We start from the raw sequence: 55751 nt of genomic DNA on the forward strand, positions 1-55751 counted from the left end.
AACGTTCAGATGGTTGTTACTCTGATCGCTCCGATCGCCATGGAAGATGGTCTGCGCTTCGCGATTCGTGAAGGCGGCCGTACCGTTGGCGCCGGTGTTGTTGCCAAGATCATCGAGTAATACGCTCGGTTGATCAGGAAAAAGGGGCTGAAAATTATCAGCCCCTTTTTCTGTTTAGGTCGCAAAGCTACTCCCAACCGTGTCAATTGCTTCGGCAGTTGACACGGTTGGGTATTATGCATACAATGCGGCTCCTTTTTTTGAAGGTCGGCTAACTAGTAGCTGCTACGAGTGGAGTTTGGTGCATCATGCAAAGCCAAAAAATTCGAATCCGGTTGAAGGCGTTTGATTATCGCCTTATCGACCAGTCCACGCAGGAGATCGTCGATACCGCTAAGCGGACCGGCGCTCAAGTACGTGGTCCTATTCCTCTGCCGACGCGGAAGGAAAAGTACACGATACTGGTATCCCCGCACGTCAACAAAGACGCGCGTGATCAGTATGAAATTCGTACGCACAAGCGTTTGCTCGACATTGTTGAGCCTACGGAAAAGACAGTGGATGCTCTGATGAAGTTGGACCTGGCAGCAGGTGTAGACGTTCAGATCAGCCTCGGCTAATACCTTCCGGTATTAGTGTGTGTAACTGTCATAGGCCATAGAGGGTGCGAGCCCCGTACACTTAAGAGGTGAAACATGGCAATTGGTGTTGTCGGTCGTAAGGCCGGTATGACCCGTATTTTTACGGAAGATGGGCAGGCGCTGCCTGTTACAGTAATCGAGGTTGAGCCCAACCGGATTACTCAACTTAAAACTCTCGAAAACGACGGCTACCGCGCAGTTCAGGTAACCGTAGGTTCTCGTCGTTCCTCCCGTGTTACTAAAGCGGAAGCAGGTCACTACGCTAAAGCCGGTGTTGAAGCTGGTCGTGGTTCCTGGGAATTCCGTTTGGCAGATGGTGAAGGTGAAGAGCTGGCCGCTGGCGGCGAGCTGACAGTCTCTGTATTCGAAGACGGTCAAGTGGTTGATGCCACTGGTCGCTCCAAGGGTAAGGGCTTCCAGGGCGGTGTTAAGCGCTGGAACTTCTCCATGCAGGATGCTACCCACGGTAACTCCCTTTCTCACCGGGCTCCGGGTTCCATTGGTCAGAACCAGACTCCGGGTAAGGTATTCAAGGGTAAAAAGATGGCCGGTCAGATGGGTAATGCGCAGGTTACCGTGCAAAACCTCAAGATTGTCCGTGTCGATGCCGAGCGCAACCTGCTGCTAGTAAGTGGTGCCGTACCCGGCGCAACTGGCGGCGATGTTGTCATCAAGCCTGCAGTCAAAGCCTGAGGAGCGGTTCGATGGAATTGACAATTACTGGTAGCGGCAAGGGAATCTCTGTTTCCGATGCTGCGTTTGCCAAAGATTTTAACGAGGCTCTGGTTCACCAGGTGGTTACTGCGTACATGGCAGCTGGCCGTCAGGGCACCAAAGCTCAGAAGACACGTTCTGAAGTCAGAGGTGGTGGTAAGAAGCCTTGGCGTCAAAAGGGTACTGGCCGTGCGCGTGCCGGCACCATTCGAAGCCCGATCTGGCGTTCAGGTGGCGTAACATTTGCTGCCAAGCCTCGCGACTTTGAACAGAAAGTTAACCGTAAGATGTACCGTGCGGCCATGTGCTCGATCCTTTCCGAGCTGGTTCGTCAGGAACGTCTGGTAGTGGTTGACGAGATCAGCGTCGATACTCCTAAAACCAAGGTGTTCACAGCGAAGCTCGCAGAGCTGGGTGTTTCCAATGCCCTGATTCTGTCCGAGACCGTTGAGCAGAACCTGCACCTTGCTTCTCGCAATATCCCTCACGTGGACGTTCGCGACGTTGCAGGTCTGGACCCTGTTAGCCTGGTTGCCTACGAGAAAGTCGTGGTCACTGTTCCCGCTCTGAAGAAGATCGAGGAGATGCTGGGATGAATCAGGAACGTATTTACAAGGTCCTGCTTGGACCACTCGTGTCGGAGAAAGCTTCTCGCGTAGCGGAACACGGTCAGGTAGTTTTTCGTGTTGCCCCTGATGCGACCAAGCCCGAGATCAAAAAAGCCGTTGAGCAACTGTTCAACGTCACCGTAGAAGGTGTTCAGGTTCTGAACCGTAAGGGTAAGCTTAAGCGCACTATCCGCGGGTTCGGCAAGCGTAATGACATTCGTAAGGCTTACGTTAAGCTGGCAGAAGGTCAGGACATCGATTTTCTGGATGTGGAATAAGGTAAAGGGGTCGTAATATGCCGATCGTCAAGACCAAACCAACATCTGCCGGACGCCGTCACGTTGTAAAGCTTTACAACCCGGATTTGCACAAAGGGCGCCCATACCAGTCGTTGGTAGAAGCACAGAGTAGGACTGGTGGCCGTAATAACAATGGCCGTATTACCAGTCGTCACATTGGTGGTGGTCACAAGCAGCACTACCGTGTAATCGATTTTAAGCGGACTAAAGATGGTATCCCGGCGGTCATTGAGCGCCTGGAATACGATCCTAACCGTTCAGCGCACATTGCGTTGGTCAAGTATGCCGATGGCGAGCGTCGTTACATTGTTGCGCCCAAAGGCATGAAGGCTGGCGATCCTGTGCGCTCCGGCGTCGACGCGCCGATTAAGGTGGGTTCCACTTTGCCGCTCCGGAATATCCCGGTTGGTTCAGTGATTCACTGCGTCGAACTCAAGCCTGGCAAAGGTGCTCAGCTGGCTCGCTCTGCGGGCGCATCCGTACAGCTGGTTGCAAGGGAAGGGGCTTACGCCACTATCCGCCTGCGTTCAGGTGAAATGCGTAAGGTGCTTGTAGATTGTCGCGCTACGTTGGGTGAAGTATCCAACAGTGAGCACAGTCTGAAGCAGCTTGGTAAAGCGGGTGCATCACGTTGGCGCGGTAAACGTCCAACAGTACGTGGTGTTGCTATGAACCCAGTTGACCACCCGCATGGTGGTGGTGAAGGGCGTACCTCTGGTGGACGTCACCCGGTTACTCCGTGGGGTGTTCCGACCAAAGGGCATAAGACTCGTAAGAACAAACGTACTGATAAGATGATAGTACGTCGTCGTTCGGCCAAGTAAACGACTACATAGAGGTAATTGCTGTGCCACGTTCTTTAAAGAAAGGTCCTTTTATAGACCTGCATCTGTTGAAGAAGGTCGAGGCAGCTCTGGAAAAAAGCGACAAGCGTCCAATTAAAACCTGGTCCCGCCGGTCGACAATTTTCCCAGAGATGGTAGGCCTGACCATTGCAGTCCACAACGGCAAGCAGCACGTGCCGGTTTATGTCACTGAAGATATGGTAGGACATAAGCTGGGTGAGTTCGCGGCAACGCGTACTTATCGTGGTCATGCGGCCGACAAGAAAGCTAAACGCTGATCCTGAGGTAATAGAAATGGAAGTAGCAGCCAAGTATAAGGGCGCTCGCCTCTCAGCTCAGAAAGCGCGTCTTGTCGCTGACCAAGTACGCGGCAAGGCTGTTGAGGACGCCCTGAACATTTTGACTTTCAGCCCGAAGAAGGCGGCTGGCGTGATCAAGAAAGCTCTTGAGTCTGCCATCGCTAACGCTGAGCACAACGAAGGTCTAGACGTTGATGATCTGCGGGTCTCCACTGTTATGGTGGATGAAGGCCCAACGCTCAAGCGAATCAAAGCTCGAGCCAAGGGGCGCGCTGACCGTATTATGAAGCGCACCTGTCATATCACCGTCAAGGTCGCCGACAAGTAGGAGATGCTCAGATGGGTCATAAAGTAAATCCGACCGGCATACGCCTGGGTGTGATTAAAGAACACAACTCAGTTTGGTACGCCGACAAAAAGGACTACGCGAAAAACCTGTTGAATGACATTCAGGTTCGCGAGTTCCTCGACAAGCGTCTGGTTAAGGCGTCTGTCAGCAAGATCGTGATCGAGCGCCCTGCTCAGAACGCCCGGATCACGATCCATACCGCCCGTCCCGGTATTGTTATCGGTAAGAAGGGTGAAGATGTTGACCGTCTGCGTCGTGAAGTTAGCGACATGATGGGTGTGCCCGTGCACATCAACATCGAAGAAGTCCGCAAGCCGGACCTGGATGCCCGCCTGGTAGCGCAAAACGTTGCCGGTCAGCTTGAGCGTCGTGTGATGTTCCGTCGCGCTATGAAGCGTGCGGTACAGAACGCAATGCGTCAGGGTGCCAAGGGTATCAAGATTCAGGTTGGTGGTCGTCTTGGGGGTGCTGAAATCGCACGTTCCGAGTGGTATCGCGAAGGTCGTGTTCCTCTGCACACACTGCGTGCAGATATTGATTACGCAACCTATGAAGCGCACACCACTTACGGCGTTATCGGCGTGAAGGTATGGATCTTCAAAGGTGAGATTCTTGGTGGTATGGAACAGGTCCGTGCTGACAAGAAAGCCTCTGGGAAGAAAGGTTCTAAGTAAAGGGGCACTCATATGCTGCAACCAAAACGCACCAAATTTCGCAAGGTAATGAAAGGCCGTAACACCGGTCTTGCTCAGCGAGCTACTAAGGTGAGCTTCGGTGAATACGGATTGAAAGCGACAACCCGTGGACGTATAACTGCGCGTCAGATTGAGGCAGCGCGTCGTACCATGACTCGTAAGATCAAGAGGGGCGGTAAGATCTGGATTCGGGTATTCCCGGATAAGCCGATCACCGGTAAACCACTTGAAGTTCGAATGGGTAAAGGTAAGGGTTCTGTCGAGTATTGGGTGGCTGAAATTCAGCCAGGCCGCATGCTCTACGAAATGGAAGGTGTATCCGAGGATTTGGCTCGGGAAGCCTTCACATTGGCAGCGGCCAAACTGCCTGTACAGACCACCTTTGTAACGAGGACGGTGATGTGATGAAAGCAACAGAGCTGCGTGAAAAGTCCGTTGAGGAGCTGAACAGCGAGCTGATCAACCTCCTGAAGGAGCAGTTCAACCTGCGTATGCGTAAAGCAACAGGTCAGCTGAATCAGTCTCATCTCCTCGGCAACGTGAAACGCGACATTGCGCGCGTTAAAACGGTAATGAATGAAAAGGCAGGACAGTGACATGACCGAAGCTACCCAAACTGCCAGAACTCTGAGCGGGAAGGTCGTGAGCAACAAGATGGACAAGTCCATCGTGGTCCTGGTTGAGCGTCAGGTGAAGCACCCTCTGTACGGTAAGTACATGAAGCGTTCAACCAAGATCCATGCGCACGATGAAAGCAATCAGTGCAACATCGGCGACACCGTAACCATCGAGGAAACCCGTCCGGTCTCCAAGACTAAGAGCTGGGCTCTGGTTGAGGTCACCGAACGCGCTTCCAAGGTGTAATTCGCCCGGAGAACAACCATGATTCAGACTCAAACAATGCTTGAAGTCGCGGATAACAGCGGTGCACGTCAAGTTATGTGTATCAAGGTCCTGGGCGGATCTCACCGGCGTTATGCCAGCGTTGGGGATATCATCAAGGTAACCGTTAAGGAAGCCATCCCACGCGGCAAGGTGAAGAAAGGCCAGGTCCTTAAGGCTGTTGTAGTACGTACCCGTAAGGGTGTGCGTCGTCCAGACGGTTCTTTGATCCGTTTTGACGGTAACGCGGCGGTACTTCTGAACACTCAGGATGCGCCCATTGGTACCCGTATCTTCGGACCGGTTACTCGTGAGCTGCGGAACGAAAAGTTCATGAAGATTATCTCACTGGCACCCGAAGTACTTTAAAGGACCAGAGGCCGGTTATGAAAAAGATTAAACGAGATGACGAAGTAATCGTCACCGCGGGGAAAGACAAAGAGAAACGTGGTAAAGTTCTGAAGGTTCAGGACGATGGTCGCGTGATTGTTTCTGGTATCAACATGATCAAGAAGCACACAAAGCCTAACCCGATGCTCGGCACCCCAGGTGGTATCGTCGAAAAAGAAGCGCCTATCCAGGCTTCCAACGTGGCTATTTTTAATCCGCAGACCGGCAAAGCCGATCGTGTTGGCTTCCAGATCAAGGAAGACGGCACTAAAGTGCGGATCTTCAAGTCCACGAAAGAACCTGTCGATAACCAGTAAGCGGTGGTGGTTACGATGCTTAACATGAAAGAGCAGTATTCAAAGGAAGTGGTACCCGCCCTGCAGAAAGAGTTCGGCTACAAGAACGTTATGCAGGTTCCGCGTATCGAAAAAATCACCCTGAACATGGGTGTCGGTGAAGCTGTTGGTGACAAGAAGCTGATCGAAAATGCCGTCGCAGATCTTGAGCGTCTGGCGGGTCAGAAAGTTGTTGTGACCAAGGCGAGAAAATCCGTAGCGGGCTTTAAAATCCGTGAAGGTTGGCCGATTGGTTGTAAAGTGACCCTGCGCGGTGAGCGCATGTGGGATTTCTTTGATCGCCTGGTTCACATTGCGGTACCCCGCATTCGTGATTTCCGTGGCCTCAACCCGAAATCCTTCGACGGTCGCGGTAACTACAGCATGGGTGTGCGTGAGCAGATCATCTTTCCTGAGATCGAGTACGACAAAGTCGACAAGGTCCGCGGGTTGGATATCACCATCACTACCTCTGCCGGTACCGACGACGAAGGTCGCGAACTGTTGAAAGCCTTCGGCTTTCCGTTCAAGAAATAAGGAACGAGACTATGGCTAAGGTTTCAATGAAAAACCGTGAGCTGAAGCGTGAGCAGACTGTGGCTAAGTACGCAGCCAAGCGCGCTGAACTCAAGGCGATTATCAAAAACCCTAATACCAGCGACGAAGATCGTTGGGACGCGCAGATGAAGCTGCAGCAGCAGCCTCGCAATGCGAGCCCTTCACGTCTTCGGAATCGTTGCCAGGTGACTGGTCGTCCTCACGGCGTTCTGCGCAAGTTCGAACTTTCACGGATTAAGCTCCGTGAATACGGCATGCGCGGTGACGTTCCAGGGCTGACTAAGGCAAGCTGGTAAGACAGGCATCCTGACTTCGGTCAGGAGCCCGTTGGTAAGCGGTGCGGCGCGCCGCTGCACAACTAAAAAGATCAGGAGACTCATTGTAATGAGTATGCAAGATACGCTTGCGGATATGTTCACGCGTATTCGTAACGCTCAGATGGCGCAGAAGGCCGATGTGGTCATGCCATCTTCCAAGATGAAAATCTCCGTGGCCCAGGTCCTTAAGGATGAAGGTTACGTAGGAGAATTTTCCGTTTCAGCTGATGCGAAGCCCCAGCTAACGATCAATCTGAAATATTTCGGTGGCAAGCCGGTTATTGAAGAGATCAAGCGGGTTAGCCGTCCGAGTCTGCGCCAGTATAAGGGCGCTGGGGAGCTGCCGAAGGTATCCGGCGGTCTGGGAGTCGCGATTGTCTCAACGTCCAAAGGCGTTATGACAGACCGCGCCGCACGAGCTGCTGGCGTGGGTGGCGAAGTCATCTGCACCGTATTCTAGGAGAATCACATGTCCAGGGTTGCCAATAATCCTGTCGTGCTGCCTTCCGGTGTTGAGGTTAAGCTGAACGGACAGGAAATCAACGTAAAGGGCTCCAAAGGAGCGCTTGAATTTAACATTCACCAAGCGGTTGAAGTAACGCAGGAAGACGGTCGTCTTCGTTTCGCGGCCCGCGATGGTGCTAAAAAGTCCCGCGCTCTTGCTGGTACTACTCGGGCGCTGGTTAACAATATGGTTAACGGCGTGTCTACAGGCTGGGAGCGCAAGCTTCAGCTGACAGGCGTAGGTTACCGTGCTCAGGCGCAAGGCAAGAAGCTCAATCTGACGCTGGGTTTTTCTCACCCGGTAGAGTATGAGCTGCCCGAGGGTGTTACCGCTGAAACTCCGTCTAACACGGAAATTGTAATTCGCGGTATCGACAAGCAACAGGTTGGCCAGGTCGCTGCAGACATTCGTGCGTTCCGTCCGCCCGAGCCTTATAAGGGTAAGGGTGTTCGTTATGCGGATGAGCAGGTCAGACGCAAAGAAGCCAAGAAGAAATAAGGCGGGACTATGAGCGCGAATAACGAAAGACTGCGTCGCGCACGTAAAGTGCGCATGAAGATTCGTGAGCTGGGTACTGACCGTCTGTGCGTTCACCGCACGCCGCGTCACATGTACGCCCAGGTTACTACAGCAGATGGCAGCAAAGTGCTGGCAACTGCCTCCACGTTGGATAAGGAATTGCGCCAGGGTGCAACCGGTAACGTGGACGCCGCTAAAAAAGTGGGTCAGCTGATCGCTGAACGTGCTAAAGCGGCAGGCATTGAGAAGGTCGCATTTGACCGCTCAGGTTACCGTTATCACGGTCGCATTCAGGCTTTGGCCGACGGTGCTCGTGAAGCTGGCTTGCAATTCTAAGAGGTGGAGAAGATGAGCGTTAACGAACAGAAGGCGCCTGAGCTCCAGGAAAGGCTGGTTCAGGTCAATCGAGTCGCTAAGGTTGTAAAAGGCGGCCGTATCTTCGCCTTCACCGCACTGACCGTAGTGGGTGATGGTAAAGGACGCGTTGGTTTTGGTCGTGGTAAAGCCCGGGAAGTTCCGGTTGCGATCCAGAAGGCTATGGAAGCTGCGCGTAAGAACATGGTAGACGTCGCCCTAGACGGCAACACTCTGCAGTACCCGGTTCGTGCCCAGCACGGTGGGTCTAAAGTGTTCATGATGCCGGCCTCTGAAGGTACCGGTGTTATTGCTGGTGGTGCGATGCGTGCAGTGCTTGAAGTTGCGGGCGTTCAGAACGTTCTCTCCAAGTGCTACGGCTCTACCAACCCGGTGAACGTTGTACGTTCAACCATTAAGGGTCTGCAGGCAATGAACGCGCCTGAAGATGTTGCAGCCAAGCGCGGTAAATCCGTCGAAGAAATCCTGGGTTGAAGTCATGGCGAACGCAAAAACGATCAAAGTAACTCTGACCCGCAGCCCGATCGGCTGCCAGCCTAAGCACAAGCTTTGTGTAAAAGGCTTGGGTCTTCGTAAAATCGGTCACACTGTTGAAGTTGAAGATACTCCTTCGATTCGCGGTATGATCAACCGGGTTAATTACCTGGTGCAGGTTGAGGAGAACTAAGATGCGTCTGAACGAACTTGCTCCGGAACCTGGTTCACGTCCTACCGCTAAGCGTGTAGGTCGTGGTATCGGTAGCGGACTCGGTAAAACGGGCGGTCGTGGTCACAAAGGTCTGAAATCCCGTTCCGGTGGCTCTGTTGCCCCTGGTTTCGAGGGTGGTCAGCAGCCTTTGGCCCGTCGTCTGCCAAAATTCGGTTTCACCTCTCGTCAGCAGCGTTACGTTGCTGAAATTCGCCTGAACGAGTTGGCGAAGGTTGAGGGTGACGTGGTCGATCTGGCTGCTCTGAAGAAAGCTGACATTATTCGCGAAGAAATTCGTGTTGCTAAAGTCATGCTGTCTGGTGAGCTGGACCGTGCGGTAACCGTTAAAGGGCTACGTGTCACTAAGGGCGCACGCGAGGCAATTGTTGCCGCGGGTGGGAAAGTCGAAGACTAAGACGAGTCGAGGACTAAATGGCCAAGACAGCATCATTGCCTGCGGGCGCTGGAAAAGGATTTGCAGAGCTGCGTTCGCGGCTCTGGTTTGTCTTTCTGGCGTTGTTGGTGTACCGCATCGGTGCTCATATTCCGGTGCCGGGCATCAACCCAGACCGTTTGGCGGCATTGTTTGATCAGAACCAGGGCACAATCCTGAGTCTGTTTAACATGTTCTCCGGTGGTGCGCTTGAGCGCATGAGTATTTTCGCACTCGGTATCATGCCGTATATTTCTGCCTCGATTATTATGCAGCTCATGACGGCGGTCAGTCCGCAGCTTGAGCAGCTCAAGAAAGAGGGTGAAGCTGGTCGTCGCAAGATTAGCCAGTACACGCGGTATGGTACGGTTATCCTGGCCCTGGTTCAGGGCTTCGGTATTTCGGTGGGGCTTGCCTCTCAAGGTGTTACGTTCAACGATAGCTTCAGCTTCCATTTTGTGGCGGTTGTCTCTTTCGTTTGTGGTGCCGTCTTCATGATGTGGCTGGGTGAGCAGATCACCGAGCGTGGTATCGGAAACGGTATCTCCCTGCTCATTTTTGCAGGTATCGTCGCGGGCTTGCCGGGGGCTATTGGTCAGACCCTGGAGCAGGCGCGTAACGGAGAGATGAGTCTGCTGGTTGTGCTCGGTATTGGCGTGCTCGCCGTTGCTGTAGTCGGATTTGTGGTGTTTATGGAGCGCGGTCAACGCCGCCTTACCATTAACTATGCAAAGCGACAACAGGGGCGTCAGGTATTTGCTCAGCAATCCAGTCATTTGCCTCTAAAGGTGAACATGGCTGGTGTTATCCCGCCGATCTTTGCTTCATCGATTCTGCTGTTCCCGGCATCACTGGGTCAGTGGTTCGGGCAAGGTGAAGGCATGGAATGGTTGAGCGATATCTCACAGGCATTGGCTCCGAGCCAACCTTTGTATATTATTCTGTTCGCAGCAGCAGTCGTTTTCTTCTGCTTCTTCTACACAGCGCTGATGTACAACCCTAAAGAAGTTGCGGATAACCTCAAGCGTTCCGGCGCGTTCATTCCGGGGATTCGTCCGGGAGAGCAGACAGCTAAGTACATCGACGGTGTTCTTACTCGTCTTACGTTGTTCGGGGCTATGTATATTGCGGCGGTGTCCCTGTTCCCTCAGTTCCTGATGGTGGCAGGTAACGTACCCTTCTATCTTGGTGGTACCTCACTGCTGATTGTTGTAGTCGTGGTGATGGATTTCATGGCGCAGGTTCAGTCGCACCTGATGTCTCATCAGTATGAATCGCTGATGAAGAAATCCAATCTCAAGGGCTATGGACGGAACGGCTGATAGCCGTTCCCCTTGAAAACTGGAGTCGACAATGAAAGTACGCGCTTCGGTAAAGAAAATTTGCCGTAACTGCAAAGTAATTCGACGCAATGGCTCAGTGCGAGTCATCTGCTCGGAGCCTCGCCACAAGCAGCGCCAGGGCTAATCCTTCGGGATCAGAACTGACATTGTAAAAGGGGTTCGGAATAAGGCGCTTGACTCAAGCCTGAGTCAAGCGTTATTATTTCGCGCCCTTTTTGTGGCGGAAAATTCACACAGCAAAGCTTTGAACGCGGAGTAATTTGGATGGCACGTATAGCCGGTGTCAATATACCCGATCACAAACATGCTGTTATCTCACTGACATACATCTTTGGTGTCGGCAAGACAACAGCCCAGAAGCTTTGCGATGCAACCGGCGTTAAGCCGGACGTCAAGGTCAAAGACCTTAGCGACGAGCAGCTTGAAGCACTTCGTACCGAAGTGGGCAAGTTTACCGTCGAAGGCGATTTGCGTCGTGAAGTACAGATGAACATTAAGCGTTTGAAGGATCTCGGTTGCTTCCGTGGTCTGCGCCATCGTCACGGACTTCCAGTTCGCGGCCAGCGCACCAAGACCAACGCCCGCACCCGTAAAGGTCCACGCAAACCTATTCGTAAGTAACAGGTAGGCAAACATGGCAAAGCCAGGTACACGTACCCGTAAAAAGGTGAAAAAGACGGTTGTTGATGGCGTCGCGCACATTCACGCGTCCTTCAACAACACCATCGTGACCATTTCGGACCGCCAGGGCAATGTATTGTCTTGGGCCACCTCAGGTGGTTCCGGTTTCCGCGGCTCACGTAAGAGCACACCTTTTGCTGCGCAGGTAGCAGCTGAAAGAGCCGGTAATGCGGCTGCTGAATACGGCCTTAAAAACCTGGACGTAGAGGTTAAGGGTCCTGGGCCCGGACGTGAATCTGCAGTTCGTGCTCTGAATGGGTGCGGCTACAAGATCACTAACATCACTGATGTGACGCCGATTCCCCATAACGGTTGTCGTCCGCCCAAAAAGCGCCGCGTCTAACACAGGAGACAGTGAAATATGGCTCGTTATATAGGCCCGAAGTGCAAGCTGTCTCGTCGTGAAGGGACAGATCTTTTTCTGAAGAGCGGTGTTCGCGCGCTCGATTCCAAGTGCAACATCGAGACTCCGCCGGGTATGCACGGCGCGCGTCGCGGTCGTCTGTCCGAGTACGGCTTGCAGCTTCGCGAGAAGCAAAAGGTTCGTCGTATCTACGGTGTGCTTGAGAAGCAGTTCCGTGGGTACTACAAAGAGGCAGCCCGTCGGAAGGGTGCAACCGGTGAAAACCTGCTGCAACTTCTGGAAGGCCGTCTGGATAACGTTGTATATCGCATGGGCTTTGGTTCTACCCGTGCTGAGTCCCGTCAGCTCGTTTCTCACAAAGCGATCCTGGTTAACGATAAGCCGGTAAACATTCCGTCTTATCAAGTTAAAGCAGGTGATGTTGTGAGTCTGCGCGAGAAGGCCAAGAACCAGTTGCGCGTTAAAGGCGCTCTGGAACTGGCTAGCAGCCGCGCGCCGGTGAGCTGGGTAGAGGTTGACGCCAACAAGATGTCCGGCGTTTACAAGTCAGTACCTGAGCGTACTGAACTGCCTGCCGACATCAACGAGAACCTCATCGTCGAGCTTTACTCTAAGTAAAGCCCAGTTAGCAACGATAGCAGATAGGGGCGTCTATGCAGCGTTCAGTACATGAGTTATTGACACCTCGTACGATCGACGTGAAAGAGTCCGGCGCTTTGCGTGCCAAGGTTACACTGGAGCCGCTCGAGCGCGGCTTCGGTCATACCCTGGGCAGTGCGCTTCGTCGTATTCTTCTGTCTTCGATGCCAGGCTGCGCCGTGACTGAAGCACAGATCGACGGTGTCCTGCACGAGTACAGTGCCATCGAGGGTGTCCAGGAGGACGTCATTGAGATTCTTTTGAACCTCAAGGGCGTTGCCGTAAAGATGAACGGACGTGATGACACTGAGCTGACACTCAGCAAAAAAGGTCCGGGCGTTGTAACTGCTGGCGATATCACGTTGGATCACGACGTTGAAATTGCTAACCCGGAACACGTTATCTGTCACCTGAGCGAGAACGGCGAACTGAACATGCGCTTGCGCGTGTCTCGTGGTCGCGGTTACGAGCCGGCTGATCAGCGTGGACTGGACGAGGACGAAACTCGTGCCATTGGGCGTTTGCAGCTTGATGCTACGTTCAGCCCGGTTCGCCGAGTGTCTTATGCGGTTGAAAGTGCACGGGTTGAGCAGCGTACAGATCTCGACAAGCTTGTTATTGATCTGGAGACTAACGGTACGATCGATCCGGAAGAAGCGATTCGCCGGGCCGCGACTATCCTCCAGCAGCAATTGGCTGTATTCGTCGATTTCGATCATGAGAAAGAGCCAGAGCGTGTAGAAGAAGAGGAAGAAATTGATCCGATTCTGTTGCGTCCGGTTGATGATCTTGAGTTGACTGTACGTTCGGCTAACTGCTTGAAGGCAGAAAACATTTACTATATCGGCGATCTAATTCAGCGCACAGAAGTGGAGCTGCTGAAGACGCCTAACCTTGGCAAAAAGTCGCTGACCGAGATCAAGGACGTTCTAGCGTCCCGTGGTCTGTCACTGGGAATGCGTCTTGATAACTGGCCGCCGGCAAGCCTTCGTGGTGATGACCGGGTTCTGGGCGGTTAATCGCCGATTAGTTTAAGGTAAGGAATCAGAGCAATGCGTCATCGTAAGAGTGGTCGTAAGTTCAACAGGACCAGTGCGCATCGCAAGGCCATGTTCCGTAACATGACTGCGTCACTGGTTGAGCACGAGCTGATCAAAACGACGCTCCCGAAAGCGAAAGAATTGCGTCGGGTAGCAGAGCCATTGATCACGCTCGCAAAGAATGATTCGGTTGCAAACCGTCGTCTGGCGTTTTCACGCCTGCGTAGCGATGCAGCGGTAGCTAAGCTTTTCAACGAGCTGGGCCCCCGTTACAACGAGCGACCGGGTGGATATCTTCGAGTTTTGAAGTGCGGCTTCCGTGCTGGCGACAATGCCCCTATGGCATTTGTCGAACTGGTCGGCCGTCCTCTGGACATCGAAGCTGAAGAGATGGGCGACGACGAGTAAAATCGTTTAGGCTATTTCTTGAAAAGGCCGGGATCCGAAAGGTTCCCGGTTTTTTTGTGTCTGGAATATGGAGTTCAGGCAGCGTTCAAGCATATCGGGCTGGCCCGGGGCGCTAGATCTATTTTCTTTGGAAAAATAACTCGCTTCGCTCAGACATCTTTTTCCGGCAGAAAATAGATCTAGCACCCCAGGCCGACTCGGCTCCGTGCTGGTTTCCTTATTTTTCCAGCATCGGCTTTAGGTATTTTCCGGTGTGGGATTTTGCGTTATCCGCTACGTCTTTCGGTGTACCTTCTGCAATAATTTGTCCACCTCCAGAGCCACCTTCCGGGCCCAGATCGACAATCCAGTCCGCGGTTTTGATCACGTCCAGGTTGTGTTCGATCACCACGATGGTGTTGCCATGGTCACGTAGCCGCTGGAGGACGTTCAGTAACTGTTGGATGTCGTAGAAGTGTAGGCCAGTTGTTGGCTCGTCCAGGATGTATAGAGTCTTGCCGGTGTCTCGTTTGGAGAGCTCTTTAGCGAGCTTCACACGCTGTGCCTCACCACCAGACAATGTGACCGCACTTTGTCCCAGGCGGATGTAGGACAGGCCTACGTCGATGAGTGTCTGTAGTTTCCGGGCCAAGAAGGGTACAGCGTCGAAGAATTCGCGGCCTTCCTCCACCGTCATGTCGAGCACTTCGTGGATGTTTTTGCCTTTGTAGCGGACTTCCAGGGTTTCCCGGTTGTAGCGTTTGCCTTTACAGATGTCGCAGGGAACGTACACGTCGGGCAGGAAGTGCATTTCTACTTTTATGACGCCATCGCCTTGGCAGGCTTCGCAGCGTCCGCCTTTGACGTTAAACGAGAAGCGGCCGACTTTGTAGCCCCTCGACCGGGCTTCCTGGGTTCCCGCGAACAATTCTCTGATCGGTGTAAACAGCCCGGTGTAGGTGGCCGGGTTCGAGCGGGGTGTTCTGCCGATGGGGCTCTGGTCGATGTCGATGACTTTGTCCAGGTGCTCCAGCCCTTTCAGATGCTTGTAGGGGGCATGGCTCAAACTGGTGGCTTTGTTGAGCTTCGCGGCTGCGACAGGGTACAGCGTGCTGTTGATCAGGGTGGACTTGCCAGAACCCGAAACGCCGGTTATGCAGGTCATGATGCCTAGCGGAAGTGTCAGTGTGACGTCCTGCAGGTTGTTTCCTGTCGCGCCCGTCAGTACGAGATTTTTTCCGTTGCCTTTGTTCCTTTCGGGCGGTATTGCGATGCTTTTTTCGCCACTCAGGTATTGGCCGGTTAAGGAATCTTTGTTGCTTATGATGTCGCCCGGGGTGCCTCTGGCGACCACTTGACCGCCATGTACACCTGCACCGGGGCCGATGTCGATAACGTAATCGGCGGCGCGGATCGCATCTTCGTCGTGTTCAACGACAATGACGGTGTTGCCCAAATCCCGCAGGTGGGTAAGGGTGGCTAGTAGCCGATCGTTATCCCGCTGGTGCAGGCCTATGGAAGGCTCGTCGAGGATGTACATGACACCGACCAAACCTGCACCGATCTGGCTGGCCAAACGAATTCGTTGTGCTTCACCGCCGGACAGCGTGTCGGCGCTTCGTTCCAGCGTCAGGTATTCGAGGCCGACGTTAACTAAAAACTGGAGCCGTTCCCGAACTTCTTTCAGGATCTTGTCAGCGATTTCACCTTTCCGCCCGGGTAGGGTCAACTCCCCAAAATAATGGTGCGCTTCGCCTACCGGCATGCGAGTCACGTCAGGTAGGTTTTGCTCTTTGATAAAGACGTGCCGGGCGCTCTGTCTCAATCGCGAGCCGTGGCAGTCTTTACACGGCTGGGTGCTGAGGTTTCGGGCCAACTCTTCGCGCATGCTTTGCGATTCCGTTTCCCGGTATCGGCGCTCGAGATTGGGCAGAATGCCTTCGAACGGGTGCGCCTTTTCGATGATCTGTCCGCGCGAGTTGACGTACCGGAACGTCACGTCTTCCGCTCCGGTGCCGTGCAACAGGGCTTTCTGGAAGTCTTCGGGCAGTTCGTCCCATGGGGTTTCCAGGTCCATGCCGTAGTGCTCGGCAACGCTGGTGAGCATCTGAAAATAATAGACGGCGCGGCGATCCCATCCTTTTATGGCGCCTGACGCCAGAGTTGCTTCAGGGTGCTGAATGATTTTCTCGGGGTCGAAAAACTGGCGGACGCCAAGTCCGTCGCAGGTGGGGCATGCCCCCGCGGGGTTGTTGAAGGAAAAAAGCCGCGGTTCAAGCTCGCTGAGGGAGTAACCGCACTGGTTACAGGCGTAGCGGGCGGAAAACGTATGTTCTTCGCCTCCGCCAGACATAGGGGCGACGAGTGCGATGCCATCGGATAGATCGAGGGCGGTTTCGAAGCTCTCCGCGAGCCGCTGCTCCAATCCTGGTTTTACTTTGAAGCGATCAACCACCACGTCGATCTGGTGTTTGCGCTTTTTGTCGAGCGCGGGTACGTCATCGATATCATAGACGGTGCCGTCTACGCGAAGCCGAATAAATCCTTGGCTGCGCATGGTGTCGATCACTTGCAGGTGCTCGCCTTTACGATCCCGGATCACGGGCGCGAGAATCATCAGTTTGCTGTCTTCGGGGAGTGCTAACACCTGATCGACCATTTGGCTGACAGTTTGCGCTTCCAATGGCTGGTGATGATCCGGGCAGCGTGGCTCACCTGCACGGGCAAACAACAATCGCAAATAATCGTAGATTTCGGTAATGGTCCCCACGGTTGAGCGCGGGTTGTGCGAAGTGGATTTCTGTTCAATGGAAATCGCTGGTGACAGGCCTTCGATATGGTCCACGTCGGGTTTTTCCATCATAGACAGAAACTGCCGCGCATAGGTCGACAAGGATTCTACGTAGCGACGCTGACCTTCAGCGTAGAGCGTGTCGAAAGCCAGGGACGACTTACCGGAGCCTGATAACCCGGTAATCACGATGAGTTTGTCCCGTGGCATATCCAGGTCGATGTTTTTCAGATTGTGGGTGCGCGCGCCCTTGATCTGGATATGGTCCATAACACCTCGCTTCCGATAAAAAACGAACAGTATATCGTTTTCAGAAGGGCGCGGCTAAGTTGCCGACTCTACGTAGGATCCACCCCAATGTGAGTAGTCCCGTCGAAGCCTGGGTTCTGGTACAATGCGCGCCTCGCGGCCCAGGGTCGCTACCCTATTCATTCACTCCGGCACGGGTTATATGGACGCGCTAGAAAAACGCTCAGTCGCAGCTTTGGCTTCAGTCTACGCCATGCGTATGCTGGGGCTGTTTATGGTTATGCCGGTGTTTGTGCTGCTGGGCAGTGATTTGCAAGGAGCGACACCGGCACTGATAGGCTTTGCGATCGGAGCATACGGTTTAAGCCAGGCGCTTTTGCAAATTCCATTCGGCTTGATGTCGGATCGGGTCGGCCGAAAACGAATGATTTATGTCGGCCTGATTTTGTTTGCAGCGGGCAGTGTCCTTGCCGGCGCTGCAGACTCAATTTACGGGGTGATCGCAGGGCGAATACTGCAAGGTGCGGGGGCCATCGCCAGCGTGTTGATGGCGATGCTCAGTGACTTGACTCGAGAAGAGCAGCGCACCAAGGCGATGGCGACGGTTGGTATCTCCATTGGCTTGTCTTTTTCCGTTTCACTGGTTGTGGGGCCTTTGCTTGGCGCGGCTTGGGGCTTGTCCGGCATTTTCTACACGACCGCTGTGCTGGCCTTACTGGCGTTAATTGTGGTGGCAAAGGTTGTTCCTACGCCGCATCAGCATACCGTGAGTGCCGAAACCCATCCCGCCCGCGAGATGGTAGGGAAGGTCCTGGCGGATGGCCGGTTGTTGCGGCTGGATTTCGGTATTTTTGCCCTGCATTTTGCGTTGACCGCGCTGTTTCTGGTGTTCCCGACCATTCTTAAGGAACAGCTCGGTTTGGCCGCCAGTTCACATTGGTGGTTTTATCTGACGGTGATGGTGACTTCTTTTTTTGCCATGGTGCCGTTTATCATCATTGGTGAGAAAAAGCGTAAAATGAAACCCGTGCTCTGTGGCGCAATTGCGTTGTTGGCTGTAGCAACGGCTGCAATGACTGGCGTGACGGATAGCCTGGTCTTCGCGTGGGTGGTTTTGTTCTTCTTTTTCATGGCGTTCAATTTGCTGGAAGCCAGTTTGCCGTCATTGATCAGCAAGGAAGCACCTGCGGCGAGCAAGGGCACGGCGATGGGTGTGTATTCCACGTCTCAGTTTTTGGGGGCGTTTCTGGGAGGAGCGTTAGGCGGCTATTTGTTGCAGCAAACCGGCTTGAATGGAGTGTTGTGGTTGATGGCGGGCGCATTAACCATTTGGTGGCTGGTCGCTCTGACCATGCCGGCGCCAAGCTACACCTCTAGTTTGGTGGTTCAGTTGAGCAATACGCTCTCAATACCTTTTGACGATATCGATCGACGTTTGCGAGGCCTGTCTGGCGTGGCGGATGTGGTTATTGTTGAAGAAGCCTCGACGGCTTATTTGAAGGTGGATCGTCAGCACTTTAACGAAGATCAACTTGCGCACCTGGAATTTGTGCGGCAGGGTGACAATACTTAAACATTGGATGCCTGCAGGGAACGCAGGTGTTCGGTCAAAATACACCAGGAGCAGAACATGGCACGAGGCATAAACAAGGTAATTCTGATCGGCAACCTGGGCCAGGACCCGGATACCCGATACACCCCGAACGGCAACGCGGTGGTTAACCTGAACCTGGCGACCGACGAAAGTTACAAGGATCGCCAGACGGGGCAGATGGTCCCAAGAACCGAGTGGCACCGGGTTGTCATCTTCGGAAAGGTGGCCGAAGTGGCCGGGCAATACCTGCGTAAAGGGTCAAAGGTCTATATCGAAGGCCGCCTGCAAACCCGTAAGTGGCAGGGTCAGGATGGGCAGGATCGTTACACCACAGAGATTGTTGTGGATATTAACGGCCAGATGCAGATGCTGGATAGCCGCGGAAGTGAAGGTGGCATGAATCAAGGCGCTCCGCAAGGTCGCCCGCAGCAGCAACCCCAAGCGTCTCAGCAGCAGTACAATGCACCGCAGCAGCCGCAACAACAGGGTGGTTACAATAACCCTGCGCCACAGCAGCAGTCGGGTAGCATGCCTGAGCCTATTGATGACTTTGACGACGACATCCCCTTCTAAGACGGAATCGCGTATAAAAAACCCGAGCAGCTGCTCGGGTTTTTTATAGCCATCGCTTTATCGGATTCACCGTTACTCTTCCAGTGTTTCCGGATGGTCCAAACCCAGCTCATTGATCTTGCGAGTTAAGGTATTGCGGCCCCAGCCGAGCAAAATCGAGGCGTCTCGGCGCCGTCCACCGGTGTGCTTCAGAGCGGTTTCGATCATAATCTTCTCAAACTCCGGTACGGCTCGATCCAGTACCCCTTTTTTGCCCCGCTTTAATTCCTGTTCTGCCCAGTTTTTCAGGCCTTCCTGCCAGGTTTGGCCAATGGCATCGTTCTCGGACTCGGCTTGATCCAGGAGTTCCGGAGGTAAGTCCGCGACATGAATTTCGCGACCACTTGCCATCACCGTGAGCCATCGGCAGGTGTTCTCCAGCTGACGAACGTTGCCCGGCCAAGGCAGTGTAGAGAGATACTCTTCGGCATCTTTTCGCAGGATTTTGGGTTCAACGGCTAGTTCTTTGGCGGCTTGTTCAAGAAAATGCTGAACAAGACGGGGGATGTCTGCGCGCCGCTCAGCCAGTTTCGGCAGATGAATCCGAATCACGTTCAGACGGTGGAACAAGTCCTCCCGGAAGCTGCCTGCATTCACCAGTTTCTCAAGATCCTGGTGGGTAGCGGCAATGATGCGGACATCCACTTTGATGGGGGTGGTGCCGCCCACCCGGTAAAACTCTCCGTCTGCCAGAACCCGCAGCAGTCGGGTTTGGGTGTCGGCCGGCATGTCGCCGATTTCGTCCAGAAACAAGGTGCCGCTATTGGCTTGTTCGAAACGCCCCTGTCGGGTGCCGCCGGCACCGGTGAAGGCGCCTTTTTCATGGCCAAACAGTTCCGACTCAATAAGATCTTTAGGGATGGCCGCCATATTTAATGCAATAAACGGGCTTCGGGCGCGGGGACTGTGGTTGTGTAGTGCCTGAGCAACCAGCTCTTTGCCAGTGCCGCTTTCGCCGTTGATCAACACGGTGATGTTCGAATTTGAAAGTCGCCCTATGGCCCGAAACACTTCTTGCATGGCCGGTGCTTCGCCAATGATTTCGGTGCTCTTTCGTACTTCTTCGACGTGTGGCTCGGCGGAAGCTCGTTGTTCATGGCTGTGAGCGATGGCGCGTTTGACCAGGGCCACCGCTTCATCCACGTCAAACGGTTTGGGCAGGTATTCAAACGCGCCGGTCTGGTAACTGGTAACAGCGCTGTCCAAGTCCGAGTGGGCGGTCATGATGATGACCGGAATATCCGGGTGCAGCGCTACAATCCTTGAGAGTAAGGTGATGCCGTCTACTCCGGGCATACGTATGTCGCTGACAATGGCGTCGGGCCGCTCGTGCTCCAGGCGGGCAATAATGCCTTCGCCGCTGTCAAATGCCTGCACGTGTAAGCCGGCTTGGCTTAGCGCCCGCTCAAGGACCCAGCGAATACTTTTGTCGTCATCGATGATCCAGACGTTTTCTGGCTGATTCATAGCGTGTCCTCCAGAGGCAGGAAGATAATAAAGTCGGTTTTTCCTGGCTCGCTTTCACATTCCACCAAGCCTCGATGCTGGCCGATGATGCTTTGGGTGATCGAAAGCCCTAAGCCTGTGCCCGATGCCCGGCCACTGATCATGGGGTAAAAAACGTTTTGCAGCAGGTCAGCCGGAATGCCGGGGCCGTTGTCGATAATGTCGATGCGGCAAACCAGTCGGTGGCGTTGATGACCGATGGTGAACTGCCTCAGAGTGCGAGTGCGGAAGGTGATAGTGGGAGCTTTTGCTGGGTCTGATGCGTGCTCGTTTTCAAAAGCAGCTTCCATAGCGTTTCGGGCTATGTTCAAGACCGCTTGAATGAGTTGTTCTTTATCGCCCGGGAATTCCGGGATACTGGGGTCGTAATCTCTTAGAAGCTGAACCTTGCCCCGGCTTTCGGCTTCAATCAGGGTGCGTACTCGCTCCAGAATTTCGTGAATGTTGGTGGGCGCGATTTTCAGGGCTTTATTGGGCCCAAGCATTCGATCCACCAGGCTCCGTAATCGATCGGCTTCATTGATAATAACGTGGGTGTATTCTCGTTGGTCGTCACTGGCGAGTTCTCGGGCGAGCAGTTGCGCTGCGCCTCGAATGCCGCCCAGAGGGTTTTTGATTTCATGAGCCATGCCACGTACGAGAATGCGCGACGCTTCTTGCTGGGAAATGATGTCTTCTTCCCGGCTAATGCGCAGCTGGCGGTCTATCGGTTGCAGTTCAATTAATAGTTCAATTGGGTCAATGCTTAGAGGGCTCACGGAATAGTCCACCATCAGACGTGATCCGGTCAACAAGGCGAACTCGGCTTCACGACGTGTGTAGGACTGACCATTTTTTGCAGCGGCGTGCAGAGTTCTTAAAGCATTTCCTGAATCGATCAAAACGTCATGCAGCGGTGTGCCCTGCGTTCGCATGAGGCTCGTTTCGAACAGGTTTTCGGCGGCCGGGTTCAGGTAGCGAATCGTAAGATCATCGCCCAGAACCAGGACGGCGGTCGTCAGGCTATCGAGGATGTTTTTATACCCGGCGTTCAGGGTGGTAGACGGTCGAAACGACATGCAATGATCCCGTTGGGCGCTTATGGTCATGGCTATGATTTAGCAATAAACGAACCAGTTTTTCTGTCTCGTCTAACTAACCGTGATCTTGCGAGATTGGGCACCCGGAGAGGGCTTGTTGTGCTATCAATTGAGGCACGTAAGCTAATAAAGCTGCAAGCGGGCCGGGTTTGGCCCTTTGGTTGCCTGCAGCATGGCACCAAATCAGTGCGCTCGCACTAATTTGGTGCAATTTGTTTTACTGTGCAACAGAGGGGCGGTGCACTGTAAAGCGAATGGGCTGGCCAGTTTTAACCTGTACGCCGTTTCGATCGATGATGTGGGCGACGGCATTGTGGGTGCCCCGATCGATGTTCGGGACGGTGACGGAGCCTGAAGTGCTTTGGCCGACCGGCTGACCGTCGAGTGCGATTTCGTATTTGTGGCCTGGCTTCAGGCCAGGGCTGCTTTGAACTTCAAAGGTGACCGTGCCGTTGCCACTGTGAAAGGCTTGGTTATCTTGGGGGTAAGTGAAAGCGAGACTGTCATACGAGGCGCCTTGGCGTTCAACCTCTTCGCGCAGTTTGCGGGTTTCGCGCACGGCCTCCGGTTTCGGCAAAGTGATGGTGGTGACGGGTTTCACTTTGACCGTTTCGCCGCCCTTGATGGGTTCGTCGGAGAAAGTAACGTTGCCTTGTGCATCGACGTGGCGGTACACCTCCGCCCAACTGGTAGAGGCGGCAAGCAGCAGCATTCCGGATGCGAGCGTGACGAGAATTTTCATGATGATGACCTGTGCTCTGGATAACTCATTTGATTATCCGGCGCAGCGGAAGGGATATCAACGTTGCGGGTGGCTCGCTTGGTTACATCTCGTTAAGGGCGACAGGTGTTGATTGGGTTTTGTGGCACCGGCCACAAAAAAACCCGCCGAGGCGGGTTTTTCGCTGCTTCAAAACACCTCAGCGGTGCATTGAATTAGCAGGAGTAGTACAGCTCGAATTCGACCGGGTGGGTGGTCATGTTGATGCGCTCAACTTCGGCACGCTTCAGGTCGATGTAGCCAGCAATCATGTCTTCAGTGAACACGCTGCCACGGGTCAGGAACTCGTGATCGTCCCGTAGGGCATCCAGAGCTTCTTGCAGTGTTTCGGCAACCTTCGGAATGTTCAGGGCTTCTTCTTTCGGCAGGTCGTAAAGGTCTTTGTCCATGGCATCGCCAGGGTGGATTTTATTCTGAATGCCGTCCAAGCCAGCCATCATCAGTGCGGCGAAGGCCAGGTACGGGTTAGCGGCCGGGTCAGGGAAGCGAACTTCAACACGACGGGCTTTGGCGCTGTTCACGTACGGAATACGGATAGAGGCTGAACGGTTACGAGCAGAGTAGGCCAGCATAACCGGTGCTTCGTAGCCTGGCACCAAACGCTTGTAGCTGTTGGTGGCCGGGTTGGTGAAGGCGTTGATTGCCTTGGCGTGCTTGATGATTCCGCCAACGTAGTACAGCGCTTCGTCACTCAGGCCTGCATAGCTGTCGCCTGCGAACAGGTTCTTGCCGTCTTTGCTCAGGGACATGTGAACGTGCATGCCGGAACCGTTGTCGCCGACAACCGGCTTAGGCATGAAGGTTGCGGTTTTGCCGTATGCATGGGCAACATTGTGCACGCAGTACTTCAGGATTTGTACTTCGTCTGCTTTCTTGGTCAGGCTGTTAGGGCCTACGCCAATTTCACACTGTCCGGCGGTGCCGACTTCGTGGTGGTGAACCTCAATAGTCAGGCCCATTGATTCCATAGCGGCACACATAGCGCCACGAAGATCGTGCAAGCTGTCTACCGGTGGTACCGGGAAGTAACCACCCTTAACGCCCGGACGGTGACCGATGTTGTTGCGGTCGAAGTCTTCGCCGGAAACCCAGGCGGCTTCTTCTGAATAGAGCTCGTACATAGAGCCCTGCATGTCCGTTTTCCATTTAGCGGAATCGAAGATGAAGAACTCAGGCTCCGGGCCGAACAAAGCGCCATCGGCGATGCCGGTGGACTTCAGGTATTCTTCAGCGCGCTGGGCAACAGAGCGAGGGTCACGCTCATAACCTTGCATGGTGGTCGGTTCCACGATGTCGCAGGTAATATTAATGGTGGCTTCTTCAGTGAACGGGTCCAGAACGGAGCTGCTGTCATCCGGCATCAGGATCATGTCGGATTCGTTGATGCCTTTCCAGCCAGCGATAGAAGAGCCGTCGAACATTTTGCCGTCGGCGAAGAAGTCTTCGTCAACCTCGGAGGCGGGCATGGTTACGTGTTGTTCTTTGCCGCGTGTGTCGGTGAAACGCAGGTCGACCCATTTGACTTCGTGCTCTTTGATCAAATCAACAGTCTTGGACATTGTGCATGCTCCGTAAGTTATACATATTCGTTGTGCCGGATCGTTCAGCGAACTGAGGCCCGATCTGCTTGCAGGTGAGGGGAGCTTATCAGAAGCTGGTGACCCTTACCTTTCAATTGCGGCTGATTCTACCTAAGCAAGGGGCTTGCCAGTTTGCCGACATCGCCTCACAAAAGCGCAGCGGTGGGGGTTCCGGACGATATCGAGGCGTTCGAGGTACAGGTTTTCCGGGTTTTTGGATGTTAATCGTGCTCTAAAATGGTGCATGGTGCGGATAATTGCCTGAAATCGGTGCGCTTCGTGATTGATTACATATTAAGCACTAATCTTCATATTATCGACATGGACTTTTCGATATACTGCGTCCCGCTAATTTCTGCAGGATACCAGTTGTGATTGATAAGCTTAGAAACGTTGCCATTATTGCCCACGTAGACCACGGTAAAACGACCCTGGTTGACCAATTGTTGCGCAAGTCCGGTACTTTGGACCGTAAAGAGCTCGAAAACGAGCGTGTTATGGATTCCAACGACCAGGAGAAAGAGCGTGGCATTACCATTCTGGCGAAGAACACCGCGCTGAAGTGGAAAGACTACGACATCAATATCGTGGACACCCCGGGACACGCTGATTTCGGTGGCGAAGTTGAGCGAGTCATGAGCATGGTAGACAGTGTTCTGCTCGTGGTCGATTCTATTGACGGCCCCATGCCCCAAACACGCTTCGTGACGCAAAAAGCGTTCGCGGCAGGTTTACGCCCGATTGTTGTTGTGAACAAAATTGACCGTCCGGGCGCGCGCCCTGACTGGGTTGTGGATCAGGTGTTTGATCTGTTCGATAACTTGGGTGCAACCGACGAGCAGCTCGATTTCCCGATCGTATACGCTAGTGCTTTGAACGGCATTGCGGGTATGGATCACGAGGATATGCAAGACAACATGGATGCTGTTTTTCAGGCCATTGTTGATTACGTGCCAGCACCTGATGTCGATCTGGACAAACCGTTCCAGATGCAAATTTCCCAGCTGGACTACAACAGCTTTCTGGGTGTTATTGGTATCGGCCGCATCGCGCGCGGCAAAGTGTCAACGAACACTCCGGTCGTTGCGATTGGTGCTGACGGTAAAAAGCGTAACGGTCGAATTCTAAAGATCATGGGCCACTCCGGTCTGCAGCGCGTTGAGGTAGATGAGGCGCAGGCAGGCGACATCATCTGTGTGAGCGGTCTGGATCAGCTTTATATTTCTGACACTCTGTGCGATCAATCCAATGTTGAGGCACTGCCGGCACTTACTGTTGACGAACCAACAGTTTCGATGACTTTCCAGGTCAATGATTCTCCGTTTGCTGGTAAAGAAGGCAAATACGTAACCAGCCGTAATATTAAAGAGCGTCTGGAAAAAGAGTTGCTGCACAACGTGGCGTTGCGCGTTGAAGAAGGCGACTCTGCGGACAAGTTCAAAGTATCTGGCCGTGGTGAGCTGCACCTGTCGGTACTGATCGAAAACATGCGCCGCGAGAATTTCGAGCTGGCGGTTGGCCGCCCTGAAGTTGTGATCAAGGAAGTAGACGGCGAAAAACAAGAGCCGTACGAAAACGTGATCATTGACATCGAAGAGCAGCACCAGGGCCCCATCATGGAGCAAATGGGTCTGCGCCGCGGTGACATGACCAACATGATTCCGGACGGCAAAGGACGCATGCGTCTGGAGTACACCATTCCTGCCCGTGGTTTGATCGGTTTCCGTAACGCCTTCCTGACCATGACCTCGGGTACCGGTATCCTGACCTCGACTTTTAGCCATTACGGTCCTGTGAAGCTGGGTGAAGTCACTAGCCGCCAGAACGGTGTTATCGTTTCCATGGCAACCGGCACGGCGTTGACGTACTCACTGGAAACCCTGCAGAGCCGAGGCAAGCTGTTCCTCGAGCCGGGACAGGAAATTTATGAAGGTCAGCTGTGTGGTATTCACAGTCGCGATAGCGATCTGGTGGTCAACCCGACCAAGGGCAAGAAGCTGGATAACATGCGTGCGTCTGGTAAAGACGAAGTGATTGGTCTGGTACCGCCCATCAAGCACACGCTTGAGCAGGCACTTGAGTTTATTGACGACGACGAACTGGTAGAAGTAACGCCCAAGTCGATCCGTCTGCGTAAAAAGCTTCTGACCGAAAACGAGCGTAAGCGCGCCGGCAAGAAGTAAGCACTGTTAGCCCGGAGTTGCAGGCAATCACAACGGTGAAAGCACAGTCTTTCTATCTGTGATTGCTTCGCTGCTCCGGGCTAATTGCTTTTCGAAGTGCCTCCGTATCTTCTGCGTTAAATCTGTAATCCCTCTCGCTATTCTCGGCTAGACTTCCGTTAATCATTCATCGGAGTCAGTCATGCTTACTCTTTATCCCGAAATTCAGCCCTACGCTCGCCATCATCTTGCGGTGGACGATGTTCATGAGCTGTATCTGGAAGAATCCGGTAATCCCGAAGGTATACCCGTGCTTGTGGTGCACGGTGGCCCTGGGGGCGGTTGTGAAGACTACCATCGTCGATTTTTTGATGCGGAACGATTCCGGATAATTTTGCTGGACCAGCGCGGCGCAGGGCGATCAACGCCGCTGGCGGAGCTGGAAGGCAATAACACCGAGAATCTGGTGGCGGACATGGAAACGGTGCGCCAATTCCTGGGTGTGGCGCGTTGGCTGTTGTTTGGTGGCAGTTGGGGATCCACGCTCAGCCTTGTCTATGCGCAGGCGCATCCCGAGCGGGTGTTAGGATTGGTATTGAGAGGCATTTTTCTATGTCGTCCCGGCGACATTCAATGGCTTTACCAAGAGGGTGCGAGCCGGGTGTTCCCGGACTACTGGCAAGACTTTCAAAAACTGATTCCGGAGGTTGAGCGCGATGATATGGTTGCTGCTTATTACCGGCGACTGATCAGCAATAACGAGCTGGAACAGATTCAGGCGGCGAAGGCCTGGTCTGTTTGGGAGGGCCGTTGCGCAACGCTTCAGCCGAACCCGAAAGTGGTGGAGCATTTCGAACACCCCCATGTTGCGATCGCACTGGCCCGAATTGAGTGCCATTACTTCATGAATCAAGGTTTTTTGCAGCCAGGCCAAATTATTAATAATACCGACAGGCTGGCGGATATTCCGGGCATTATTGTGCACGGGCGCTACGATATGGTTTGCCCGCTGGATAATGCCTTCGCCCTGAGTGCAGCGTGGCCTGAAGCCGAATTTCAAATCATTCGCGATGCGGGGCACTCAGCAGCCGAGCCCGCTATTGTTGATGCGCTGATTCGTGGTGTTGAACAAGTTGTTGCCAAAGGTGCGCCTTCAGCTGGTTGATTATTAGACTTTTTGTTGACTTGGCGGGGTTGCGACCTGTGGTTAGCCTCTATACACTTTGGCTAGTTACCGTGTTTTAACCCTGTGAGCACAGTTGCCAAGGCACGAAATGAAAGGATTGATCCAGCGAGTATCGGAGGCAAGTGTTGCCGTAGGGGATCGCCAAATTGCCAGTATTGGCAATGGGCTGCTATTGCTATTGGGTGTGGAAAGGAATGACACCTCAACGGAGGCAAAGGAGCTGTGCCGAAAGATTCTCTCGTACCGAGTGTTTCCCGATGATCAAGGCCGGATGAACGTGAATGTTCAGGATTCCGGTGGCTCGCTTCTTGTTGTCCCCCAGTTCACCTTGGCGGCGGATACGTCTTCCGGAACACGGCCGGGCTTTTCGCTGGCGGCTGCTCCTGATACTGCTAATCACCTTTATGAGCAGTTTGTGGCTGAGGCCGAGACGGTGCTGGGAACAGAGCGAGTGCAAACCGGAGAGTTTGGTGCAGACATGAAGGTGGCACTTTTGAATAACGGGCCGGTGACCTTTTTGTTAGAGGTGGCTGCAACTCATTAACGGAATGAAAAGCGATCGAAATGCCCGGAATTAGTGCGCTATTCGTAGTCGTGAGCGCAGGTGTTCCGGCGTTTGCAGTACTGGCAGCTAAGTATTTTTTGTAACTTGTTGGGCAGAAAGGAAATTGTGAGTTTGGGCCTCGATTTTGCTCCTTTTGTCATTGATTTGGCTAACTGCTGGCAGGTAAAGAAGTTTTGAGGCGAAAGGTTGAATCGGTCAAAAATTAGCCTTTAAAAATTTGCAAAAATGTAATTGTTGTATTAAAACAGGATCATCACAGGGGACTTTAACAGAGTTCTGTAAGTGACTGAGAATCAAGGCCGGCGATTTGCCTTGTTAGATAAAAAGAAAAGATCGGGCCTTAAGACCCGTCGAAGAACCTGAGTTAACTCACATAAGGAAGATGCAACATGAAAAAAACTATTCTTGCTTCTGCGATCGCAGCTGCAACCTTCTCTGGCGCTGCTCTGGCACAGTCGACTTTATCTGCTTCCGAGATGGCTGCGAAGATGAATTCCATGCCGACTGTGTACGGTAACATTCAATATGTACTTTACCATGACAATGTAGATGGCGGTTCTTCACAAGTTGAGCACGCGGATAACGGCTCTACTTTGGGTGTGAAGCACTCTCATGAGATTGCTCCGGGCGTTACCGGTTTCTTCAAGTTGGAACTGGACGGCTTTGGCGCTGATGAGAAAGATTCATCTGGTGCTAACATCGACGAAGCGTACATCGGTGTTAAAGGTGACAACTTCGGTCAGGTCTGGATTGGTTCCGACGACTCTACTTACGAAACTGCTGTTGACGAGATTTCTCAGTTCTACGAATTAGCTACTCTGAGCATCGGTGCAGCTGAGTATACAACTGGCGAAGGCGACCTGCTCCAGTATCGCTCTCCGTCATTCAGCGGACTGACGTTGGGCGGTGCAGTACAAGTTAATGGCGACGGAGAGGGCGGTGATAAGTCATTCCCGTACCAGCTGGCTGCGATCTACGAAGTGGACGCTCTTGAGCTGGCCTTTGCTGTTGACTCCAACGACAACGGTGGAGATAACGAAAACACCTACGGCCTACGTGCTAGCTATAACTTGGATAACCTGCGTGTCACCGGTGAATTCCATACCCGCAAAGACGCATACGACAAGTTCGGTCTGATGGGTATATACACTCTTGGCCAAAACCAGTTCGCGCTGTCCTACGAGCTGGCCGAAGCAGATGACTCTGCCAGTACCAAGTGGGATACTATTACCCTGCAGGCGCTGCACAATGTGTCGGATAACATGTACGTATACTTTGAAGGCTACCTCGGTGGCGGTGACGACGTGTACGACTACAACTTCGAGCGTGCTGACAGCAGCGACTTTGATGCCACTGCTGGCGTTTCTGACGAGCGCTCCATTGCCTCTATCGGTGCGGTTTACTACTTCTGATCAGCTAACCAGCTAATCCAGTAGTATCAAAAACCGGTGACTTAGGTCACCGGTTTTTGTATTTTTAGCCCCCCAAGTTTTCAGGAATCCCCTATGGCCACCGAGCTCGAAATCAAACTTACCCTGTCTGAGGAAGCCCAGGCTGAAGCGTTGGCATGGCTACTGGCCCAACCGGAAGCCTCCGAAGGCCCGAGAAAGGTGCTGGTGAACCGCTATTACGACACCCCCAGCGCGGCACTCAATCGTGCCAGAGCAGCTTTGCGTGTGCGCGAGGCTGGCGGGCGATACATTCAAACCTTGAAAACCCAAGGCGAGTTCGTTGACGGCGCTCATCGGCGGGAAGAATGGGAGTGGGAGATTCAGAGCGCTGATTTGGACGTGTCATTACTCGAACAAACCCCGCTGAATGATCAGCTGGATCTGTCCGAGTTGAAGCTGGCGTTTGAAACCAACTTCACTCGCCAGATTGTTATGTTGAATACCGCTGATGCAGTGATTGAGGTGGCCGTCGATTCTGGTGAAGTTGCCAGTGGACATGAAGCTCGGCCGTTGCGCGAAGTGGAATTTGAATTGAAGTCCGGTAACCCGGAATCTTTGATGGTCTGGGCGTCGTCGCTGGCCCGAGAGGTTCCGGTCTTCCTTAATCTGGTCAGTAAAGCGGAGCAAGGCTATCACTTAGCCGGTATTCATCAGCCAACTCTTGGTCCAAACGCTGGTGCGCTGCCGGTGACGGAGTTTCTGCACCAATTAAGCCTTGCCTGGCTGTTAAGCGAGCCTGTGGTCTTGTCCGAGGAATCGTTGATAAAGGTGCGAAAGTTGGCGAATGAAGCAGGCTTTCAGCAAGTATGGGATCAGCTCATGCCTGAATTGGTCCGCGGTTGCCACGTTGCCGACATGGTTCAGAACATTCCCCGCATGGGTGAGCTGCAGCTAGCGATCGCCTCCGCTAGCTGATGTCGAGTAGCGCGGTGGCTATGCTGAAGTAGATCAGCACACCGCTCACGTCTGCGATGGTCGTAATCAGCGGGGTGCTTGCGGTTGCCGGGTCAAATTTCAGTTTGTCGAGCAGGAAGGGCAACAGCATGCCGATCAGGCTGCCGACCATCACTACGACAATCATGGTGACCGCAACCACGGTCGCAATCTCAGGCCCTGCTCGCAGCAGCCCTACCACCATCACCGCCACGGCCATGGTCAAGCCAAGGCCGGTGGCGACCAAGGTTTCTTTGCCCAGCAAACGCCCCCAATCTTTGACGGTCACATCGCCTGTGGCCATGCCACGCACCATCAAAGTGGCCGACTGGGCGCCAGCGTTACCCGCACTGGCAACCAGCAACGGCATAAAGAACAACAGAGCGATGTGCTCAGAGATGATTCCTTCAAAGTAGGCGATGCCCGCACCGGTGAAGATGTTGGCAAACACGAGAATGACCAGCCACTGCACTCGGGAACGGTAGAGTGAAAACGGCGAAGCGTCTCGCAAGGTGCCGGTGAGTTTTCCCACCGTTGCACCTTTGTGCATGTCTTCGGTCGCTTCTGCTTCAGCCGCGTCCATGGCGTCATCGTAGGTGACAATGCCGACCAAGCGATTGTCGTGATCGACAATGGGTAAGGCCAATAAATCGTACCTGGATATTAGACGAGCCACCTCTTCTTGAGGCGTGTCTGTCTTGGCGGTCACAAGACCTGTAGCGATCAGATCGTTCACCGAAGCGCTGGGTGTGGCCGTGATCAGGTTTCTGAGTGATACGGCTCCTAGCAGCGTGTGATTCCCGTCCACCACATAAGCGTGGTAAATGGTTTCTTTATCGGGAGCCGTTTTACGAAGCAAATCAATAGCGGCACTGGCGGTTACGCCCGTGTTAATCATGGCGTAATCGGAGCTCATCAATGCTCCGGCCGTGCCTTCTTCGAAACTGGCCAAGCGCCGCAGGTCTTCCCGTTCTTTGCTGGCCAGAGATTGGAACAGGCTGTGCTGTCGTTGTTCGTCCAGCAGTTGGAAGAAGTCCGCCCGTTCATCCGAGGGCATCGCCGTGACCAGTTCAGTCAGGCTTCGGGTCGGAAGCTGTTGGGCGATGAGAGTCTGAGTGTTTGGTCCAATGTACCCAAGCACCTTGCCGCCTTGTTCTTTCGGCAGAGCGTCAAGCAGGCGTATACCCACATCGGCTTCCGGATGCGCTTCGATAAAGTCTGCCAAATCGGCGGCGTTGAACGTGGAGGCAGCGATCGGAATATGGCTGTCGTCGTTCGCTGCGAGTGCCGTAACCAAGGGCCGGAAGAACTCAGTGTCCTGAACTGACATGGATGATCCCGTTATTTCTGCTCGTTATTTTCGATGCCGTTGTCTTGCAGTTCCCGCCATTTTTTTAGGAATTCTCGATAGCGATCCAAAGCTTCCTCCACCACGGTCACGGTTGGTGTGTCGCTGGAGCTTACCAGCACGATCAACCCTTTGCCTTCCACTTCTTTGTTTGAGGCAGGGTGGCAGGTCACTTCGTTGTCGTGATCGATATACGCCAAGGCGGTTCCGATACCGTGGCGGACAAGAGCGCTGACAATATCGGCCCAGGTCAGGTCGTCCAATTCGAGTTCATAGCGGTGGGGGTGGTCGCGTTCGTAATTGAACATGTCCTCCAGCACTTTTTCGGAGCCCGGGGCGACAACGGCCCGTACCATGATCTCCGGGTAGGTGCGAACAGGGCGGATCACGGTGCGCACGCCCAGTGTTTTGAAACGCTCTCGGTTGATGTCGCTGACGCATTCGGCGGTGGTTCGATTGCCCAGGTTGGACTCGGTCAACCGATGAGAAATGTCGAATGTCAGGCTGTCAGAGAAAGCGTCGGTCTCATCCGCAGCGAGTACGATGATGTGCTTGGCATCGCCCGCGTGAACGGCCTTGAGTGCCTCTGGATCATTTCCGGCACCATGAAAGTGCACCATGCCGCAGTCCCTCAACTCCGCGGGCAAGCCACTGGGGAACTGGCGCGTCAATAGTATGATCGGAACGGTGTGGTATTCCGGGATGGAGCGAATTTGAGAAGCGAAGCGCATGAAATATTGCTCGCCTCCGCTGCGGGGGGTGTTAATGATTACGATGTGGTCTTTCATGTTGTAGATCCAGCGTCCAGTCAGGATTCGTTCGCGGCGGTAAAAACGGTATTCAATATAGTCACTAACGATCAATGTCAGCAGAGTGATTGACGAAATAAACATCAGCAACACCGTGCTGATGCGTCCGACAACGGTTACCGGAGCAAAGTCGCCGTAGCCAACCGTGACCAGGGTCGTCATGGTTAGCCACGCGGATTCGAACAGCGTTAGGGGCTCGAATGCCCAGAGAATCAAAATGTGAGTGCACGTAAGCGCTGCGAGAGCCAAGAACAGACGCTTGACCCGTTGGCGAATTAACCCGCCCATCGGCAGGTGCGACTGAGTGTGCTCCGGATTTAGCGGTCGCTTATTTCTCATCATGAAGGTTGGGGCCTGTTCAGTCCTTGGCGAGTTCGTTATACAGTACTTGGAATATATCAGAGAGATAAGGGAGTTGCGTTATGTCCGAGCCTTGGAAATCGCTACCGGCAGCGCTTGCTGATGACGTATCGGCCTGCTGGTCGTCGATATTTCCAGACGGCGTGCCCGAATGGCTGGCCGTGATATCCGAGGCGGACATTGCAGAAGCGGTGGCGCGCAGTGTGTTTTTGCGCCAAACCCTGCAGCGCCACCCAGACTGCATGCAGGAGGTGTTCGCTAACCGCCCTATGACCGAACCTACCACCGAGGCATGGCTGGAAGAGCGATGGGCCAGCTATCTGAGCGTGGTTAAATCAGAGCCGGACCTTCACAGCGCCTTGCGCCGTTTCCGCCGAGAGGTGCAGTTTCGCATCATCTGGCGGGACTTGATGGGATGGGCAGATCTTAACGAAACCATGTTGGCCACCAGTGCCTTTGCCGATGTGTGTATTGATGGCGCATTGGATTGGCTCTACAGCAAGGCCTGTGAAGAATTTGGAACGCCTTGGGGTAAAGACCCGGTCACCGGAGCGGACGTGCCCCAGCGCATGGTGGTGCTGGGGATGGGCAAGCTCGGTGGTCGGGAGCTGAACGTGTCCTCCGATATTGATTTGATTTTTGCTTTTCCGTCTAACGGCGAAACCCAAGGGGGGCGCCGCGCCCTCGATAACCAGCAGTTCTTCATTCGTTTGGGCCAGCGCTTGATTCAGGCGCTGGACCAGATCACCGCCGATGGTTTCGTGTTTCGCGTTGATATGCGCTTACGGCCCTATGGTCAAAGTGGCGCCCTGGCGCTGAGCTTCGCTGCGCTGGAAACCTATTATCAGGATCAGGGCCGCGATTGGGAGCGCTACGCCATGGTGAAGGCCCGTGTAGTCGCGGGTGATCAGCGTGCGGGTACAGTTCTGATCGAGAGTCTGCGGCCGTTCGTGTACCGCAAATACATCGATTTCAGCGCCTTCGAGTCGCTTCGAAATATGAAGGCAATGATCGGCCGGGAAGTGCGTCGCAAGGGGCTGGAAGACAACATCAAACTGGGTAGCGGCGGTATCCGTGAAATCGAGTTTGTGGTGCAAGCGTTCCAGTTGATTCGCGGCGGGCGTGACCGCGAACTGCAGCAACGGGAGTTGCTGAATATTCTTAAAGAGCTGGAAGAGCTGGAACTATTGCCCTCGTCGGTGGTGAAGGAGCTTCGCGAAGCTTATGTGTTCTTGAGAAACATCGAGCACGCCTTGCAAGGGGTGGAAGACAAGCAGACCCAAACCCTGCCGGACAACCCCCTGTGCCAGGCCCGGATTGCACGCATTATGGGGTTTGACGGCTGGTCCGCGTGCGAGTCAGCGTTAGCCAGCCACAGAGAAAGAGTCGCGCTGCATTTCGCCAACATCATCGCTACCGAAGATGAAGAGGGCGACGGCGATGCTGCGGTGGACGATGGCTGGTTTGAATTGTGGTTGTCGGAAATGGACGAGCCAGCGGCCATCGAGTGGCTGGCGGAGCAAGGGTACGAGAATCCCGAAGACAGTTATAAATTACTGGCGGCCCTGCATAACGGCCGAACCGTGCAGACCATGCAAACTCAGGGTCGTAAGCGCCTGAATCAGTTTATGCCCCTGTTATTAAGCGCGTTGACCGAGGTGGAGAATGCTTCGGAAACCTTGGAGCGGGTGTTGCTGTTGGTGGAGGCTATTCTGCGCCGGACGGCCTACATGGTTTTGTTGGTGGAAAATCCCAACGCGCTGACCCAGCTGGTTGGGCTATGCAGTGAGAGCCCCTGGATTGCAAAATTGCTGGCGGACACGCCACTGCTGCTGGATGAGTTGTTGAACGCCGAGAGTCTTTACAGTCCGCCGGCCAAAGAGGCTCTGCAGGATGACTTGCGTCAGCAGATGTTGAGGATTCCATACGAAGATCTCGAAGAGCAGATGGAATCTCTCCGACATTTCAAGAAAGCGCATACGTTGCGGGTAGCGGCTTCAGAGATCAAAGGCACGTTACCCCTCATGAAGGTGAGTGATTACCTGACCTGGATCGCCGAGGTGGTGCTGGATCATGTGGTGGATGTGGCTTTCGCTAATCTGGTGAGCCGGCATGGCCGCCCGCAACGGGTTTATGGCACGGCCTGTGATACCGATTTCGCTATTTTGGGCTACGGCAAATTGGGCGGTATCGAAATGGGCTATACCTCGGATCTGGATTTGGTGTTTATACACCAATCAGACCCGCTGTTGACGACCGACGGCGACAAGCCGATCGATAATGCCATCTTCTACACCCGTCTAGGCCAGCGCATTGTGCACATCCTCAGCACGCAAACCCCGTCCGGCCAGCTGTACGAAGTGGATATGCGCTTGCGGCCGTCTGGCAATTCGGGGCTGTTGGTCAGCACGCTGCAGTCGTTTGAGAAGTACCAGCAGAACGATGCGTGGACCTGGGAACACCAAGCTCTGGCACGGGCGCGCGGGGTCGCAGGTTGCCGGGACACCTTGGCGGCCTTTGAGCGCGTGCGGCATGATATTTTGTGCGCCAAGCGGGACAAGCAGGCGCTCCGCAAAGAAGTTGTCGATATGCGGGAGAAGATGCGGGTTAATCTTGGCACACCCGTCGCGAAAAGGGCTGAAGAGTTCCACGTTAAGCATGACTTTGGTGGCATTGTGGACATCGAGTTCCTGGTGCAATACCTGATGCTGGCGTGGAGTGGCGAGCATCCGGAACTGACCCAATGGAGCGATAACATTCGTCAGCTGGAAGAGCTGGGACGTGCCGGTGTGCTGGACGTGGCGGATACCGAGAAGTTGCGAGAGGCCTATATTGTCTTGCGATCAACGATCCACCGGCGGGCACTGCAGAACCTGAGCAGCCGGGTTGAAGGGAAGCGGTTTGTGGAAGAACGTGATTATATTGGGCAGATGTGGAAAAAAGTCATGCTTGATTAGCAAGCTAAATTTATTTCTGGCCGGTATTCCTGCTAGAATGCGAGTTCCCCGAAAATCGCTTTTTTAGGAGCAGAAAAGAAATGTCGATGGCTGATCGCGATGGCGTTATCTGGCTGGATGGTGAAATGGTTGAATGGCGTGAAGCCAAAACCCACGTCCTTACCCATACCTTGCACTACGGCCTCGGCTGTTTTGAAGGGGTGCGAGCCTACAATACCGCCAATGGCCCGGCGATTTTCCGCCTGAAAGAGCACACCGATCGTCTGTTCCGCTCGGCCCACATCCTGAACATGCAGATGCCGTTCAGTAAAGATGAAATCAACGAAGCCCAGCGCGCGGCTGTTCGTGAAAACAATCTGGACGAAGCCTATCTGAGGCCCATGGTATTTCTGGGTTCCGAAGGCATGGGCCTTCGTGCCGACAACCTCAAAGTGCACGTGATGGTTGCGGCCTGGAGTTGGCCTTCCTACATGTCGCCTGAAGCCAAAGAAGTGGGTATCAAGGTACGCACCTCTTCTTACACTCGTCATCACGTGAACATCACCATGTGTAAAGCGAAGGCGAACGGTAACTACATCAACTCGATGTTGGCGTTGAATGAAGCCATCTCTGGCGGTGCGGAAGAAGCGTTGCTGCTGGATAACGAAGGCTACGTCGCAGAAGGTTCCGGTGAGAACATCTTTATCGTGCGTGACGGCGTGCTGCATACGCCTGAGCTGACCTCTTGTCTGGAAGGTATTACCCGCGCCACCATCATCGATTTCGCCAAAGAGCTGGGCTTGCAGGTGAAAGAACGACGGATCACCCGTGACGAAGTGTACGTTGCGGAAGAAGCCTTCTTTACCGGAACCGCAGCCGAAGTTCTGCCGATTCGCGAGCTGGATGGACGTGCCATTGGCGCAGGCAAGCGCGGCCCGATCACTGAAAAGCTTCAGAGCATGTATTTTGATGCCGTTAAGGGTAAGCTGGTTCAGCATTCTGAGTGGCTGACTCACGTTAAAGGCTAAAGCAGTTAGCTATTCCAAAGTGGCCGCCGGTGCTTCCAGTGCCGGCGGCTTCGCTGTATTGAACTCACGGAAAAACAGGGCAAGACAATGGCAGACGTAATCAAGGTACCGGTTTCTTTCGGTGAAGTGCTGGATAAGATCACGATCCTTGAAATCAAATCCGAGCGCATTAAAGACGAAGCAAAGGTCAAAAACGTGCGTTTGGAGCTGGATGAGCTGAGCGCAACTTGGGACGAGGCCGTAAAAGACAAGGCTGCCGAGATTGCGGATTTGCGCAAGCAGCTTAAAGCGGTGAACGAAGAGCTTTGGGTGATTGAAGACGATATCCGTGACGAAGAGGCGGACCAGAACTTCGGCCCACGTTTTATTGAGCTCGCTCGTGCGGTCTATATCACCAACGACAAGCGTGCAGCTATCAAGAAGGAAGTGAACCTGGCGCTGGGCTCCCGCTTTGTTGAAGAAAAGTCTTATCAGGATTACACCGCACGCAAGTAAGGCGGATGATAGTGAGCTTCGCTGAAGCTTCTGAGCGTCGACCGGTTTGACCGTATTCGGAAGCTTCAGCGTATTTTCGTTCAGCTCTTTTCGGTCACCCAGCGATCCAGCATTTCAGTGGCGTCTTTGACCGACACCAGTTCCATCGCCCCCACGAATTCTGCCTTGGCGCCCCAGCGCGCTTCCTCCACGGTTTTGCCTGTGAATTCTTGCAGCGCTTCCGGGTAGCGATTTACACACCATTTCAGAGAGTTGTAGGGCCCCGAGCGATTGGGGTTGCTGGCGGCGAAAATGCCCAAGACATCGGTATTCACTGAGCTAGCGATATGAGCGGGGCCGGTATCCGGCGCAACCACAAGGTCCGCCTCGCTCATCATGGCGGTAAGTTGTTTCAGAGTGTCTTTGCCGCAAATGTTGTGAGCCTTCTGCTTCATGGCGCCTTCGATAGCCGCGCAATACTCGGCTTCAAAAGGCGCCGGACTGCCCACGAGAATGACCTTCATGCCGTAAGCTTCGATGGCGTAGTCTGCCAGTTGGGCGTAGCGCTCCGCCGGCCAATTCCTCAGTGTGTGGCTGGCGCAGGGGCTGATGATCAGGTTCTTTCGGTCAGCCGCTAGATGGCTGCGAGCAAATTCGTGATCGGCCTCTGATAGAGGGATGTGCCACTGTGGAGGTGCGGCGTTGAGTCCTAGTGGTTCCAGGAAGCTCGCCAGGCAATCCCTGACGTGTTGCTGTGGAGTCGGAGCAATGCGCTTGTTGATAAACAGACTGTGCAGGTCTTTGCTGCGAGCTTTGTCGTAGCCGACTTTGATCTTGGCCGGAATCAACGCTGCGGCGAGGTTTGCTCTTAAGGCGACCTGCATGTGCAACAAGGCATCGAACTTGCGGCCTTTCATTTTCTTGCGCAGGTCCGCATAGCCCTGGCGGCCGGCTTTCTTGTCAAAGATAATGAACTCGACGCCCGGCAGGTCGCCAATGAGCTTGGCTTCGATTTTGCCAATGACCCAGGTGATTTTAACGCCAGGGATTTGTTCCTGGAGACTTAGAACAACCGGAATGACGTGAGTGACGTCGCCGATGGCGGATAGGCGGAGTATGCAGATGGAGTTCATGATGCGGTTGTGGGGTTAAGAGTATGCATTGCAGTCCATAGCGGTTTTTTAATCCGCGTTATAGAGTCTCAAAGGGCTCGTTGGTAAACTCGGCGTCAGTTTAGCTGAGTCTGCTGATAATTGCTTTAGAGCGCAGCAGTGAATCGACGGTGTTTGTAACAGTGGTGGCTGAAAGTTGGCACATAGCGAGAGTAATCAAAACGACTGTATGCGCTCTGCTATTATCAGTGCGCCAGGGTACGAATCTGTCGATGAACATTGGTTCCTGCCGCAGGCTTGGGGTAGGCAGGCTCATGCAGTTACTGAAGGTGGCCGCGGTAGTGCGTGGTTTATCGAATCTGAGTGCGGTAGTTTTGTGTTACGATATTATCGACGCGGAGGCCTCGCCGCACGGCTTTCAGATCGCCGATACCTGTTCACCGGGTTCAATAATACGCGATCATTTGCAGAGTTTCGGTTGACGGATGAGCTTTATCAGCGAGGGCTGCCGGTGCCAAAACCGGTGTCGGCTTTGGCTTGTCGTTTTGGCAGTTTGACTTATGAAGCGGCCATTTTGGTGGAGAGAATCCCCGGAGCGCGTTCACTGCCAACCTGCAGTAGAGTCGACGATGAGGTTCTCTGGCACCACATTGGCAAAAGAATTGGCGCCTTTCACCAAGAGGGGTTGGATCACGTTGATCTTAACTGCGATAACATTCTAATCACGGATGACCGCATTTATCTTATCGACTTTGACCGCTGCAAGTTGCGCGTGAACTCGGATGTGGGGGCAGGTTGGAAACACAATAATCTAAAACGCCTTTATCGCTCTATTTGTAAGCGGTTACCGTTTTTTTCAGAGGAAAAGCGCACGAGAGTATGGAATGAGCTGATAGCGGGCTATCATTCGCTTTGAAATCCTCCCCCGGTTCAGAGGCAATGGTTCTGAGCAATAATCTTTCATGAGGCTTGTCCTTCCTGTATGTCTTTTCAAAAACAAGATTTCCCAATTGACGCTGTTGTTACTTGGGTTGATGGTGATGATCCTGCGCACAGTGAGAAACTGGAAGCCTACTTGGGGCGGAGGTTTAAGCGGCGCCCGAAAGCTGCAGAAAAAACCCGTTACGCAGACAGGGGGGAGCTGGAATACTGTATTGCGTCATTGCTTCGTTTCGCGCCTTGGTTAGGCCATATTTATATTGTGACGGATAATCAGGTGCCTGGTTTTATGAGCTCGATACCTCCGTCTGTTGCCAATCGGATTACCATCGTCGATCACCGAACAATCTTCGACGGTTATACTGAGCATCTGCCGACATTCAATAGCCTATCCATTGAAACCATGCTTTGGCGGATACCCGGACTTGCAAACAATTTCATTTATTTTAATGACGATGTTTTCCTTATAAAGCCTGTGGCTCCGGCAGATTTTTTTAGTAGTAATGGCGTCGTGCTTCGCGGCACATTCAGGCCTCGGAAAAAGCGACGTTTTTCCAGCCGACTAGCCCGGATGCTCGGGAAAGGTCGTCCGACTGTTCGAACACTACAATCTGATGCGGCTGCTCAAGTAGGTGTGGCTGGTAGATATCTCGATGTGAATCATATTCCCCATCCGATGCGAGTCAGCACGTTGCGAGACTATTTTGCGAGCCATCCGCGGCAACTACAAAGGAACGTGACTTATCGATTAAGGAATGTAGGGCAGTTTTGGCCGATCGCACTGGCTAACCATTTAGAAATAAAGCAGGGCAGTGCTGATTTTTCGAAATTGCCTCTTTCGCTATACCTTAGTTCATCGGCCAAACGGGGCGATATGGAATCGCTGTTAGATGCGGAAAAATGCCCTGATTGTAAATTTTTATGTGCCCAGAGCTTAGATCAGGCCACCGAGGAGTTTGTGGCTTTGTGGGTATCTTGGATGGATGAAAACGTTGGCCGATTGTTGGAGATAGCTTGATGCTCCAATCTGCTTCGTTCGAGAATGACAACCTAAACTCTGTTGGCCCTATTCGTATCCAGCGATGGATCAGTACTTTCCTTCTTCTTTTCATTGCCTTTTCATTTCTAGTTCCTTGGATAGCATTGTCCCGAGCGTTTTTTTTCGCAGGAGTGCTGCCGTTAATTTTTTGGGTATGTGTAAAGCGGGATGCACGGGCCGGTATCAGCGATCGCTCGGGTTGGTTTGCGATCGGGTTCATTGGATTCGTCGCTGTGGCGACATTTATCCCTGAGGGAGTGATTGCGGATCGACAGTTCCAAGTTGTTCGCTGGGCGTTCAGTACGGCAGTGTTCATGCTTGCTGTTTTAGCTGCATCTGAGCGATGGCTTAATCAGCCGTTATTGTTCGCGCGAATTTTTATGGCGGTAGTAATCGCCAGTGGAGCTGAGGCGTTTGCGTATTACCTGTGGCACGACATGTATCCAGCGAGGCTTGAGGGTGCCGGGTTCATGGGGCACCCTATTCTTGGCCCTTCTGCCTTGATTAGTGTTTGGGCTATCGGAATGACACTATTCCGACTGGGCGAGAATAGAGAGCGTTTAGATCAAGTGATAATGATCGTCTCTTTTCTGATTTTGTTTGCTGTGACGATATTTTCGCAAAGTCGTGGGCCACTGGTTGCACTCTTGGCGTTTATTCTAATCTGCTTGTTTGCGGTGTTTTGGCTGGAAAGTAGGGGCAAGAGTTGGCACGTCGGTTTTTGGGTGCTTTTTGGGGCGATGCTCTTCGGGGCAGGATCCTTATTCTTATTTGATGATTTGATCGCAAGAATGCTGGGTCGGGGGTTTTCTTATAGGCCTGAGATTTGGCTCGCTGTTTTTAACAACCCGCCCGAGATAATCTGGATCGGTGAAGGGATGGGGACGGACTTCAGAAATTCCAGTGCTGGAAAAATGTTGATGGTGGATTCGGGGCTATCGATCAAACACCCCCATAACCTGTTTTTGAGTGTGTTTCATTACGCCGGCATTATCGGCCTCACCCTGTTTATGGTGTTGTTGACGTGGATTCTAGTTCGGATATGTCGTTTGACCCAAGGCGCTGGACGCCAGTTTCGACTCTTTGCATTTGGGCTGTTTGTACTTCCATTGATGTTGAATATGACAGACGGCCATAGGGTTGTTGCCCCGCCAAGTACCGACTGGATGTTCTCCTGGTTGCTACTCATGTTTCTGATCGGCCTTGTCCGGCATTTCGAGAGGCAGGACGCGTAATGCTGCAATCGTTTCGTTATCGAGAATATCGTTCCGTCACCTGCGTCAGCTCTAACATGAGCCGGCAGATCCTGGGCGCGGTGATTGACGGTGAATTCGAACTAGGGACTGTTTTTCGGGACAATCGCAGAACCTTGAGTGCACAAGTGATGTGCGCGGATCAGTCGTTGCTGCTGAAAGTGCCTAGAGCGCGGAATGGCCGTAAATGGGAGCGCTTCCTCACACTGTTTAGAGTGAGTGATGCATTTCGAACACTCCATCACCTTGAATTGATGAGATCGATGGGGTTTTCTGCGCCCGAACCTGTTCTGGCCGGCGAACGCCGAGCTAGCGGTGTAGTTGTAGATTCTTTCGTTTGCTATCGTTTTGTCGAAGGTCGGCGCGCTGAACCTAGAGATGCATCCGAAATTCTGGCGGCGATCGAAGCTTTGCACCAGCGTGGTTACCTTCGGGGGGATGCGCAGTTGGCGAATTTTCTAATAGTTGAGGGTAATGTTACCTTCATCGACTTTCGGTTGAAGCGACCACGATGGCTGCCCAAGTTGCAGAAAGCTCGGGAGATTGATCGATTTCTGCGAAGTTGCCCCGAAGCCCGAAAATTACTCACTCCTGGCCAGGCTGCCTCCAGATGGTTGAAGCTAGCATCAATGCTAGAGCGCTTCAGCTTTGGCCTGCGAACAGTTAAGAGAAACATGAGAAAGCGCTGGAAATCAGATCGCTGATCCCGGGCGGCTAGCCTTGAGGTAGACGGAGGGGCTGCAGCGTATGCCTAAAATCAAAGGGAGTGAGTATGAAAAAAGCAGTATTGTTCTGCCCATCCCGAGTTTGGGGCGGAATCGAAAAAAACGTGTATCTGCGGGCCAAGTTTCTGGGCGCGTCTGGTGTAGCGGTGACGGTCGTACTTCTAAAAGGATATTTCCCGGAACGTTTCGACGATCTTGAGAATGTTACCGTTATTGAGGTGACATCGAGAGGCGGTGATTTCAACGTGTTTGTGGTCGCAAACTACGTAAAGATTCTCAGGGCGATAGATCCGGATGTGGTGTTTGCTGCCTTGAAAAAAGATTGGTGGTTGGTTTCACTGGCCTCCAGAATTGCCGGGGTTTCCAGGGTAGTTCTGTACCTTGGAATTGCGCGCAGAGTTAAAAGCCCGATCAAGTACTTTATTGTCTTCAGGCTTATGAAATCGATATTGATGGTAAATAGTAACTCGCTTAAAAACGAGATGCTGAGTTATCCCAAGTTTTTTGATGAAGACAATGTCGTGCGGGTTTATAACGGGTTTGATCTGCCGCCCGAAAGTGTTGAAGCGCTGGATTTCCGTACCCTACTGAACTTACCAGCTGACGCTTATATAGTTGGGTGTGCGGGCCGTTTTAGCCCGCAGAAAGGATTTGATCTGTTGCCAGATATTCTCTCGGGTCTACCGGATAGCGTCCATATTGTGCATGCTGGAGAAGGAGAGTTTGAGAAAGAGATCAAGGCCTCAATCAGCGAGCGCGTGGAGTCCGATCGAATCCACTTTTTAGGTTACCAGAGTTCAATGGCGCCATTCTTCAAGGGCATTGATATGTTCTTGCTCTGTTCTAGAAATGAAGGCATGGCCAATGTGCTAAACGAAGCCATGAGCTATGGAAAACCTGTGGTTTCTACGCGGGTACCTGGTAGTGAAGAACTTCTGGCTCATGGTAAATATGGCGTTTTAACGGACGTAGGCGACACGCGTGAACTGTCGCTTGCGGTACTATCCATAATTAAAGGCGAGCGAGTTTTTTGTCCTAAAGAACAGCGGCAGTGGATCGAAAGTGAATTCAGTACGGAACGCATGGAGAGCGAAACCAAAACGCTTTTCTTTGGGCCCCGGTAAAGCGGATTAATTCCGTTTTGCCGCCTGTTTTTTTATTAGAGAATTGGTTACTAGGAATTACCATTGGCCGCAAAATATCGGAACAGAGCGTTTTGGATTGATACGTGGAACCGATTTCGATTCGGAGCACAGGCGCCGCGCTATGCAGAACGTATTTGGGTTGATCCGAGGCAGTGTAGTAAATACATTGAAGCCGCCGATCTGGCACACCACTTTGGGGCGAGTACGCGCCAGATGTCGGGCCGGGTGGTAAAACAATGGCCTACGTTTTTAGAGCAGACACTCGATCAGCACCCTAAGTTGACGTATTGCTGGTCTCACTGGAGAGAGGGTAATAGTTGGGAAAGCGCGGGTGCTATCGATTTCATGCTAAGCCGGATTGCAGTGTCAAAAACTGGCGTAACTGATCAATGCCGGACGAATGAGGATGTAACCATGCGCTTTACCCAACTTGATGACATCTGGGCTGAGGTGAAAGTGCGTGGATCATTGCCGTCGCGAAGGGATCTTGATGCTAACAATTTTCGGGAGATTGGAGGAGTTTTGATGCATCTTGGGCCAGGAGGAGAGCCGGTTTTTTCTGGCGCCGGCTGTCATCGCTTTGCAATGGCGTTAATGCTGGAGGCACCGTTCCCGGCTCAGCTTGGGGTTGTTCACTCCTCCGCCATCAGTAGCCTGCCGGAGTATCGGAGACGGGGCGGCAATTACAAAGATGTATCTTTTTCCGGTTGATCAAGGAAAGCTGACACCACCACATCGCTTTGGAAAGGCGCTAGCCACTCCGATTTGACAGGTATTGGCAGTTCGTTGACAACAGATGTAAGGCCGCTAGCCAGCCCTTCTACTGAGCGGTGCGTTAGAAAGCGTGCAAGCTCGCCACGGAAGACATCCTTTACGCCGCCACGGCTCTCAACGGCCATGATAGGTATCCCGCAAGCCAGAGCCTCAGTCAGCACGATGCCCAGTCCTTCGTACTCTGAGGCCAATACAAACAGATCTGCCTGTTTCATCCATGGGTACGGGTTACTGCGCTTTCCAGCAAAGATGACTCGATCGGATATGCCTAAATCTCGAGCCTTTGTCTCCAGTTCACTGCGTAGCTCGCCTTCGCCAACAATAACCAGCTTGTGATCAATGCCTGAGCCTTTGTAGGCCTCCAGCAAGAGCGCGTGACCTTTTTGTGGCACTAAGCGGGCTACATTGAGAATGTACGGTTCGCTGGGAATGCCGTCGTCCGGCTCGTTTGCCAGAGTGCGGATTTGTTCAACCGGGCAGGGGTTGGTGATGACTCTCAGGCTTTTAGGTTTAATGTTCCCTTTATCGAAGGCTTCTTGCGCTGACTCCAGAACCCCGGTCGAGACACACGCCAAGTGCCGGTCGTGAAAAACCAGTTTCCATTCCAGCTTCTTTTGCCAGAGTGGGCGGTCGTAATGGATCACGTTCTCGAGCACGTAAATATTGCGCTCATCCCGGAACGACCAGAAATATTTGAAGGTACCCAATCCCCGAAAAACAATCCGGTCGAAACGCCCGTGTTGCTGTTCCAGTTTTTGGATGTGACGCTTGAGAAGCCAGCCGCACAGCCAGCCTACCCACATGAAGTGGGATTTCGGAAGAATAACGCCCAAGAGAAGGCGTGACAGCAGGAAGACGGGAATCCCGATCACGGATTTTAGCAGTGCCTGCTGTTGATCAAAGTGGTGAAGCTTGACCGCCCCGTTTGATGGTGCCAAGTCATTGGGGCTATTTCTGCAGGCCAGCAAATGGCTCTCGTGGCCTTCTTCAGCGAACGCATCGGCTAGGTTGACGGCGACCCGCTCCATGCCGCCCATTTTGAGGCTGTGTATGACGACCAGAGTTCTCATGCTGACTTTTTCTTCTTGATCCCGTTTTCCGCCCAAAAGGTTTTGTTGTCCTTCACCGCTTTACGGATAGCCCGGTTCTTCGCCCAGATTTCGGGCTTGGAATAACCGCGGGCATGATCGAGATGCAGGCAAACCGTGCTGTAGCGTATCTGCTGAGATTTGTGGCCGTAGTTCCAAAGGCGTTCGCCGAGTTCGCGATCCAAACCGCCGTACTGCATGTCTTCGTTGAATCCGTTCACGGCAATTAAATCTTGAGTCCAGGTAGAGCTGTTCATGCCATTCCAGCTTGCCGCCGCGGGCGTGATACGGTTCATGAAGTTGCGGAATCCCGTTGAAGGGGAAAGCTTCCACAATTTGTGATTCTTCGGCTGCCCGTGAGCCACCAGCCAGTCACGCTTGAAAATGACGCCGGAGCGGATGTCCTCATCGGCAATGGCTTCGGATACCGGCATAGTGAGCTTGATATAACCGCCGGACAAAAAGAGCCCGGGCTTGGCAAGATCGTGGTGGGTTTTCACGAAGTTCGGTTCGGGTATGCAGTCGCCATCGGTGAATATCAGGTAGTCGCAGCTTGTTTCTTCAATGGCTTTGTTCAGAATTTGGCATTTTCGAAAGCCATCGTCCTCGTGCCATACGTGGTCAATCGCCAAAATGCCACGCTCTTTAAATTTATTGATTAGGGAGCGGGTTTCATCGGTAGAGCCGTCGTCGGCAATGATGACCCGGAACTTGGTGAACGTCTGGCATTCGTAGCCCGTCAGTACTTTGCTCAGCCAGAGGGGAGAGTTGTAGGTGGTGATAACAACACCAATCGACGTTGGGGCCATAGAATTCCAGTGTCCAAAAGTTAGCGTGTAATAGAAAGCGGCTAGTATAGCGCGGGTTCTGGCGAGATGCCTGTCTGTACTTGTTCAAATACTGGGCAGCGCCAAGTCAGCGACAGATCTTGTCAGGATAATACGGGTTCGGATTTCCAGGCGGCCGATGCCGGAGCCTTTTGTACTCCCATTGATACTGCTCAGGTGCCATCCGCACCACTTTTTCGACGGATTTGTTCAGCGCTGTTGCTGCAACGACCGGATCAGTATCATCGTTGCCGGGTTCGGCTTCTTCGACGACTAGGCGAAACCCCTTGCTGTTAGGCAGACGTTCTGCAAACGTCATCAACACATTAGCGCCGGTTTTCAGCATCAGTTTATTAACCAGAGTCATGGTGCGAACTTCGATTCCAAAGAAAGGCGCGAAAGCGTTAGTTTTGCCGCGAGGGGATTGGTCGGGCAGGATGCCGGCGATGCCACCTTCTTTAAGAATGCTCATTAGCCGGAGCAGACCACGACGATCGCCGCGAACCAGTTCAGAACCAATGCGGCTTCGAACCCGGATCATATAATCCTCGAACTCTTTAATATGCGGAGGACTGTAGAGTGATGCCATCTTGTAACGGGATGAAAATAACAGTCCGACTAATTCCCAGTTACCGATGTGGGGAGCGAGCAGAATCAAGCCTTTGCCCGAGGCAAGCGCTTCATCTATCAGCTCAAGCCCTCGGGTTTCCTTGATCAGGCCTAGGCATTTCTCGACTGGCCATTCCCACATCAGCGGAATCTCTGCGGCAGTCATGCCAGTGTGTGCCATGGACTCCTTGGATAACTGGCGCTGTTCAGCAGAAGACAGTTCGGGCAAGCAGATGCGAATGTTGGTGTCGGTCGTCTTGCGTGACCTGCCATTTAGCACCCAACCAAGCAGGCCAAGCCATTTACCGAAAAACTGTGCGGCCCGCAAAGGTAAAAAACTTAAAAGCCGTAGAAGACCCGCGATCAAGAAGTACTTCAGTTTGCTCATGATCTGCCGTATCGGTCCTCATAGCGCACAATGTCGTCTTCGCCCAGATACGAGCCGGACTGAACCTCGATCAGCTCAAGGTCGATGACCCCCGGGTTTTCCAGTGAGTGAACCTGACCAACCGGAATGAAGGTGGACTGGTTTTCCGTCACCAGGTAGGTCTTCTCACCATTGGTCACCTTGGCAGTACCGCTCACCACGATCCAGTGTTCCGCACGGTGATGATGCATCTGAACGGAAAGCTTTGCGCCGGGCTTTACGGTGATGCGTTTGACTTGGTAACGCTCACCGCTGTCGATGGAGTCATAAACGCCCCAAGGGCGGTAAACTTCCCGGTGATTAATGTGCTCGTTCCGACCGTCGCTCTTGAGTTGCTCGACGATCTTTTTAACGTCTTGTACCTTGTCTTTGTGGGCAACCAGCAGGGCATCTTTGGTTTCGATAATCACCAAGTCACTCACGCCGACGGTGGCGATCAGTCGGTTTTCTGAGCGTGCTAGGGTGCTGGTGGTGTCGTGGGCAATCACATCACCCATGAAACTGTTGTCGTTTGCGTCTTTCTCGGACACATCCCACAGGGCTGACCAGGAACCGATGTCACTCCAGCCGGCATCCAATGCAACAACCGCCGCGTTTTGGGTCTTCTCCATCACCGCATAATCGATGGAGTCCTCAGGGCATTCTGCGAATACCGCTTCGTTAATGCGCGTGAAATGAAGATCTTCGTTGGCATCCTCAACGGCTGCCTGGCAGATTGAGAGAATCTCCGGGCGGTGCTTCTCAAGCTCGTTGAGATACTGGCGTGCGCCAAACATGAACATGCCGCTGTTCCAGAGATAGTCACCGGAAGCCAAGTAGTCTTGTGCTGTTGCTAGGTCCGGCTTTTCGACAAACCGGTCGACACTGTAACAGCTGTCTTCAAGCTCTTTGCCTTGTTCGATATATCCGTAGCCGGTTTCTGGGTGGCTGGGAACAATGCCGAAGGTCACGAGTTTTCCCTGTCGCGCCAAAGGGATCGATTTCTGTATACCTTGCTGGAACGCCGCGACATCCTGGATCAAATGGTCCGCCGCCAGCACCAGCATCAGAGGGTCGTCGGCGCTGTCATCAGTCGCTTTCACCAGTTGCAGGGCAGCAAGCGCAATCGCGGGTGCGGTATTGCGACCGCATGGCTCCAGGATAATGCGTGCATCGTTATAACCCGCCTGGCGCATCTGCTCGGCCGCCAGAAACCGGTGGTCTTCGTTGCAGATCAGAAGTGGGTCTGCCGACTCCATACCGTCCAAACGGGCCACAGTGAGCTGCAACATCGACAAATGATCATCCGTCAGCTTGAGGAACTGCTTCGGATTCAGTTGCCTGGACAAGGGCCAAAGGCGAGAGCCGGTGCCGCCGGCCATGATGACGGGATGAATCATGAGTGCACTCCGCGCGATTTACTGTTGGACTGTTCCATTAACATTCAAAGTGGGCAACATACTAACATGCTGACCTTGTGGGGTTTATCTTAAGTGTTGGAAATCTTCCCAAGATAGACCTTCATGGCTTTGTTCCCAGGCCAACCTTTTCTGGAAGCGTTCGATTTTTCGCTTGATGTAGCGGGAGCTCCAGCCCGGTACCGAGTCTAATGCTTGCGGGATAGTCGGTGCGCCCAGACCGTCGATCAGAAAAAGCCGCGGGTGGTCGAATTGGTCTGAAACCACCAGATTATGAGGAAGCAGATTCCGGGTCAGGATTCTGGTTTGTGATAGCCACGCCAGAAATTCGTCGATGCCCCGGTGCAGATCCGGTGTCAAACCTTGTGTTTTAATCAGGTGCTCAAGCGTTGGCGCAACGCTGCCGTCAACACAGCGTATCAGTTCGCTTTCATTGGCCATGCCTAAAGAGGTCTGGGTGCTACCATAGAACTTTGGCAGATGGGCCCAAACCAAAGCAACATTGCCTTGTTTAAGAAGCCGCTGAATAGCACGTTGTTGGTGGGCCCGTAATTCCTGAGCGTTATCGTTGAGCCGCTCTTTACCTAGGAGTCGCTTTACAGGTGATTGTCGTTCAAATCGCGCGGTGATGTTTTCCGGCCGGATTACTTTCAAGCACCGGGTAGAGTCCAGCGGGTGCCTGAAGCACTTGCGGTTGGAGCCTTGAGCGAAGGGTTGTTGATCAGATAAGTCGAGCATAGGGCCAGGTTGTGAGGTGGAAATGCGGTTTGTTCCAGTATAGTCCGTCAAGGATGGCTTCGCTCTGGAGCACATTTGTCCAACGCTTGTTGATAAACGGAGACTGTGTTGGCTGCCATGGCAGACAGCGACAGCGTATCTCTCGCGAAGGCACGTGCTTTGGCTTGGCTAGCGGCTACGGCTCTTAAGTCTTGTTGTAGAAAACGGGCAAATTCGATGGGTTCATGGCCGTTGAAAATGTGTTCCTTGGGTAAGACTTCATTGGCAATGGGCACATCGGTGGACATTACCGGTTTGCCGAGCAAGAGCGCTTCCGCACAGACATAAGAAAATCCCTCCCGGTCTGAGCTGATGATGACACCATCGGCGGCTGTCATGAGTGCGGGGATGTCGGTTCGAAAACCCAGCAGCCGAACCTTGCCAGTTTGGCCGGTAGCGTCGATGCGCTCTTTCAACGATAGATGTTCCGGTCCGTCACCTGCGATCAGCAGCGTGCCGGGACAAAACTGAAAGGCTTCGATCAACCGGTCAAAGGCTTTAACCGGTGCGAGGCGACCAACCGCCAGCCATATCGGAGCTTTGATATTTGGGGAAAGGGCAGCAGGCGCCCGATTGGAAACGGAGGTCCCGTTGTAGACCACAGTCACCTTGGGGTAATTGATGTCGTTTGCGAGCGCTTTGCTGACTGCGATCAGGTTGTGGAAGGCTTCGGCTTTTGGGTAACGTGACTTGAAGCCATGAATGCTGGCTACCCGTGCGTACTTTTTAATAAACGGTGCCAGCCGTTGCAACACAAACGCGGCTTTGGTGCCTTGGGCGTGAATAACCTGGTAGTGGCCTTCCCGAATAATGTTTACCAGTCTGAATAATAACGCAGGGGAATTTCGTGAACGCTGCGCCTCCACAGGAATTGCGCAAGGGCCTTCCAACGCTTCAAGGTGTTGAGGTGCGGCCGCGACGGATATTTGGTGGCCCATGTTGGAGAGAGCGCAGGCTAATTCCCGGGTGTGCTTTTCAAGACCGCCGATGCCGGGGTTGTCGGAAAGCATTAACATCAACACGTTCATCGCGAGTGAGTGCTTTTTGCAGCGAGAACTTTCTCATAAACTTCCAGCGTCCCCTGGGTCTGCGCCCGCAACAAAAATCGCTCTGGCAGTTCAACCTCTTGTTTCGGCCGATCCAGCATTTCCAAAGTGGCGCGTGCGAAAGCCTCGGTATCATCCGGTGTGACCAACCCCTCCCGAAAACAAGCCTGTAAGGTTTCCGCGGCACCGCCGCGATTGTAGGCAACAACCGGGGTGCCCGAGGCTAAGGCTTCGGTGACGGTACGGCCGAAGGGTTCCGGCTTGGTCGACATATGGCAGACCACATCCGCGAACAAATAAAGATTAGTCATGTCGTTGCGTTGACCAAGAAAGGAAACCTTATTGGTCAGGTTTAGCCGGCTTCGTTCGGTTTCAAGCTCCTGTAAAAAACGTTCCTTCCCGGGCTCTGCGCCGCCCACGATGATGCCGTGGCAATCCGGGTGCGCTCGCACGATGCTGGCCATGGCTTTCAGGAAATCCAGCTGGCCTTTCCAGCGGGAAATTCGGCCCGGCATCATGATGATTTTTTTGTCCCTGAGCTGGGGGAATCGTGACAGCAAAATTTCGCGCCACTGTTCGTTGACCGCGCGCTGGCGGAAGGCATCAATATCCACGCCGCGCTGGATCACGGTTAACTTGCTATCCGGCACCTGAAAGTGTTTCTGAACGTAGTCGTGCACGCAGTTGGAAACTGCAATCACGTGATCCGCTTTCGCCATGACCGCGCTGTACGGATTCACGGAGTACATGCCGTGAAAGGTCGAAACAATCGCAGGGCGTTCGTCTGCCGACAAAGACTTCAGTGCCAGATTCACGATCCACGCAGGCATGCGGGACCGAACGTGCACGATATCGGGCTTGAGGCTCTGCAGCAGCTGCCGCATGGGCAGGATCTGGCCGAATGACGCGGGGGTTTTGCGGTGAATCGGCATGTAAAGGTGCGTGGACCCTTGGCCGCGCACCTGTTCAGCCATCGGGCCTCCGTTCGATACCACGAAGGACTCGTGGCCCCGTTTGACGAGCTCGGCTGCGAACTCCACGGTACCCCGTTCTACGCCGCCGCTGTAGAGGGCCGGAAGTGCCTGAAGTATTCTCAATTTAACGACTCCTTGTTAGTGCTCTGGGGCAAGTTCGCAAATCGGTTGATAAGCCAGCGCGCGGCGCGATCGGCTTCCCAAAGTCGCGCGTGTCGTTCTGGGTGTTCGTTCATGACTTGGTCACGATTTTGCCAGAATGAAACCCAGCCTTGCTCGGCAAGTCTGCCCACGCCTTTCGCGACCCGACTGTGACCTCGGGCTGGCAGACTCAGCAAGCCGGTGGGCACACCGGAGGTGGCAGCCTCGCAAACCATGGAAGCGCTGTCCGGCGTCACCCACACAGCTCTTGACCCGGCCAGCTGGTGGTTCAGCCAGCTATCATGAGTGTGTTTGTGGTGAACGAAGGTGACTTTGGGGCCTTGCAGTTCATCCAATTTGGTCGTGAGAGGGGCCGGCGTTCGGCGAGAATCACTGATAGTCCATCGCCACTCGGGGTATCGTGCGATCAGGTCTGTAATTTGGGAGAAAACGGCATTGTCGTCCCAGTCAAAGTGTGGTGAAGGCCCGCCTGCCAAGATAAGCGCTTCCGGCTTTGTGGTCAGTTGGGCCATCGGGGTGATCGCGTTGATGACGCCCTCGGTTATCAGCGTTTTGCGCGATGGCTTCGTGTTGTCGTGGGCCGGAATGATCGCGGCATCCACCCAAACAAGAGGGAAAGAGGGCTTCATCAGCACGACTAAGCGGGCGTTTCGAACGCGGCGCAACGCCAGCAGTAACCGGTGCGTACCTGAGCCTGCGGCAATAATCAGAGCGGGTGCTGGGAGTGAGGCGTCCATCGTCGGAGCGGCTCCCAGAAATGCGCGCCAGAGCGGCACAGAGTAATCAGTGGCATTAACCCAATGAATGCTGGCACCGGTGAGTACCCGCAAGCGATTTCCCAGCCCTTTCAATTGGTTTTTGTGCCCTGGCTTGTCATCGGTAAGTAGCCAGATCGCCGGTGCCCGCGTTTCTGGGTTCACGCGTTACCTCTTTTTCCTGTTTTTCTTGTAAAAGCTCGGATCATCCTTGGACGGGCGCGTTTTAAACCGACGGTGCATCCAGAGATACTGATCCGGAGCTTTCCGGATTTCCTGTTCGATAATCGCGTTGATGCGGGTAGCGTCGTCCAGATCATCACCGCTGGGGAAGTTTTCCAGTGGTGGGTGGAAGTAAATGTCGTAGCCCGGTTTGTCTTCGCGGCGAAAGTGACTGAACGGCACCACGCGACACTTGCTGCGATCCGCAATTCGTGATGTCGCGGTGATGGTGCCGGTGGGAATGCCAAAGAAAGGCGCGAAGACAATGTCTTTTCGGCCGTAATCCTGATCGGTAGCGTACCAAACCGCATGGTTTTTCTTCAGGCTGCGGAAGAGGCCGCGCAGGTCTTTGGAAGATAAAACCGTTCCGTATCGGCGGCCTCTTGCCCGGGTCATCACTGCGTTGGTTAACGGGTTGTTGTGGTCTCTTTGCATCACGTCGGCGTCGATAAACTCTGTGACCAGACTGCCGCCAAGGTCTAACGTGCTGTAGTGACCGCCCAATAGCAAAACACCGTAGCCATCGGCCAGCGCTTGTTCAAAATATTCTAGGCCATGCACTTGTGTAATGTCGGTGAGTTTCTTGGGGTCACGGAACCAGGCAATACCCAATTCCATCAAGCCGATGCCATTGGCAATGAAGGCTTTACGAACCAGTTCCGCTTGTTCTGCTTCCGAGAGTTCGGGAAAACACAGACGAATGTTGACCTCGGTAATGTGTCGGCGGCTTTTGGCCAGTTTCCATGCAAGTAAGCCGGCGATCTTGCCCAGCCACCACTGAAAACGAATGGGTAGTTGGGCAAACAGCCACATAATCGATAGGCCCAGCCAAGTTGGCCACCAGCGGGGATGGCGGTAAGCTGAGTAATCGGTGTTTCTGGGTTGTTTGCGGTACTTCTTGTTCAAAATCGTGAATCCTGAATCGACAAACGTTAAGCCCGAGGGCAAGATGCAGCCACTCGACAAATTTCGCCCTATGATAACGCACTGTTTTGCCGGGAGTCCTGCGTGTTTCATTTTATCTATTCCCAGCTGATCCGGCTGGCTCTGCCCTTTATCCTGATTCGGCTTTGGTGGCAGGGCCGGAAGGCACCTGCTCTGCGCCGGGATTGGCAACACCGCCTTGGTGTGGTTCCGGAAATGTCCGGGCCGGTAATCTGGGTTCATGCAGTATCAGTGGGTGAAACTATTGCCGCAGGCCCCTTGGTTCGAAGGCTCTTGGCCAAGGAATTGGGTGCAACGATACTGATGACCGCCATGACCGATACGGGGTTGGCTCAGGCGCGCAAGATGTTCGGGGATAAAGTCGCTTATGCGTACGCCCCTTACGACACCCCCGGTGCAATTCGGCGTTTCCTGCGGCGCGTGAACCCCGGCATCCTCGTTATTCTCGAAACCGAAATTTGGCCTAATATGATCCGTCAGTGCAGGCGGCGGAGGGTGCCGGTGTTTCTGATTAATGCCCGGTTATCTGAACGATCCGCGCAAGGTTACGAGAAAGTGAAAGGGCTGGCGGCCCCCGTCATGAAAAGCATCAGTTGGGTGGCGGCTCAGGCGGAACCCGATGCCGAACGTTTTCGTCGCATTGGCGTGGCCACGGACCGTGTAGAAGTGACCGGCAGCGTGAAGTTTGATGTCGATATCCCGGATGATGTCCGCAAGGCCTCCGAGGGTATCCGAAAAACGCTTGAGGGTCGTAAGGTCTGGATTGCCGGCAGTACTCACAGCGGCGAAGACGAGCAATTACTGAGCGCCCACCAGAGTATTCTTGAGCAGCACGATGATGCGCTGTTGATCATCGTGCCTCGGCACCCAGAGCGTTTTGATACGGTTGCAGCTATGGCCGAAGCAAAGGGTTATCGGGTAGCCCGTCGCTCGCTTAGCGAGAATCCCCGGCAGGCTCAGGTTTATCTTGGGGACACCATGGGCGAGCTGATGACCCTGTATGGCGCCAGTGATATTGCTTTTGTCGGGGGCTCTTTGATTGAGCGCGGAGGCCACAATCCGCTGGAACCTGCCGCCTGGGGCATCCCGGTATTTTCCGGACCCCACGTCTTCAACTTCGAAACCATTTATGATCGTCTGATTGCTGATCAGGGCGTGCAAATGGTTGAGGGTTGCCAAGATCTGGCTCAAGCGGTCAGTCGATTAATGTCTGATGCGCAGGATTGCAAAGCGTACGGCGAACGAGCGCTGGCGGTTGTGAACAATAACCGGGGAGCGTTGGATAAGGTGGTCGAAGGGATCATCGAAAGGGTGTAATGCCCGGGCCTGCTGGCGGCCCGGGTATACTGGCAGAGCTGACGGGTGTTACTCGGTCGGATCTTCCAGAGTTTCGTCGTCATTTGCCATCGCTTCAATACCGCGGGCGCCTTCGCTGAGCCAATTGTTCAGGTCGATCAGGTCCTTCGGGCTAAGCGTACCGGCAGCCTGTTTCAGCTGCAGAGAGTTGACCACGTAGTCGTAACGGGCGTTGGCGTAATCGCGAAGTGCCACGTAGAACGCCCGCTCGGCATCCAGCACTTCCACAATGTTCCGTGTTCCTACATCGTATCCAGCGCGTGTTGCATCCAGAGCACTGCGGCGTGAGATGATCGTCTGTTCAAGCGCAGAAGCGGTTTCCACGTTGTTGTTGACGGTCAGGAACAGGCTGCGGGTATTCACCTGCACATCCCGGCGAACCGTGTTCAAGTCCTGCTCAGCAACCGTTACCAGAGAGCGTTGCTGGCGAACACCGGCTTGAGTACCACCGCCCATATACAGGGGCACGTTTAATTTGAGCCCGATAACGCCTTGTGTACCTTCCTGCTGAGGCGTTTTGGCGTTTTCAAGCTCAGTTTCACCGTAGGACGCCACCAGATCAAGCGTTGGCATGTGGCCGGCTTTGGCCACTTTCAGATTGGCTTCGCTGGCGTTCAGCTGAAATATGGCTGCCTGAATAGACCAGTTCTGATCGAGTGCCGTAGCTTCCCAGGAGGCAGGGTCCATCGGGTTCGGACGGCCTAACGGGAAGTTCTCCCGCAGGTTTTCCAAATCGGCGGCATACTCGCCGGTCAGGCGGGCCAACTGTTCGCGGGCTACGTTCAACTGGTTTTCAGCGGCGATACGCAGGCTCTTGCTGTCATCGTAG

Annotated in this window: 63 protein-coding genes and 1 pseudogene (1 of these 64 running past the window's edge); 46 read left to right on the top strand and 18 right to left on the bottom strand. The window is 53.6% G+C overall.

Annotation, left to right across the window (positions count from 1 at the left end; all coding sequences use genetic code 11):
* The 29 genes and pseudogenes from MWU64_RS14610 to rplQ all read left to right on the top strand — a co-directional run.
* Positions 1–120 (top strand): annotated as a pseudogene (locus MWU64_RS14610) (elongation factor Tu); the annotation flags it as partial.
* Positions 121–308: 188 nt separating this feature from the next.
* Entirely contained in the window at positions 309–620 is a 312-nt protein-coding gene (gene rpsJ, locus MWU64_RS14615) for a 30S ribosomal protein S10 (RefSeq protein WP_041341420.1), read from the top strand.
* Between the two features lie 75 nt (positions 621–695).
* Complete coding sequence (gene rplC, locus MWU64_RS14620; RefSeq protein WP_114335787.1) at positions 696–1334, top strand: 50S ribosomal protein L3; 639 nt, start codon at positions 696–698, stop codon at positions 1332–1334.
* A gap of 11 nt (positions 1335–1345) precedes the next feature.
* Positions 1346–1951, top strand: coding sequence for a 50S ribosomal protein L4 (gene rplD, locus MWU64_RS14625; RefSeq protein WP_247065156.1), 606 nt, complete (start codon positions 1346–1348; stop codon positions 1949–1951).
* Positions 1948–2241 (top strand): 50S ribosomal protein L23, encoded by a 294-nt coding sequence (gene rplW, locus MWU64_RS14630; RefSeq protein WP_114335789.1) that lies wholly within the window; start codon positions 1948–1950, stop codon positions 2239–2241. The genes rplD and rplW overlap by 4 nt, the downstream gene beginning before the upstream one ends.
* Positions 2242–2258: 17 nt before the next feature.
* Entirely contained in the window at positions 2259–3086 is an 828-nt protein-coding gene (gene rplB, locus MWU64_RS14635; protein WP_247065158.1) for a 50S ribosomal protein L2, read from the top strand.
* A 23-nt stretch (positions 3087–3109) separates the two neighbouring features.
* Positions 3110–3385, top strand: a complete 276-nt coding sequence (gene rpsS, locus MWU64_RS14640; RefSeq protein ID WP_114335791.1) for a 30S ribosomal protein S19 — start codon at positions 3110–3112, stop codon at positions 3383–3385.
* A gap of 16 nt (positions 3386–3401) precedes the next feature.
* The gene (gene rplV / locus MWU64_RS14645; RefSeq protein WP_044387658.1) at positions 3402–3734 is read left to right on the top strand and encodes a 50S ribosomal protein L22; all 333 of its coding nucleotides are present in this window, start codon (positions 3402–3404) and stop codon (positions 3732–3734) included.
* 11 nt (positions 3735–3745) lie between these two features.
* Positions 3746–4429 carry a 30S ribosomal protein S3 gene (gene rpsC / locus MWU64_RS14650; protein ID WP_011784249.1) on the top strand — a complete coding sequence of 228 codons (684 nt, stop codon included), beginning with the start codon at positions 3746–3748 and terminating at the stop codon, positions 4427–4429.
* A gap of 12 nt (positions 4430–4441) precedes the next feature.
* Positions 4442–4855, top strand: a complete 414-nt coding sequence (gene rplP, locus MWU64_RS14655; protein ID WP_199007994.1) for a 50S ribosomal protein L16 — start codon at positions 4442–4444, stop codon at positions 4853–4855.
* Positions 4855–5046: a 50S ribosomal protein L29 gene (gene rpmC / locus MWU64_RS14660; protein WP_114335793.1), complete on the top strand. Its 192-nt coding sequence runs from the start codon at positions 4855–4857 to the stop codon at positions 5044–5046. The genes rplP and rpmC overlap by 1 nt, the downstream gene beginning before the upstream one ends.
* Position 5047: 1 nt before the next feature.
* The gene (gene rpsQ, locus MWU64_RS14665) at positions 5048–5314 is read left to right on the top strand and encodes a 30S ribosomal protein S17 (protein ID WP_114335794.1); all 267 of its coding nucleotides are present in this window, start codon (positions 5048–5050) and stop codon (positions 5312–5314) included.
* An 18-nt stretch (positions 5315–5332) separates the two neighbouring features.
* On the top strand, positions 5333–5701 hold the full coding sequence (rplN, locus tag MWU64_RS14670) for a 50S ribosomal protein L14 (protein WP_114335795.1): 369 nt from the start codon (positions 5333–5335) through the stop codon (positions 5699–5701).
* A 17-nt stretch (positions 5702–5718) separates the two neighbouring features.
* The gene (rplX, locus tag MWU64_RS14675) at positions 5719–6039 is read left to right on the top strand and encodes a 50S ribosomal protein L24 (protein WP_114335796.1); all 321 of its coding nucleotides are present in this window, start codon (positions 5719–5721) and stop codon (positions 6037–6039) included.
* A 15-nt stretch (positions 6040–6054) separates the two neighbouring features.
* Positions 6055–6594, top strand: coding sequence for a 50S ribosomal protein L5 (rplE, locus tag MWU64_RS14680; RefSeq protein WP_133006544.1), 540 nt, complete (start codon positions 6055–6057; stop codon positions 6592–6594).
* Between the two features lie 11 nt (positions 6595–6605).
* Positions 6606–6911 (top strand): 30S ribosomal protein S14, encoded by a 306-nt coding sequence (gene rpsN / locus MWU64_RS14685; RefSeq protein ID WP_199007993.1) that lies wholly within the window; start codon positions 6606–6608, stop codon positions 6909–6911.
* An 88-nt stretch (positions 6912–6999) separates the two neighbouring features.
* A complete protein-coding gene (gene rpsH, locus MWU64_RS14690; protein WP_114335799.1) occupies positions 7000–7392 on the top strand; it encodes a 30S ribosomal protein S8 in 393 nt (130 codons plus the stop codon).
* Positions 7393–7401: 9 nt separating this feature from the next.
* Positions 7402–7935: a 50S ribosomal protein L6 gene (gene rplF, locus MWU64_RS14695; RefSeq protein WP_247065161.1), complete on the top strand. Its 534-nt coding sequence runs from the start codon at positions 7402–7404 to the stop codon at positions 7933–7935.
* Positions 7936–7944: 9 nt separating this feature from the next.
* Positions 7945–8292 carry a 50S ribosomal protein L18 gene (gene rplR, locus MWU64_RS14700; RefSeq protein WP_114335801.1) on the top strand — a complete coding sequence of 116 codons (348 nt, stop codon included), beginning with the start codon at positions 7945–7947 and terminating at the stop codon, positions 8290–8292.
* 12 nt (positions 8293–8304) lie between these two features.
* Positions 8305–8805 (top strand): 30S ribosomal protein S5, encoded by a 501-nt coding sequence (rpsE, locus tag MWU64_RS14705; protein WP_114335802.1) that lies wholly within the window; start codon positions 8305–8307, stop codon positions 8803–8805.
* Between the two features lie 4 nt (positions 8806–8809).
* A complete protein-coding gene (gene rpmD, locus MWU64_RS14710; RefSeq protein ID WP_007153997.1) occupies positions 8810–8998 on the top strand; it encodes a 50S ribosomal protein L30 in 189 nt (62 codons plus the stop codon).
* Position 8999: 1 nt separating this feature from the next.
* On the top strand, positions 9000–9434 hold the full coding sequence (gene rplO, locus MWU64_RS14715; protein WP_114335803.1) for a 50S ribosomal protein L15: 435 nt from the start codon (positions 9000–9002) through the stop codon (positions 9432–9434).
* Positions 9435–9451: 17 nt separating this feature from the next.
* Positions 9452–10774 carry a preprotein translocase subunit SecY gene (secY, locus tag MWU64_RS14720; protein WP_199007990.1) on the top strand — a complete coding sequence of 441 codons (1323 nt, stop codon included), beginning with the start codon at positions 9452–9454 and terminating at the stop codon, positions 10772–10774.
* Between the two features lie 31 nt (positions 10775–10805).
* Positions 10806–10919, top strand: a complete 114-nt coding sequence (gene rpmJ, locus MWU64_RS14725) for a 50S ribosomal protein L36 (RefSeq protein ID WP_008174902.1) — start codon at positions 10806–10808, stop codon at positions 10917–10919.
* 140 nt (positions 10920–11059) lie between these two features.
* Complete coding sequence (rpsM, locus tag MWU64_RS14730) at positions 11060–11416, top strand: 30S ribosomal protein S13 (RefSeq protein WP_029655315.1); 357 nt, start codon at positions 11060–11062, stop codon at positions 11414–11416.
* Positions 11417–11429: 13 nt separating this feature from the next.
* Positions 11430–11819: a 30S ribosomal protein S11 gene (rpsK, locus tag MWU64_RS14735; protein ID WP_004580767.1), complete on the top strand. Its 390-nt coding sequence runs from the start codon at positions 11430–11432 to the stop codon at positions 11817–11819.
* Between the two features lie 18 nt (positions 11820–11837).
* Positions 11838–12458: a 30S ribosomal protein S4 gene (rpsD, locus tag MWU64_RS14740; protein ID WP_199007989.1), complete on the top strand. Its 621-nt coding sequence runs from the start codon at positions 11838–11840 to the stop codon at positions 12456–12458.
* Between the two features lie 35 nt (positions 12459–12493).
* On the top strand, positions 12494–13498 hold the full coding sequence (rpoA, locus tag MWU64_RS14745; protein WP_133006537.1) for a DNA-directed RNA polymerase subunit alpha: 1005 nt from the start codon (positions 12494–12496) through the stop codon (positions 13496–13498).
* Between the two features lie 33 nt (positions 13499–13531).
* Positions 13532–13927: a 50S ribosomal protein L17 gene (gene rplQ, locus MWU64_RS14750; protein ID WP_247065163.1), complete on the top strand. Its 396-nt coding sequence runs from the start codon at positions 13532–13534 to the stop codon at positions 13925–13927.
* Positions 13928–14144: 217 nt separating this feature from the next.
* On the opposite strand, the gene uvrA is transcribed toward rplQ, so the two are convergent.
* Complete coding sequence (gene uvrA / locus MWU64_RS14755; protein WP_247065165.1) at positions 14145–16967, bottom strand: excinuclease ABC subunit UvrA; 2823 nt, start codon at positions 16965–16967, stop codon at positions 14145–14147.
* A 181-nt stretch (positions 16968–17148) separates the two neighbouring features.
* Between uvrA and MWU64_RS14760 the strand changes: the two genes are divergently transcribed.
* Complete coding sequence (locus MWU64_RS14760; protein WP_247065167.1) at positions 17149–18519, top strand: MFS transporter; 1371 nt, start codon at positions 17149–17151, stop codon at positions 18517–18519.
* A 57-nt stretch (positions 18520–18576) separates the two neighbouring features.
* A complete protein-coding gene (gene ssb / locus MWU64_RS14765) occupies positions 18577–19113 on the top strand; it encodes a single-stranded DNA-binding protein (protein ID WP_247065169.1) in 537 nt (178 codons plus the stop codon).
* Positions 19114–19185: 72 nt separating this feature from the next.
* Here ssb and ntrC read toward each other — a convergent pair whose 3' ends face one another.
* From ntrC to glnA, 4 genes are all read right to left on the bottom strand, one after another.
* Positions 19186–20619 (bottom strand): nitrogen regulation protein NR(I), encoded by a 1434-nt coding sequence (ntrC, locus tag MWU64_RS14770; RefSeq protein ID WP_247065171.1) that lies wholly within the window; start codon positions 20617–20619, stop codon positions 19186–19188.
* Positions 20616–21716: a nitrogen regulation protein NR(II) gene (glnL, locus tag MWU64_RS14775; protein ID WP_247065173.1), complete on the bottom strand. Its 1101-nt coding sequence runs from the start codon at positions 21714–21716 to the stop codon at positions 20616–20618. The genes ntrC and glnL overlap by 4 nt, the downstream gene beginning before the upstream one ends.
* A 238-nt stretch (positions 21717–21954) precedes the next feature.
* Positions 21955–22479, bottom strand: a complete 525-nt coding sequence (locus MWU64_RS14780; RefSeq protein ID WP_247065175.1) for a DUF4124 domain-containing protein — start codon at positions 22477–22479, stop codon at positions 21955–21957.
* Between the two features lie 194 nt (positions 22480–22673).
* Positions 22674–24077, bottom strand: a complete 1404-nt coding sequence (gene glnA, locus MWU64_RS14785; RefSeq protein WP_247065178.1) for a glutamate--ammonia ligase — start codon at positions 24075–24077, stop codon at positions 22674–22676.
* Between the two features lie 392 nt (positions 24078–24469).
* On the opposite strand from glnA, the gene typA reads away from it, so the two are divergent.
* The 5 genes from typA to MWU64_RS14810 all read left to right on the top strand — a co-directional run bounded on the left by typA (position 24470) and on the right by MWU64_RS14810 (position 30377).
* Entirely contained in the window at positions 24470–26281 is a 1812-nt protein-coding gene (typA, locus tag MWU64_RS14790; protein ID WP_247065180.1) for a translational GTPase TypA, read from the top strand.
* A 181-nt stretch (positions 26282–26462) separates the two neighbouring features.
* The gene (gene pip, locus MWU64_RS14795) at positions 26463–27425 is read left to right on the top strand and encodes a prolyl aminopeptidase (protein WP_247065182.1); all 963 of its coding nucleotides are present in this window, start codon (positions 26463–26465) and stop codon (positions 27423–27425) included.
* A 109-nt stretch (positions 27426–27534) separates the two neighbouring features.
* A complete protein-coding gene (dtd, locus tag MWU64_RS14800) occupies positions 27535–27990 on the top strand; it encodes a D-aminoacyl-tRNA deacylase (RefSeq protein WP_247065184.1) in 456 nt (151 codons plus the stop codon).
* A 410-nt stretch (positions 27991–28400) separates the two neighbouring features.
* Positions 28401–29423: a porin gene (locus MWU64_RS14805; RefSeq protein ID WP_247065186.1), complete on the top strand. Its 1023-nt coding sequence runs from the start codon at positions 28401–28403 to the stop codon at positions 29421–29423.
* Between the two features lie 93 nt (positions 29424–29516).
* Positions 29517–30377: a CYTH domain-containing protein gene (locus MWU64_RS14810; RefSeq protein WP_247065188.1), complete on the top strand. Its 861-nt coding sequence runs from the start codon at positions 29517–29519 to the stop codon at positions 30375–30377.
* Here the strand turns inward: MWU64_RS14810 and mgtE are convergent.
* Positions 30370–31725: a magnesium transporter gene (gene mgtE, locus MWU64_RS14815; protein WP_247065190.1), complete on the bottom strand. Its 1356-nt coding sequence runs from the start codon at positions 31723–31725 to the stop codon at positions 30370–30372. The two genes, MWU64_RS14810 and mgtE, sit on opposite strands and share 8 nt — an antisense overlap.
* 11 nt (positions 31726–31736) lie before the next feature.
* Complete coding sequence (locus MWU64_RS14820; RefSeq protein ID WP_247065192.1) at positions 31737–32894, bottom strand: potassium channel family protein; 1158 nt, start codon at positions 32892–32894, stop codon at positions 31737–31739.
* A gap of 80 nt (positions 32895–32974) precedes the next feature.
* Between MWU64_RS14820 and glnE the strand changes: the two genes are divergently transcribed.
* The 3 genes from glnE to MWU64_RS14835 all read left to right on the top strand — a co-directional run bounded on the left by glnE (position 32975) and on the right by MWU64_RS14835 (position 37371).
* Entirely contained in the window at positions 32975–35869 is a 2895-nt protein-coding gene (gene glnE / locus MWU64_RS14825; protein ID WP_247065194.1) for a bifunctional [glutamate--ammonia ligase]-adenylyl-L-tyrosine phosphorylase/[glutamate--ammonia-ligase] adenylyltransferase, read from the top strand.
* An 80-nt stretch (positions 35870–35949) separates the two neighbouring features.
* Positions 35950–36876, top strand: a complete 927-nt coding sequence (locus MWU64_RS14830) for a branched-chain amino acid transaminase (protein ID WP_247065196.1) — start codon at positions 35950–35952, stop codon at positions 36874–36876.
* An 87-nt stretch (positions 36877–36963) separates the two neighbouring features.
* Positions 36964–37371, top strand: coding sequence for a DUF6165 family protein (locus tag MWU64_RS14835; RefSeq protein ID WP_247065198.1), 408 nt, complete (start codon positions 36964–36966; stop codon positions 37369–37371).
* Positions 37372–37451: 80 nt separating this feature from the next.
* On the opposite strand, the gene MWU64_RS14840 is transcribed toward MWU64_RS14835, so the two are convergent.
* Positions 37452–38483, bottom strand: a complete 1032-nt coding sequence (locus MWU64_RS14840; protein ID WP_247065200.1) for a glycosyltransferase family 9 protein — start codon at positions 38481–38483, stop codon at positions 37452–37454.
* Positions 38484–38658: 175 nt separating this feature from the next.
* Here MWU64_RS14840 and MWU64_RS14845 point away from each other — a divergent pair, with 175 nt between their 5' ends.
* The 6 genes from MWU64_RS14845 to MWU64_RS14870 all read left to right on the top strand — a co-directional run bounded on the left by MWU64_RS14845 (position 38659) and on the right by MWU64_RS14870 (position 44274).
* Positions 38659–39378, top strand: coding sequence for a 3-deoxy-D-manno-octulosonic acid kinase (locus MWU64_RS14845; protein ID WP_247065203.1), 720 nt, complete (start codon positions 38659–38661; stop codon positions 39376–39378).
* 66 nt (positions 39379–39444) lie between these two features.
* The gene (locus MWU64_RS14850; protein ID WP_247065205.1) at positions 39445–40419 is read left to right on the top strand and encodes a stealth family protein; all 975 of its coding nucleotides are present in this window, start codon (positions 39445–39447) and stop codon (positions 40417–40419) included.
* Positions 40419–41675, top strand: coding sequence for an O-antigen ligase family protein (locus tag MWU64_RS14855; RefSeq protein ID WP_247065206.1), 1257 nt, complete (start codon positions 40419–40421; stop codon positions 41673–41675). Before MWU64_RS14850 ends, MWU64_RS14855 begins: the two co-directional genes overlap by 1 nt.
* On the top strand, positions 41675–42397 hold the full coding sequence (locus MWU64_RS14860; protein ID WP_247065208.1) for a lipopolysaccharide core heptose(II) kinase RfaY: 723 nt from the start codon (positions 41675–41677) through the stop codon (positions 42395–42397). Before MWU64_RS14855 ends, MWU64_RS14860 begins: the two co-directional genes overlap by 1 nt.
* A 68-nt stretch (positions 42398–42465) precedes the next feature.
* Complete coding sequence (locus tag MWU64_RS14865; RefSeq protein ID WP_247065210.1) at positions 42466–43542, top strand: glycosyltransferase; 1077 nt, start codon at positions 42466–42468, stop codon at positions 43540–43542.
* Positions 43543–43605: 63 nt separating this feature from the next.
* Positions 43606–44274 (top strand): hypothetical protein, encoded by a 669-nt coding sequence (locus MWU64_RS14870; protein WP_247065213.1) that lies wholly within the window; start codon positions 43606–43608, stop codon positions 44272–44274.
* Here MWU64_RS14870 and MWU64_RS14875 read toward each other — a convergent pair.
* The 9 genes from MWU64_RS14875 to lpxL all read right to left on the bottom strand — a co-directional run bounded on the left by MWU64_RS14875 (position 44247) and on the right by lpxL (position 53527).
* Entirely contained in the window at positions 44247–45407 is a 1161-nt protein-coding gene (locus MWU64_RS14875) for a glycosyltransferase (protein WP_247065215.1), read from the bottom strand. The genes MWU64_RS14870 and MWU64_RS14875 overlap by 28 nt on opposite strands.
* Entirely contained in the window at positions 45404–46234 is an 831-nt protein-coding gene (locus tag MWU64_RS14880) for a glycosyltransferase family 2 protein (RefSeq protein ID WP_247065217.1), read from the bottom strand. Before MWU64_RS14880 ends, MWU64_RS14875 begins: the two co-directional genes overlap by 4 nt.
* A gap of 106 nt (positions 46235–46340) precedes the next feature.
* On the bottom strand, positions 46341–47249 hold the full coding sequence (locus MWU64_RS14885) for a lysophospholipid acyltransferase family protein (RefSeq protein WP_247065219.1): 909 nt from the start codon (positions 47247–47249) through the stop codon (positions 46341–46343).
* Complete coding sequence (locus MWU64_RS14890; RefSeq protein ID WP_247065221.1) at positions 47246–48667, bottom strand: mannose-1-phosphate guanylyltransferase/mannose-6-phosphate isomerase; 1422 nt, start codon at positions 48665–48667, stop codon at positions 47246–47248. The genes MWU64_RS14885 and MWU64_RS14890 overlap by 4 nt, the downstream gene beginning before the upstream one ends.
* An 84-nt stretch (positions 48668–48751) precedes the next feature.
* Positions 48752–49423: a YrbL family protein gene (locus MWU64_RS14895; protein WP_247065223.1), complete on the bottom strand. Its 672-nt coding sequence runs from the start codon at positions 49421–49423 to the stop codon at positions 48752–48754.
* Positions 49424–49470: 47 nt separating this feature from the next.
* Entirely contained in the window at positions 49471–50490 is a 1020-nt protein-coding gene (locus MWU64_RS14900) for a glycosyltransferase (protein WP_247065225.1), read from the bottom strand.
* Positions 50487–51605: a glycosyltransferase family 4 protein gene (locus MWU64_RS14905; protein ID WP_247065227.1), complete on the bottom strand. Its 1119-nt coding sequence runs from the start codon at positions 51603–51605 to the stop codon at positions 50487–50489. The genes MWU64_RS14900 and MWU64_RS14905 overlap by 4 nt, the downstream gene beginning before the upstream one ends.
* Positions 51602–52564, bottom strand: a complete 963-nt coding sequence (locus MWU64_RS14910) for an ELM1/GtrOC1 family putative glycosyltransferase (RefSeq protein ID WP_247065229.1) — start codon at positions 52562–52564, stop codon at positions 51602–51604. The genes MWU64_RS14905 and MWU64_RS14910 overlap by 4 nt, the downstream gene beginning before the upstream one ends.
* A 3-nt stretch (positions 52565–52567) precedes the next feature.
* Positions 52568–53527: an LpxL/LpxP family Kdo(2)-lipid IV(A) lauroyl/palmitoleoyl acyltransferase gene (gene lpxL, locus MWU64_RS14915; protein ID WP_247065230.1), complete on the bottom strand. Its 960-nt coding sequence runs from the start codon at positions 53525–53527 to the stop codon at positions 52568–52570.
* Between the two features lie 102 nt (positions 53528–53629).
* Between lpxL and waaA the strand changes: the two genes are divergently transcribed.
* Positions 53630–54883, top strand: a complete 1254-nt coding sequence (waaA, locus tag MWU64_RS14920) for a lipid IV(A) 3-deoxy-D-manno-octulosonic acid transferase (RefSeq protein ID WP_247065232.1) — start codon at positions 53630–53632, stop codon at positions 54881–54883.
* Positions 54884–54931: 48 nt separating this feature from the next.
* Here waaA and MWU64_RS14925 read toward each other — a convergent pair whose 3' ends face one another.
* On the bottom strand, positions 54932–55751 hold the 3' portion of the coding sequence (locus tag MWU64_RS14925; protein ID WP_247065234.1) for a TolC family outer membrane protein. 542 nt of this gene lie beyond the right edge of the window; 820 of the gene's 1362 nt are visible here — the last part of the coding sequence; the start codon falls outside the window, past its right edge — the gene reads right to left on this strand; it ends in the stop codon at positions 54932–54934.

Source organism: Marinobacter sp. S0848L (assembly GCF_023016065.1).
Taxonomy (GTDB): Bacteria; Pseudomonadota; Gammaproteobacteria; order Pseudomonadales; family Oleiphilaceae; genus Marinobacter.

Coding starts and splice junctions, on each gene's coding strand:
- rplF (WP_247065161.1), top strand. CDS start 7,402: ATGTCCAGGGTTGCCAATAATCCTGTCGTGCTGCCTTCCGGTGTTGAG.
- MWU64_RS14860 (WP_247065208.1), top strand. CDS start 41,675: ATGCTGCAATCGTTTCGTTATCGAGAATATCGTTCCGTCACCTGCGTC.
- rplD (WP_247065156.1), top strand. CDS start 1,346: ATGGAATTGACAATTACTGGTAGCGGCAAGGGAATCTCTGTTTCCGAT.
- MWU64_RS14780 (WP_247065175.1), bottom strand. CDS start 22,479: ATGAAAATTCTCGTCACGCTCGCATCCGGAATGCTGCTGCTTGCCGCC.
- MWU64_RS14875 (WP_247065215.1), bottom strand. CDS start 45,407: ATGAGAACTCTGGTCGTCATACACAGCCTCAAAATGGGCGGCATGGAG.
- rplQ (WP_247065163.1), top strand. CDS start 13,532: ATGCGTCATCGTAAGAGTGGTCGTAAGTTCAACAGGACCAGTGCGCAT.
- rpmC (WP_114335793.1), top strand. CDS start 4,855: ATGAAAGCAACAGAGCTGCGTGAAAAGTCCGTTGAGGAGCTGAACAGC.
- ssb (WP_247065169.1), top strand. CDS start 18,577: ATGGCACGAGGCATAAACAAGGTAATTCTGATCGGCAACCTGGGCCAG.
- MWU64_RS14850 (WP_247065205.1), top strand. CDS start 39,445: ATGTCTTTTCAAAAACAAGATTTCCCAATTGACGCTGTTGTTACTTGG.
- glnL (WP_247065173.1), bottom strand. CDS start 21,716: ATGTCGTTTCGACCGTCTACCACCCTGAACGCCGGGTATAAAAACATC.
- rpmJ (WP_008174902.1), top strand. CDS start 10,806: ATGAAAGTACGCGCTTCGGTAAAGAAAATTTGCCGTAACTGCAAAGTA.
- MWU64_RS14890 (WP_247065221.1), bottom strand. CDS start 48,667: ATGATTCATCCCGTCATCATGGCCGGCGGCACCGGCTCTCGCCTTTGG.
- MWU64_RS14820 (WP_247065192.1), bottom strand. CDS start 32,894: ATGATGAGAAATAAGCGACCGCTAAATCCGGAGCACACTCAGTCGCAC.
- rpsK (WP_004580767.1), top strand. CDS start 11,430: ATGGCAAAGCCAGGTACACGTACCCGTAAAAAGGTGAAAAAGACGGTT.
- rpmD (WP_007153997.1), top strand. CDS start 8,810: ATGGCGAACGCAAAAACGATCAAAGTAACTCTGACCCGCAGCCCGATC.
- MWU64_RS14900 (WP_247065225.1), bottom strand. CDS start 50,490: ATGAACGTGTTGATGTTAATGCTTTCCGACAACCCCGGCATCGGCGGT.
- uvrA (WP_247065165.1), bottom strand. CDS start 16,967: ATGGACCATATCCAGATCAAGGGCGCGCGCACCCACAATCTGAAAAAC.
- rpsH (WP_114335799.1), top strand. CDS start 7,000: ATGAGTATGCAAGATACGCTTGCGGATATGTTCACGCGTATTCGTAAC.
- rplB (WP_247065158.1), top strand. CDS start 2,259: ATGCCGATCGTCAAGACCAAACCAACATCTGCCGGACGCCGTCACGTT.
- rplX (WP_114335796.1), top strand. CDS start 5,719: ATGAAAAAGATTAAACGAGATGACGAAGTAATCGTCACCGCGGGGAAA.
- glnE (WP_247065194.1), top strand. CDS start 32,975: ATGTCCGAGCCTTGGAAATCGCTACCGGCAGCGCTTGCTGATGACGTA.
- rplW (WP_114335789.1), top strand. CDS start 1,948: ATGAATCAGGAACGTATTTACAAGGTCCTGCTTGGACCACTCGTGTCG.
- MWU64_RS14805 (WP_247065186.1), top strand. CDS start 28,401: ATGAAAAAAACTATTCTTGCTTCTGCGATCGCAGCTGCAACCTTCTCT.
- MWU64_RS14835 (WP_247065198.1), top strand. CDS start 36,964: ATGGCAGACGTAATCAAGGTACCGGTTTCTTTCGGTGAAGTGCTGGAT.
- mgtE (WP_247065190.1), bottom strand. CDS start 31,725: ATGTCAGTTCAGGACACTGAGTTCTTCCGGCCCTTGGTTACGGCACTC.
- MWU64_RS14760 (WP_247065167.1), top strand. CDS start 17,149: ATGGACGCGCTAGAAAAACGCTCAGTCGCAGCTTTGGCTTCAGTCTAC.
- secY (WP_199007990.1), top strand. CDS start 9,452: ATGGCCAAGACAGCATCATTGCCTGCGGGCGCTGGAAAAGGATTTGCA.
- rpsM (WP_029655315.1), top strand. CDS start 11,060: ATGGCACGTATAGCCGGTGTCAATATACCCGATCACAAACATGCTGTT.
- rpsJ (WP_041341420.1), top strand. CDS start 309: ATGCAAAGCCAAAAAATTCGAATCCGGTTGAAGGCGTTTGATTATCGC.
- rplR (WP_114335801.1), top strand. CDS start 7,945: ATGAGCGCGAATAACGAAAGACTGCGTCGCGCACGTAAAGTGCGCATG.
- rplO (WP_114335803.1), top strand. CDS start 9,000: ATGCGTCTGAACGAACTTGCTCCGGAACCTGGTTCACGTCCTACCGCT.
- rplP (WP_199007994.1), top strand. CDS start 4,442: ATGCTGCAACCAAAACGCACCAAATTTCGCAAGGTAATGAAAGGCCGT.
- MWU64_RS14885 (WP_247065219.1), bottom strand. CDS start 47,249: ATGAGCAAACTGAAGTACTTCTTGATCGCGGGTCTTCTACGGCTTTTA.
- MWU64_RS14880 (WP_247065217.1), bottom strand. CDS start 46,234: ATGGCCCCAACGTCGATTGGTGTTGTTATCACCACCTACAACTCTCCC.
- rplE (WP_133006544.1), top strand. CDS start 6,055: ATGCTTAACATGAAAGAGCAGTATTCAAAGGAAGTGGTACCCGCCCTG.
- MWU64_RS14840 (WP_247065200.1), bottom strand. CDS start 38,483: ATGAACTCCATCTGCATACTCCGCCTATCCGCCATCGGCGACGTCACT.
- MWU64_RS14810 (WP_247065188.1), top strand. CDS start 29,517: ATGGCCACCGAGCTCGAAATCAAACTTACCCTGTCTGAGGAAGCCCAG.
- MWU64_RS14830 (WP_247065196.1), top strand. CDS start 35,950: ATGTCGATGGCTGATCGCGATGGCGTTATCTGGCTGGATGGTGAAATG.
- rpsE (WP_114335802.1), top strand. CDS start 8,305: ATGAGCGTTAACGAACAGAAGGCGCCTGAGCTCCAGGAAAGGCTGGTT.
- glnA (WP_247065178.1), bottom strand. CDS start 24,077: ATGTCCAAGACTGTTGATTTGATCAAAGAGCACGAAGTCAAATGGGTC.
- rplV (WP_044387658.1), top strand. CDS start 3,402: ATGGAAGTAGCAGCCAAGTATAAGGGCGCTCGCCTCTCAGCTCAGAAA.
- MWU64_RS14865 (WP_247065210.1), top strand. CDS start 42,466: ATGAAAAAAGCAGTATTGTTCTGCCCATCCCGAGTTTGGGGCGGAATC.
- rpsQ (WP_114335794.1), top strand. CDS start 5,048: ATGACCGAAGCTACCCAAACTGCCAGAACTCTGAGCGGGAAGGTCGTG.
- rpsD (WP_199007989.1), top strand. CDS start 11,838: ATGGCTCGTTATATAGGCCCGAAGTGCAAGCTGTCTCGTCGTGAAGGG.
- MWU64_RS14855 (WP_247065206.1), top strand. CDS start 40,419: ATGCTCCAATCTGCTTCGTTCGAGAATGACAACCTAAACTCTGTTGGC.
- rplC (WP_114335787.1), top strand. CDS start 696: ATGGCAATTGGTGTTGTCGGTCGTAAGGCCGGTATGACCCGTATTTTT.
- rpsN (WP_199007993.1), top strand. CDS start 6,606: ATGGCTAAGGTTTCAATGAAAAACCGTGAGCTGAAGCGTGAGCAGACT.
- rpoA (WP_133006537.1), top strand. CDS start 12,494: ATGCAGCGTTCAGTACATGAGTTATTGACACCTCGTACGATCGACGTG.
- rpsC (WP_011784249.1), top strand. CDS start 3,746: ATGGGTCATAAAGTAAATCCGACCGGCATACGCCTGGGTGTGATTAAA.
- rplN (WP_114335795.1), top strand. CDS start 5,333: ATGATTCAGACTCAAACAATGCTTGAAGTCGCGGATAACAGCGGTGCA.
- pip (WP_247065182.1), top strand. CDS start 26,463: ATGCTTACTCTTTATCCCGAAATTCAGCCCTACGCTCGCCATCATCTT.
- MWU64_RS14895 (WP_247065223.1), bottom strand. CDS start 49,423: ATGCTCGACTTATCTGATCAACAACCCTTCGCTCAAGGCTCCAACCGC.
- ntrC (WP_247065171.1), bottom strand. CDS start 20,619: ATGAATCAGCCAGAAAACGTCTGGATCATCGATGACGACAAAAGTATT.
- dtd (WP_247065184.1), top strand. CDS start 27,535: ATGAAAGGATTGATCCAGCGAGTATCGGAGGCAAGTGTTGCCGTAGGG.